General features: G+C 65.4%; 56 protein-coding genes and 1 other RNA gene (2 of these 57 only partly in view). 30 read left to right on the top strand and 27 right to left on the bottom strand.

Annotated features, from left to right (window positions below):
• A protein-coding gene (locus BM167_RS04940) for an SIR2 family protein (RefSeq protein WP_143095471.1) crosses the window boundary here: on the top strand, nt 1–1322 show its 3' portion. The gene continues 142 nt to the left of window position 1, outside the view; 1322 of the gene's 1464 nt are visible here — the last part of the coding sequence; the start codon falls outside the window, past its left edge; it ends in the stop codon at nt 1320–1322.
• 39 nt (nt 1323–1361) lie between these two features.
• On the opposite strand, the gene BM167_RS04945 is transcribed toward BM167_RS04940, so the two are convergent.
• Together BM167_RS04945 and BM167_RS04950 are read right to left on the bottom strand one after the other, a co-directional pair.
• Complete coding sequence (locus tag BM167_RS04945; RefSeq protein ID WP_092891105.1) at nt 1362–2375, bottom strand: tyrosine-type recombinase/integrase; 1014 nt, start codon at nt 2373–2375, stop codon at nt 1362–1364.
• 394 nt (nt 2376–2769) lie between these two features.
• Nucleotides 2770–3804, bottom strand: coding sequence for a hypothetical protein (locus BM167_RS04950; RefSeq protein WP_092889589.1), 1035 nt, complete (start codon nt 3802–3804; stop codon nt 2770–2772).
• Between the two features lie 428 nt (nt 3805–4232).
• Between BM167_RS04950 and BM167_RS18330 the strand changes: the two genes are divergently transcribed.
• Nucleotides 4233–4406: a hypothetical protein gene (locus BM167_RS18330; RefSeq protein ID WP_177213281.1), complete on the top strand. Its 174-nt coding sequence runs from the start codon at nt 4233–4235 to the stop codon at nt 4404–4406.
• A 107-nt stretch (nt 4407–4513) separates the two neighbouring features.
• Here BM167_RS18330 and BM167_RS04955 read toward each other — a convergent pair whose 3' ends face one another.
• From BM167_RS04955 to BM167_RS04980, 5 genes are all read right to left on the bottom strand, one after another.
• Nucleotides 4514–5704, bottom strand: coding sequence for an AI-2E family transporter (locus tag BM167_RS04955; RefSeq protein ID WP_092889592.1), 1191 nt, complete (start codon nt 5702–5704; stop codon nt 4514–4516).
• 195 nt (nt 5705–5899) lie between these two features.
• Nucleotides 5900–6706, bottom strand: a complete 807-nt coding sequence (locus tag BM167_RS04960) for a Tim44 domain-containing protein (RefSeq protein ID WP_092889595.1) — start codon at nt 6704–6706, stop codon at nt 5900–5902.
• A complete protein-coding gene (locus BM167_RS04965) occupies nt 6703–6972 on the bottom strand; it encodes a hypothetical protein (RefSeq protein WP_092889598.1) in 270 nt (89 codons plus the stop codon). Before BM167_RS04965 ends, BM167_RS04960 begins: the two co-directional genes overlap by 4 nt.
• Nucleotides 6969–7823: a hypothetical protein gene (locus BM167_RS18085; RefSeq protein ID WP_143095472.1), complete on the bottom strand. Its 855-nt coding sequence runs from the start codon at nt 7821–7823 to the stop codon at nt 6969–6971. The genes BM167_RS04965 and BM167_RS18085 overlap by 4 nt, the downstream gene beginning before the upstream one ends.
• A gap of 162 nt (nt 7824–7985) precedes the next feature.
• The gene (locus BM167_RS04980; protein WP_092889607.1) at nt 7986–8333 is read right to left on the bottom strand and encodes a DUF7344 domain-containing protein; all 348 of its coding nucleotides are present in this window, start codon (nt 8331–8333) and stop codon (nt 7986–7988) included.
• Nucleotides 8334–8598: 265 nt separating this feature from the next.
• Here BM167_RS04980 and BM167_RS04985 point away from each other — a divergent pair, with 265 nt between their 5' ends.
• Entirely contained in the window at nt 8599–11211 is a 2613-nt protein-coding gene (locus BM167_RS04985; protein ID WP_092889610.1) for a PAS domain S-box protein, read from the top strand.
• 129 nt (nt 11212–11340) lie between these two features.
• Nucleotides 11341–11610: a Sec-independent protein translocase subunit TatA/TatB gene (locus tag BM167_RS04990; RefSeq protein WP_177213282.1), complete on the top strand. Its 270-nt coding sequence runs from the start codon at nt 11341–11343 to the stop codon at nt 11608–11610.
• Nucleotides 11611–11685: 75 nt separating this feature from the next.
• Here the strand turns inward: BM167_RS04990 and BM167_RS04995 are convergent, their stop codons facing one another.
• The 3 genes from BM167_RS04995 to BM167_RS05005 form a co-directional block, all read right to left on the bottom strand.
• Nucleotides 11686–12981: an MFS transporter gene (locus BM167_RS04995; protein ID WP_092889613.1), complete on the bottom strand. Its 1296-nt coding sequence runs from the start codon at nt 12979–12981 to the stop codon at nt 11686–11688.
• Between the two features lie 122 nt (nt 12982–13103).
• Nucleotides 13104–13414: signal recognition particle sRNA (gene ffs, locus BM167_RS05000), an RNA gene on the bottom strand.
• Nucleotides 13415–13517: 103 nt separating this feature from the next.
• The gene (locus BM167_RS05005) at nt 13518–13934 is read right to left on the bottom strand and encodes a DUF7548 family protein (protein ID WP_092889616.1); all 417 of its coding nucleotides are present in this window, start codon (nt 13932–13934) and stop codon (nt 13518–13520) included.
• Between the two features lie 88 nt (nt 13935–14022).
• On the opposite strand from BM167_RS05005, the gene BM167_RS05010 reads away from it, so the two are divergent.
• Entirely contained in the window at nt 14023–15177 is a 1155-nt protein-coding gene (locus BM167_RS05010; protein WP_092889619.1) for a thiolase family protein, read from the top strand.
• Complete coding sequence (locus tag BM167_RS05015) at nt 15174–15560, top strand: OB-fold domain-containing protein (RefSeq protein WP_092889622.1); 387 nt, start codon at nt 15174–15176, stop codon at nt 15558–15560. Before BM167_RS05010 ends, BM167_RS05015 begins: the two co-directional genes overlap by 4 nt.
• A gap of 8 nt (nt 15561–15568) precedes the next feature.
• On the opposite strand, the gene BM167_RS05020 is transcribed toward BM167_RS05015, so the two are convergent.
• The gene (locus BM167_RS05020; RefSeq protein WP_092889625.1) at nt 15569–16582 is read right to left on the bottom strand and encodes a YihY/virulence factor BrkB family protein; all 1014 of its coding nucleotides are present in this window, start codon (nt 16580–16582) and stop codon (nt 15569–15571) included.
• Nucleotides 16583–16695: 113 nt separating this feature from the next.
• Between BM167_RS05020 and BM167_RS05025 the strand changes: the two genes are divergently transcribed.
• Both BM167_RS05025 and BM167_RS05030 read left to right on the top strand, forming a co-directional pair.
• Nucleotides 16696–16878 (top strand): hypothetical protein, encoded by a 183-nt coding sequence (locus tag BM167_RS05025; RefSeq protein WP_092889628.1) that lies wholly within the window; start codon nt 16696–16698, stop codon nt 16876–16878.
• Between the two features lie 135 nt (nt 16879–17013).
• Nucleotides 17014–17721, top strand: coding sequence for a TenA family protein (locus BM167_RS05030; RefSeq protein WP_092889631.1), 708 nt, complete (start codon nt 17014–17016; stop codon nt 17719–17721).
• Between the two features lie 164 nt (nt 17722–17885).
• On the opposite strand, the gene BM167_RS05035 is transcribed toward BM167_RS05030, so the two are convergent.
• Both BM167_RS05035 and BM167_RS05040 read right to left on the bottom strand, forming a co-directional pair.
• Nucleotides 17886–18956: a DUF7547 family protein gene (locus BM167_RS05035; RefSeq protein WP_177213283.1), complete on the bottom strand. Its 1071-nt coding sequence runs from the start codon at nt 18954–18956 to the stop codon at nt 17886–17888.
• A 79-nt stretch (nt 18957–19035) separates the two neighbouring features.
• Nucleotides 19036–20124 (bottom strand): NADH:flavin oxidoreductase/NADH oxidase, encoded by a 1089-nt coding sequence (locus BM167_RS05040; RefSeq protein ID WP_092889634.1) that lies wholly within the window; start codon nt 20122–20124, stop codon nt 19036–19038.
• 134 nt (nt 20125–20258) lie between these two features.
• Between BM167_RS05040 and BM167_RS18335 the strand changes: the two genes are divergently transcribed.
• From BM167_RS18335 to BM167_RS05050, 3 genes are all read left to right on the top strand, one after another.
• The gene (locus BM167_RS18335) at nt 20259–20426 is read left to right on the top strand and encodes a hypothetical protein (protein ID WP_177213284.1); all 168 of its coding nucleotides are present in this window, start codon (nt 20259–20261) and stop codon (nt 20424–20426) included.
• A gap of 325 nt (nt 20427–20751) precedes the next feature.
• A complete protein-coding gene (locus BM167_RS05045) occupies nt 20752–22086 on the top strand; it encodes a HEAT repeat domain-containing protein (protein ID WP_092889637.1) in 1335 nt (444 codons plus the stop codon).
• Nucleotides 22087–22183: 97 nt separating this feature from the next.
• Nucleotides 22184–23842, top strand: a complete 1659-nt coding sequence (locus tag BM167_RS05050) for a phospholipase D-like domain-containing protein (protein WP_245781305.1) — start codon at nt 22184–22186, stop codon at nt 23840–23842.
• A 6-nt stretch (nt 23843–23848) separates the two neighbouring features.
• On the opposite strand, the gene BM167_RS05055 is transcribed toward BM167_RS05050, so the two are convergent.
• Both BM167_RS05055 and BM167_RS05060 read right to left on the bottom strand, forming a co-directional pair.
• Nucleotides 23849–25777, bottom strand: a complete 1929-nt coding sequence (locus BM167_RS05055; protein ID WP_092889640.1) for a Hef-associated nuclease — start codon at nt 25775–25777, stop codon at nt 23849–23851.
• Between the two features lie 120 nt (nt 25778–25897).
• Nucleotides 25898–26782 carry a fructosamine kinase family protein gene (locus tag BM167_RS05060; protein WP_092889643.1) on the bottom strand — a complete coding sequence of 295 codons (885 nt, stop codon included), beginning with the start codon at nt 26780–26782 and terminating at the stop codon, nt 25898–25900.
• Nucleotides 26783–26921: 139 nt separating this feature from the next.
• Here BM167_RS05060 and BM167_RS05065 point away from each other — a divergent pair, with 139 nt between their 5' ends.
• Together BM167_RS05065 and BM167_RS05070 are read left to right on the top strand one after the other, a co-directional pair.
• The gene (locus BM167_RS05065) at nt 26922–27404 is read left to right on the top strand and encodes a Mov34/MPN/PAD-1 family protein (protein ID WP_092889646.1); all 483 of its coding nucleotides are present in this window, start codon (nt 26922–26924) and stop codon (nt 27402–27404) included.
• Nucleotides 27401–27829, top strand: coding sequence for an FAD synthase family protein (locus BM167_RS05070; protein WP_092889649.1), 429 nt, complete (start codon nt 27401–27403; stop codon nt 27827–27829). Before BM167_RS05065 ends, BM167_RS05070 begins: the two co-directional genes overlap by 4 nt.
• A 138-nt stretch (nt 27830–27967) precedes the next feature.
• Here BM167_RS05070 and coxB read toward each other — a convergent pair whose 3' ends face one another.
• Nucleotides 27968–28741 (bottom strand): cytochrome c oxidase subunit II, encoded by a 774-nt coding sequence (coxB, locus tag BM167_RS05075; protein WP_092889652.1) that lies wholly within the window; start codon nt 28739–28741, stop codon nt 27968–27970.
• Nucleotides 28742–28914: 173 nt separating this feature from the next.
• Between coxB and cyoE the strand changes: the two genes are divergently transcribed.
• The 5 genes from cyoE (at nt 28915) to BM167_RS05100 (ending at nt 33746) form a co-directional block, all read left to right on the top strand.
• Complete coding sequence (gene cyoE / locus BM167_RS05080) at nt 28915–30270, top strand: heme o synthase (protein ID WP_092891111.1); 1356 nt, start codon at nt 28915–28917, stop codon at nt 30268–30270.
• Nucleotides 30267–30938 carry a DUF7546 family protein gene (locus BM167_RS05085; RefSeq protein WP_092889655.1) on the top strand — a complete coding sequence of 224 codons (672 nt, stop codon included), beginning with the start codon at nt 30267–30269 and terminating at the stop codon, nt 30936–30938. The genes cyoE and BM167_RS05085 overlap by 4 nt, the downstream gene beginning before the upstream one ends.
• Before the next feature lie 76 nt (nt 30939–31014).
• Complete coding sequence (locus tag BM167_RS05090; protein WP_092889658.1) at nt 31015–31245, top strand: SelT/SelW/SelH family protein; 231 nt, start codon at nt 31015–31017, stop codon at nt 31243–31245.
• A 4-nt stretch (nt 31246–31249) separates the two neighbouring features.
• Nucleotides 31250–31663, top strand: a complete 414-nt coding sequence (locus BM167_RS05095) for a hypothetical protein (protein ID WP_092889661.1) — start codon at nt 31250–31252, stop codon at nt 31661–31663.
• Nucleotides 31664–31784: 121 nt separating this feature from the next.
• Nucleotides 31785–33746 carry an ATP-binding protein gene (locus BM167_RS05100; protein ID WP_092889664.1) on the top strand — a complete coding sequence of 654 codons (1962 nt, stop codon included), beginning with the start codon at nt 31785–31787 and terminating at the stop codon, nt 33744–33746.
• 7 nt (nt 33747–33753) lie between these two features.
• Here BM167_RS05100 and BM167_RS05105 read toward each other — a convergent pair whose 3' ends face one another.
• Nucleotides 33754–34776, bottom strand: a complete 1023-nt coding sequence (locus tag BM167_RS05105; RefSeq protein ID WP_092889667.1) for an aldo/keto reductase — start codon at nt 34774–34776, stop codon at nt 33754–33756.
• A gap of 230 nt (nt 34777–35006) precedes the next feature.
• Here BM167_RS05105 and BM167_RS05110 point away from each other — a divergent pair, with 230 nt between their 5' ends.
• Nucleotides 35007–36053, top strand: coding sequence for a Gfo/Idh/MocA family protein (locus tag BM167_RS05110; RefSeq protein ID WP_092889670.1), 1047 nt, complete (start codon nt 35007–35009; stop codon nt 36051–36053).
• Nucleotides 36054–36071: 18 nt separating this feature from the next.
• Here BM167_RS05110 and BM167_RS05115 read toward each other — a convergent pair whose 3' ends face one another.
• Nucleotides 36072–37457: a PQQ-dependent sugar dehydrogenase gene (locus BM167_RS05115; RefSeq protein WP_092889673.1), complete on the bottom strand. Its 1386-nt coding sequence runs from the start codon at nt 37455–37457 to the stop codon at nt 36072–36074.
• 98 nt (nt 37458–37555) lie between these two features.
• Between BM167_RS05115 and BM167_RS05120 the strand changes: the two genes are divergently transcribed.
• From BM167_RS05120 to BM167_RS05130, 3 genes are all read left to right on the top strand, one after another.
• Complete coding sequence (locus BM167_RS05120; protein WP_092889676.1) at nt 37556–38542, top strand: ABC transporter ATP-binding protein; 987 nt, start codon at nt 37556–37558, stop codon at nt 38540–38542.
• Nucleotides 38539–39300 carry an ABC transporter permease gene (locus BM167_RS05125; protein WP_092889679.1) on the top strand — a complete coding sequence of 254 codons (762 nt, stop codon included), beginning with the start codon at nt 38539–38541 and terminating at the stop codon, nt 39298–39300. Before BM167_RS05120 ends, BM167_RS05125 begins: the two co-directional genes overlap by 4 nt.
• Before the next feature lie 297 nt (nt 39301–39597).
• Nucleotides 39598–40254, top strand: a complete 657-nt coding sequence (locus BM167_RS05130; RefSeq protein WP_092889682.1) for a bifunctional 4-hydroxy-2-oxoglutarate aldolase/2-dehydro-3-deoxy-phosphogluconate aldolase — start codon at nt 39598–39600, stop codon at nt 40252–40254.
• Here the strand turns inward: BM167_RS05130 and BM167_RS05135 are convergent.
• A complete protein-coding gene (locus BM167_RS05135) occupies nt 40251–40943 on the bottom strand; it encodes a carbonic anhydrase (RefSeq protein ID WP_092889685.1) in 693 nt (230 codons plus the stop codon). The genes BM167_RS05130 and BM167_RS05135 overlap by 4 nt on opposite strands.
• Before the next feature lie 247 nt (nt 40944–41190).
• Here BM167_RS05135 and BM167_RS05140 point away from each other — a divergent pair, with 247 nt between their 5' ends.
• From BM167_RS05140 to BM167_RS05150, 3 genes are all read left to right on the top strand, one after another.
• Nucleotides 41191–41676: an Lrp/AsnC family transcriptional regulator gene (locus BM167_RS05140; RefSeq protein WP_092889688.1), complete on the top strand. Its 486-nt coding sequence runs from the start codon at nt 41191–41193 to the stop codon at nt 41674–41676.
• A gap of 499 nt (nt 41677–42175) precedes the next feature.
• A complete protein-coding gene (locus BM167_RS05145; RefSeq protein WP_092889690.1) occupies nt 42176–43660 on the top strand; it encodes a proton-conducting transporter transmembrane domain-containing protein in 1485 nt (494 codons plus the stop codon).
• A complete protein-coding gene (locus tag BM167_RS05150) occupies nt 43650–46055 on the top strand; it encodes a DUF2309 domain-containing protein (RefSeq protein WP_092889693.1) in 2406 nt (801 codons plus the stop codon). Before BM167_RS05145 ends, BM167_RS05150 begins: the two co-directional genes overlap by 11 nt.
• A gap of 137 nt (nt 46056–46192) precedes the next feature.
• On the opposite strand, the gene BM167_RS05155 is transcribed toward BM167_RS05150, so the two are convergent.
• The 5 genes from BM167_RS05155 to BM167_RS05170 all read right to left on the bottom strand — a co-directional run bounded on the left by BM167_RS05155 (nt 46193) and on the right by BM167_RS05170 (nt 49874).
• Nucleotides 46193–47794 carry a PH domain-containing protein gene (locus tag BM167_RS05155; RefSeq protein WP_092889696.1) on the bottom strand — a complete coding sequence of 534 codons (1602 nt, stop codon included), beginning with the start codon at nt 47792–47794 and terminating at the stop codon, nt 46193–46195.
• Nucleotide 47795: 1 nt separating this feature from the next.
• Complete coding sequence (locus tag BM167_RS05160; protein WP_092889699.1) at nt 47796–48263, bottom strand: PH domain-containing protein; 468 nt, start codon at nt 48261–48263, stop codon at nt 47796–47798.
• 120 nt (nt 48264–48383) lie between these two features.
• Entirely contained in the window at nt 48384–49187 is an 804-nt protein-coding gene (locus BM167_RS05165) for a DUF7260 family protein (RefSeq protein WP_092889702.1), read from the bottom strand.
• Complete coding sequence (locus tag BM167_RS18855; protein ID WP_281244620.1) at nt 49184–49318, bottom strand: hypothetical protein; 135 nt, start codon at nt 49316–49318, stop codon at nt 49184–49186. Before BM167_RS18855 ends, BM167_RS05165 begins: the two co-directional genes overlap by 4 nt.
• Nucleotides 49319–49415: 97 nt before the next feature.
• A complete protein-coding gene (locus BM167_RS05170; RefSeq protein ID WP_092889705.1) occupies nt 49416–49874 on the bottom strand; it encodes a copper resistance protein CopD in 459 nt (152 codons plus the stop codon).
• Between the two features lie 99 nt (nt 49875–49973).
• Here BM167_RS05170 and BM167_RS05175 point away from each other — a divergent pair, with 99 nt between their 5' ends.
• Nucleotides 49974–50258 carry a DUF8113 family protein gene (locus BM167_RS05175; RefSeq protein WP_092889708.1) on the top strand — a complete coding sequence of 95 codons (285 nt, stop codon included), beginning with the start codon at nt 49974–49976 and terminating at the stop codon, nt 50256–50258.
• Between the two features lie 30 nt (nt 50259–50288).
• Here BM167_RS05175 and BM167_RS05180 read toward each other — a convergent pair whose 3' ends face one another.
• On the bottom strand, nt 50289–51119 hold the full coding sequence (locus tag BM167_RS05180; protein ID WP_092889710.1) for an inositol monophosphatase family protein: 831 nt from the start codon (nt 51117–51119) through the stop codon (nt 50289–50291).
• A gap of 112 nt (nt 51120–51231) precedes the next feature.
• Between BM167_RS05180 and BM167_RS05185 the strand changes: the two genes are divergently transcribed.
• The 4 genes from BM167_RS05185 to BM167_RS05200 all read left to right on the top strand — a co-directional run bounded on the left by BM167_RS05185 (nt 51232) and on the right by BM167_RS05200 (nt 53662).
• On the top strand, nt 51232–51747 hold the full coding sequence (locus BM167_RS05185; protein ID WP_092889713.1) for a macro domain-containing protein: 516 nt from the start codon (nt 51232–51234) through the stop codon (nt 51745–51747).
• 267 nt (nt 51748–52014) lie between these two features.
• Entirely contained in the window at nt 52015–52770 is a 756-nt protein-coding gene (locus BM167_RS05190) for a potassium channel family protein (RefSeq protein WP_092889716.1), read from the top strand.
• A 224-nt stretch (nt 52771–52994) separates the two neighbouring features.
• Nucleotides 52995–53369, top strand: coding sequence for a helix-turn-helix domain-containing protein (locus tag BM167_RS05195; RefSeq protein WP_092889719.1), 375 nt, complete (start codon nt 52995–52997; stop codon nt 53367–53369).
• Nucleotides 53369–53662: a DUF7521 family protein gene (locus BM167_RS05200; RefSeq protein WP_092889722.1), complete on the top strand. Its 294-nt coding sequence runs from the start codon at nt 53369–53371 to the stop codon at nt 53660–53662. The genes BM167_RS05195 and BM167_RS05200 overlap by 1 nt, the downstream gene beginning before the upstream one ends.
• Nucleotides 53663–53800: 138 nt before the next feature.
• Here BM167_RS05200 and BM167_RS05205 read toward each other — a convergent pair whose 3' ends face one another.
• Both BM167_RS05205 and BM167_RS05210 read right to left on the bottom strand, forming a co-directional pair.
• Nucleotides 53801–54367, bottom strand: a complete 567-nt coding sequence (locus BM167_RS05205) for a DoxX family protein (RefSeq protein ID WP_092889725.1) — start codon at nt 54365–54367, stop codon at nt 53801–53803.
• 135 nt (nt 54368–54502) lie between these two features.
• Nucleotides 54503–55216: the 3' end of a DEAD/DEAH box helicase gene (locus BM167_RS05210; RefSeq protein WP_092889730.1), read on the bottom strand. Its footprint extends 1200 nt past the window's final position; 714 of the gene's 1914 nt are visible here — the last part of the coding sequence; the start codon falls outside the window, past its right edge; it ends in the stop codon at nt 54503–54505.

Here is a 55216-nt window from a genome sequence, read left to right on the forward strand (position 1 = left end):
TGAGTCAGATGGCATCAAGTTGTCCGAAGCTTGAACACAATTACGGATACTACCGTCAGAGCCGGGATGCTACTGAGATGGGGAGTCTCTTGGCTGATCGGTTTTCGCAGTGGGCATGGGATAAAAATGAGGAGAAATTCTCTGATATAGATCTTAAATATGAGGATACTCCAGACATCTATCTAAAGACTGAAATTTCGAAGTATTTCAAGAGTATCACGCCCGACTCAGCGGAGGATTTAAAAGAAGAGAAGTTGGATGAAGACTTAGGTTTAGACCAAGCACAGAAAGAAATACGGAAACTTCGTGAGATACAGCCTCATGCGGTGGTAACCACTAACTATGACCGCTTCCTTGAAAATATCTTTAATAATGAAGGCAGGGAAGATGAAAAGTATGATGTCGTTGTTGGAGAGGAAATCCTCCGATCACCACATAAAAGCATAGGTGAGATACTGAAAATTCACGGCACAGTAACGGACCCAAGTTCGCTCACTTTAACTTCAGAAGACTATGAGGAGTTCACAAGTCGAAAGCGATATTTAAGCTCTAAGATGCTTACGTATTTTGCTGAGCATCCTCTTTTGATTGTGGGTTATAGTGCGACCGACCCCAACATTCGGTCCATCCTGTCGTGGGTGAATCAACTACTTCCAGAAGACGAAGTAACCGCGAAAGACATCTACTTTCTTGAGTTTGACAGAAACATTAAGGAATACGAGGAATATCCTCGTATGAAACGGATTCAATTAGGAAAAGACCGTTTCATTTCCGTAAATCGAATTATTGCTCGCGATTTCGATTGGGTATTCGATGCCTTTGCTAGTGGGGAGGGTTTCGAAGTTGACGTTAGATACCTTCGCAAGCTTCTTGCTAATACATACGAAGTCGTTCGATCTAAATCATCCGACGAGCGAGTAGTTGATCATAAGCGTATTGAAGACGTTGCTGAGGATAAGGAGGAACTTGCGACTGTGTTAGGGGTCTCTGCGGGAGGGAAGAATCGTGGATTTATTTTTGATCATGATCTCTCTCCGCAAGAAATGTATGAGAAAATTGGTTTATCTTCGGCATATGATTTCAAGCGGAAGGTTCTAAAACCGATCTATGAAGAAACAGGGATGAATATTACTGGGTTCAATAATAAGTATCACATCGCATTTTTCAACCCCTCGGTAACATATCGTCGGTACTCCGACTCTGCAGTTGATCTCTTCAGCGAAATTCTAGCTGGTAATGAATTCCATATCCAAATTCCAAAGAGTAGAGTTGACGAAGAGCACGAGAGTCGTGGGCTTGATATGAGTGATATCCTAGAGTAAATGGCAAATAACTGGCATGGGGTTGTCGTGTAAGGATATTTAGATATTCTCGAAGAAGTCCCTCCGCTGTTCCATCTTTTCGACATCGGTCATCTGGTTATAGTGCTTGTCGAGTACATCAGCAGAAACGTCGGCTCGACCACTTACTGCTGGGACCGGGACTTCGCTCCTAAGCGCGTGGGTGAGACTTGACCGGCGTATGTCGTGCGTGCTGATCGACGAAGGACAGAGATGGGCTGTATCGTGTCGTTGGGTCGCTTCACACGTCTCAGGATTTCGATCGTGAGGGCACTCATCACCGATAGCACAGGGACGGGACCACTGGTAGACGTACTTTTGGAGTGTCTGGCCGTGGGCTCGACCATAATTCGTTGCAAGAAGTGGACGACGGTCATGTTCGTCGGTCACATCGGGACGCTGGTCAGAGAGCCAGTCGTCGATGACCGTCGTGAGGGCAGTGGAGATTGAGACAGGTCGCTCGCCTTCGTACTTGTTTTTCAGCGGTGTGTCCGTCTCGGGACGATGGCATACGTCGAGGTACTGTTCGTCGGGGTAGAAGTCGTCCACATCGAGCGCACGGCCTCCACCACGCCGCATCGAAGTGTGCCAGTAGAGTTCCCACGTTACGTGCGGGAGCGTTGCGTACTCGTATTTTCGGAGATACTCTAGTATCGCTTCAGCGGTTTCACTGTCGATGTGAGTCTCACGCTCGTTCTCGCCGCGCTGAAGCGATGGAGACTGGACCTTGTCAGGGAGTTCCGGGTGAACAGCATCGATGCCTGTCGCCCAGCGAAGGAATACGCGAAGAGTGTCCATGTAACTCTTGAGCGTGACGTTCTTGATGTCTTTCGAGCGCCGGATTTTGTAGCGGTTTGTATCGCGTCCGGTGAGTTCGTTGAGGTTCTCGATGTCGTTCTCTGCGCACCATTCGAGGAAGAGCTTCAGGCGTCCACGATGGGTGCGGTGTGTCTGTTTCGAGAGTTCGCTCTCGCGGTCAGCGAGATATAGCTCTACTGCGGTGTCAGGTTCTATCGGTTCGAGTTGGGGTTCCATTTGTATCGTGTGTTTGGCTTTCTGCTGGTCGTAGTGCGTACTGAGCGCCAATTTCACACGACAGGACCCCCTGAGCCTCGGTTATGGCCCGGGCGACAGTCCGCTTCGCGGGCTGTCGTCAGACGGCAAGTGTGGCACGGAGTGACACACTTGACGGCGTGGTTCAACAATCCCGGCCGGCGCATTATTGTCTCGAACGAACGTGAGAGACATAATCGCCCTGCCGACGATTTGAACTACGCGAGGCGAGCGGAGCGAGTCTCGCCATCGAGTTCAAATCCCGGCCGGCGCTTTCTCTCATCTCATCCTCGCGCGGGGTATTACGAGCGAGAAGTCTCCGCGAGTCGTAGACGGTTCACGTCGGAGTCGGAAAAACCGTGACCGAAACCGCGGGTCAGTTCGCGTTTCCGCCGAGGGTTCCGCTACCGCTCGCCGTCGCTTCCGCGTTGGTTGCGGTGAGCGTCAGTTGCGTGTGAGCGGTCATCACCGCAGGGTGTTCCTCCGCGATGGACCGAAGCCCGGCGTAGCCGACGTTGTTCTCCGGGTACGTGGTCGGGTCCCCGTCGGCGTCGTAGGCGGGGTAGCCGTCTTCGCCGCTCATCGCGAGCGGGTCCGCGCTCTCTCCGTCGTCGGTTCTGAGCGAGACGGTGAAGCGCAGTCCGATCCGCGAACCCGCGGAACTCCCGTCGGTGTCTTCGTCGAGGAGGTCCGTCCCGCCCGCCGGGCCGTAGCTTCCGTTCAGGAAGTTTCCGCCACCGCTGATACTGAATCCGCTCAGGTAGTGGCCGGGCGACTCGTTCACGTCCTCGTCGCTTCCGGGTAGTCCGGCGTAGTCCGGACGGTCGTGATCGTCGGAGAACAGCATGATGGGCGGAATCTCCGAGGACGGGACGGACGTTCCTTTGAAGTACGCGTCACTCCGTCCGGTGAGTTCGGACGCCCGACTGTAGAGGGGCGCTCGACCGCTACCGGGGAAGCGACCGCTCGTGCCGGAATCCGTGAGCGTCTCCGGGTAGTACTCGTCGTTGAACAGCCACGGCGTCTCTCTGAAGACCGGCACGTAGCCGTCGTCGAGAAGCGGATAACCGCCGTAGTCGTTTCCGAGAGCGTCGTAGACGTCCTGTCGAAGGCCGTCCACTTCGTCCGCCCACGCGGGCAGGATGTCGCCCTGTTCGTTCCGTTCGAGGCGGGCCTCGACGAGCACACGCATCTTGCTTACGGATTCGTCGAAGCCGTCCCACTCGACGGCCAGTTCGGGCTTGATGAAGACGTTCGAGATGTCGCCCGTGTCGTTGGTAACCGTGCCCGCGTCCCCGTCTGCGATGTTCAGTTCGGCACTCGCCGCACTCGCGGAGAACGCGCTGAGCCCCAGTCCGGTCGTAGCGATACCAGCCGCACCGATTCCCTTGAGGTAGGTTCGTCGTTCCATGGTGTGAGTTCGCGGATTCAGCACGGAGCCCGCCGAAAGCGGCCGTGTCTGAATCCTACGCGCTCAAATTGGCGAATATGACAATAGTAATGGACGAGCTCACCGGAATTATACGTCTGATTGGGTGTTCTTAGACGGAGATTCAGGAGATACAACCGGCGGTCAAACCCCGCGTAGGGGCGGTATAATCGGACTGAGGAACACAGTTACACGAGAGGGCCGGAGACAGCGGTGACCGACTGCGTCCGCCCGTTCGACACTCTCGGACGGCTGGAGTTCGAAAATCTCAACTCGAACACCAGTTTGTTTGTGTATTATAGGATAGAAGTTGTTTCAAAATTTCGTATATTACCACACTAGCAGCGCCTCTCGCGAGTGGCTATCCATCTACGCACAATCCTCAATCCCGTCACTCCTAATGAGGAGATATGTACACGAAAGGAGAACTCGACGACGAATTCGGTCCCGTAGACGCCGACGAATGCGCCGAGATGCGTTCGGCCTCCGAGTTGGGGTACTCGACGGAATCGCTCGCGACGCACTTCGAGTTCGAGGAGTCCACCGTCCGACACCACCTCGACGAACGCTGTTCGCACGTCTGAATAACCACCGCAGATTCTCGGGCGTCTCTGAACGGCCCGCCGCGCGTTGCCGAGAGATGGGGCGTCGGTGAGTCGCGCCTGCCACGCCCGTCGGGTCGGACGTCAGTTCATTCGTCGCCCGACTCGGCGGCGTCGCCGTCGAGCGATTCCGCGCGCGTCGACTGAGGGTCGGCCCCGACCGATTCGCCCATCGATACCGTGGGTGTGAGCGACTCGCCGTGGACGAGTTCGGGGAGGACGATACGCACGACTTCGAGCATCAAGACGAACAGTATCGGAAGGAGGAAAAAGCCGTACCAGCCGAACAGGGTGGGACCGAGCAGATACGCGAACATCATCACCACCATGTCCAGTTGGCGGCCCGTGATGTACGGTTGGATAAACGTCTGCGGGAGGATATCGAGGACGAGAAAGTAGACGACGAGGAGGCCGCCCACCAACGGCAGTTGGTTTCCGCCGAGACGCACCGCCTGAAAGCCGAGGTAGGCGACCACCGGGAGGTAGATGACCTTCCCGACGACGATGGGCACGAGGCTGGCGACGCCGGTGAGGAACGCGAGCACGAACACCATCGGAATCTGGAGTTCCGGCGGCGCGACGAGGTTCGTTCCCCAGTAGACGGCCGCCGCGATGACCGCCATGACGACGACGAAGAGGAAGTTTCCGAAGAAGACGGACTCTATGTCTTCGTCGACTGCCGCGGCGTACGCGTAGGCCGTGGTGTCGCCGCCGCCGAACAGTTGGCGCAGACCGTCCGAGAGTTCCTCGTCGTTCTTCAAGAGGAAGTACGAGAGCGTCACCGAAAGCCCCAGCAACAACACCGTACTGATGGCGGCCGACACGACTCTCATACCCGTCTGAAGGACCCGCTGGAGCGTCTGTCGAGGGTTCGAGACGACCTGACCGGGGTCTTGGATGAGTTGCGCGAGCGTCTGGCGTTGACCGGCCGGTAGCGTTCCGACTCCGAGATAGTTCTCGAGGAGCGCGAGGGTGCCCGCGGTGTTTCCGAGGGACTGCTGGACCTGCTGGAACAGCTGAAACCCCGCGAAAAACAGGATTGCCGCTACCGGGAGCAGAACCGTCAGAAGCGTCAGCCACGCTGCAATCCCGTCCGAGCCGATGACGGGCTTGAGTCGCTGGTATATCGGTCGGGTCGCGTAGTAGCCGAAGACGCCGAGCACTACCATCCCCACGAACGAGTACGCGACGAACGCCGCCGCCGCCGCGAGTGCGAGAACGAATACCCACCAGCCGATTCGTGCGCGACCGTCCGGGAGTTCGAATCCGGTGTCGGGCATCTTACTGTCGGACACGCCCCGAATATCCAAAGAACTGGGGGCGGCGTCTCCCGACCGGACGGCGCCGTTCTCCGATATCCGCCGAGAACGGCAACGGCCGCTGGTTCGAACCGCACTCGAACGATGGCGGATCGGCCGTGTCGGCGGTGCGTCGATGTACGCCTCGAGAGGCGAACTCCGTCGCTGCGTCGGGTCTCAGTCGTCGCCGTCTTCGCCGTCTTCGCCGTCTTCGCCGTCTTCCGAGTCGAACTGCTCTACGAGCGCCGACACCAAGTCCTCTCGGCTCTGGTTTGCTTTGATGTCTGCCTCTTTGGCCATCGACTGCAGTTCGCGGTAGGAGATGGTTTCGAGCATCTCCGTGTACGTCTCGCGGCGGACTTCGTCCGGGTCGACCGACTCCTCGGAGTCGGCCTGTTCGGCCTCCGCCTCGGCGTCCTCGGCGGCCTCTTCGGCTTCCTCCTCGGTCTCTTCGTCGGCCTCGTCGGCTTGGTCGAGCGTGTCCGTCACCGTATCTGCCGCCTCGGAAACCGCCTCTTTGGCTTCCTCACCGGCGTCGCTTGCCTTGTCGGCCACCTCTTCACCGGCATCGCTCGCTTTGTCGGCCGCTTTCTCACCGGCGTCGCTCGCTTGCTCCGTGGCCGACTCGGCTCCCTCTTTGGCCTCGCTCGCGGCGTCGTCCGTCGAATCTCGGACCGACTGTTGGAACTCCGAGAGCGTCTCTCGAAGGGACTCTTCGTCGCCGAGCGACTCGTGGATGGACGACGAGAGCGTCCGCTTTACGTCGCCGAGGATTTCGCCCGGCTGTTTTCCCTGCTTTGCGCCCTCGCGGACGGCTTCGTCCACCGTCCGACCGAGGCGCGCGCCGAGTTCGCGGCCCGCCTGAGCGCCGAACTCTCGTCCGACTTTCTTGCCCATCTTCTGTTTGTCTATCTGGGACTCGAGTTCGTCGGTGATGACGCTCTTCAGTCCGGAGTCGTCGCCGGACGAGGAGTCGCTGCTCATGCGTTGGCCTCCTGCGTCTCACCGTCGGTCTTTTCGTCGCCGCCGACTTTGTCGAGCATCCCGCCGACGACCAACTCGCCCGCGATCTGGCCGAACAGAGCGCCGAGGGCGCTTCCGAGCCACTCTCCGGCGCGCGCGCCGAGTCGTTCGCCGAGGGCGTCGTCGCCCGCGGTGCCCTCCCACTCGGTGCCCGCCAGCGCCTCCTCGAAATCGACGTCTCGGAGGATCTCCATCACGTCGATGCGGTCGAGGAGCGACCCGCTCATGCTTCGGCCTCTTGCCCCTCTTGTTCCGTCTCCGACTGGTTCTGGCTCTCTTCGGACTCCGACTCCCCCTCGTCTGCCTCCTGGGACTCTTCTTGCTCGCCCTCGGACTGCTCGGCTTCCTGTTGGGTCTCAGATTCGTCGTCGGCTTCGTCGCCCACGTTCGTGCCGAACAGTTGGTTGACGAGACCGACGACGATCTGCGTCAACAGGTCCTGAAGCGGCAGTTCGTCCGCCGCCTTCTTCGCCATGTTCCGTATCTTGTCGCCCATCTCGGGCGCTTCCGGGAGGATGTCGTCGAGCGACGGGAGTATGTCCGAGAGGCCGCCGAGGATGTCGCCGGGTTTGTCCAGTAGTCCGGCGACGGCCGAAAGCAGGTTCCCGACCAAGTTGCCGTCGCCCTTCTGGGCGGCGACGTCGAGGATGACTCGGTTGAGGTCCACCTCCAGTCCCAGAAGGTCGAGGTGGAGCCCTTCGAGGTCCAAAAACAGGATGCCCGTCTCGTCTTCGCCCTCCATGCCTTCCTGTATCTCGTCGGACTCTTCCTCTTGGCTCTGTGCGGTCTGGGAGTCGAGTTCGGGCGACTCCTCGCCTTCTTCGCCGTCGCTCTCGCTTTCTTCCGCTTCGTCTCCCTGCTCGTCCTCTGAGGCGTCCTCTCCGTCGTCCGACCCTTCGTCTTCTCCGTCTTCGGCGGACTCCTCTTCGTCGCCTTCGGCCGCCTGTTCTTCGGCCGACTCGTCTTGGCTCGACTCGTCGTCGGATTCGGCTTCGTCCTCGCCGCCGTCGGTCACGAGGCGTCGTTCGATGTCTGCAATCACTCGCTGCTCGTCGACGTCGGATGAGTCTACTGTCATGTGGTCGGTACAACTCCCGGACTCGGTGTAGGTGATTTGGCCTATACTTGCAAGCCGCAAACCGGTCCGAAAAGCGACCGGTTACCCGCGGAGAAACCGGTGCTACGAGCGACCCGGATTCGAAACCGGCGGAGAGGCGGCATCGAACGGGTAATCGGCCGGCTACAAACAGAGAGAGTCGACGCCGTCCGCCGCGGATTCGACGACTCTCTCCCGGGCGTCGAACTCGATGAGACCCAGGTTCGCAAGTTTCGGAAGGTGAGTGTGGTACAGAGACACCGACACCCGCTCGAACGCCTCCTCGGGGACGTCGGCGTCCGTGACGTCGGTCTCCTCGCGAGCGACTGCCCGCGCGAGGGAACGCAGTTCGATGGGCGTCCCGGCAGTCGCTATCGTCGCGAGAACGGTACGGCGCCGACTCTCTGTGAGGGCCTCGAACAAGTCGTTGCGTGAGACGTCGTCCGTCTCAGCCAGCGAATCGAGTTGTGAATGGGGAATGGAGTTACTCATCTATCTGCTCGGTTACCAGTCACCGATGTCGGTGCTGTTCGTTTGAACAATATCGAAGATAGACAATAGCGTATGGGGTTAAACGAATAGGCTCATCCGAGAGCGCGAGCCGAAAGAAGGCTCTCTAAAAGCTACCGGCCGAGAATGGCTCCGGGATTCGGCGACTCTCGGACGCTCGTGACGCTTCTATACCGCCTTTTCGGCGACTTCTGGGGCTATTTCCTACAACGGAGGTTTATTGTTCCGTCGGCCGGACGACTCCGGTATGGCTCCCGAAGACGTGCAGTCGGATCCTCTCTCGGAGACGCTTGCGGTGTTCGACCGAGCGGAGAGGGCCCGCGAACCGTTGACGACGAGCGAAGTCTCCGAATCGCTCTCGTGCACCCGGCGGACGGCGTACGACCGTCTGACCCGACTCGCCGACCGGGGCGTCGTGGAGACGAAGAAAGTCGGCGCGCGCGGGCGAATCTGGTGGCGCGAACCGCAGTCCTCGGAGACGGGGGCGGAGGCGCAAAGCGCCGTCGTCGAACACGATTCGCTGTTGCTCGACGTCCTCGACGAGGCCGACGTGGGCGTGTTCGTCCTGAACGACGAGTTCGAGGTCGTCTGGGTCAACGACGACATCGAACGATACTTCGGCCTCGACCGGACGGCCGTCGTCGGACGCGACAAGCGCCGTCTCTTGGACGAGGAGATTCTCGACACCGTCGCGAACCCCGGCGAGTTCGCCGAGACGGTGCGCTCTACGTACGACGACAACACCTACGCGGAGGAGTTCGAGTGCCGGGTGACGGCCGGGGAGCACCGACCCGAGCGGTGGTTGGAACACCGAAGTCGGCCCATCGAGTCGGGGCGGTTCGCGGGCGGGCGAGTGGAACTGTACTACGACGTGACGGAGTCGAAACGGCTCTTCCGTCGACTGTCTCGCTCGCACGCCGCCCTCGAACGCGAACTCGACGACGTCTTCGAACGAATCGACGACGCGGTGTTCGCCCTCGACGACGACCACCGGTTCACCTACCTCAACCGGCGCGCCGAACGACTGTTCGACTGTGACGCGTCGGACGTGGTCGGTCGGTCGGTCACGGACGTGTTCGCCGCCGCCGACGACTCGACGGGGTACGACGCCATCCGCCGCGCGTCGGAGACGCAGTCGTCCGTGACCTACGAAGAGTACTTCGAACCGCTCGACGTATGGCTCGAAGGGCGCGTGTACCCCTCCGAGACCGGTGTTTCGGTCTACGTTCGGAACGCCGACGAACGAAAGCAGCGCGAACGCGAGCAGAAGCGATACGAGACGATATTCGAGACCATCGACGACGCGGTGTGCGTCTTCGACGAAGACGGGCGACTCGTCGCGACGAACTCGGCCTTCGAGACGCTGACGGGGCACTCGGCGGGCGATTTCCTCGACGAGACGGGGCGGTTAGCCACCGACGATACGCTCGAAGGCGTTATCGAACGCTACAGAGAGCGCTCTCGCGGGGGGGAAGACACCGTGAGCGTGGAGACGGAAGCGACGACCGACGGCGGCGAACGCGTCGTCATCGAGTCTCGAATCACGCGCTATCGCTCCGCCGAGGGTTCTCTGCGGTGGATTGCGGTCGTCCGGGACGTGACGGAGCGGAAAGAACAGCTACGTCGGCACGAACGCCAACAGGAGCGTCTCACCGCCCTCAACGCCGTCAACGCAGTCGTCCGAGAGATATCCGACGCGATAATCAGTCGCCCGACGCGAGAGGAGATAGAGCGGGAGGTCTGTACGGCGTTCGCGGAGTCGGAGTCGTACCGGTTCGCGTGGATCGCGGGCGTCGACCCGCGGCGCGGAGAACTCACCGCCCGCGTCGAAGTCGGTGTCGAGGGCTACGTCGACGAGATAGACCTCTCGGACGCCCGGTCGTTGAACACGTTAGAGGAGAGCGGTCCCGCCAGCCGGGCCGTGCGGACCGGAGAGATACAGGCCGTCAACGACCCGTTCTCCGACGAGGACTTCGAGCCGTGGCGTCACCTCGCGCGGAAGTACGACTACCAGTCCGTGGCGGCCGTCCCCATCGAGTACGAGGGGACGACGTACGGACTCCTCGGGGTGTACGCCGACCGGGAGAACGCCTTCGAGGAGGAAGAACAGCGAGCGCTCGAACCGGTGGGCGAAATCGTCGGCCACGCCATCGCGGCGAACGAGCGCAAACAGGCGCTGATGGGCGACGAAGCCGTCGAAGTCGAGTTCCGAGTTCCGAACCCGTTCGGCGAGTACGGCGCCACGCTACCGTCCGACGGCACGTTCCGCATCGAACGAACCGTCCCCTTGGAGGACGGGACGTACCTGGAGTACGGCGTCGCCAGCGCGCACGTCCTCGACGTGCTCGAATCGCTCGTCGACGTGATTCCTCACTGGCGGTCGCTCGCGAGGTTCGACTGCGACTCCTCGCCCGCCCGGTTCGAACTCTACCTCTCGGAACAACCCGTCCAGTCGGCTATCGCCTCTCTCGGCGGATACGTCGAGTCGGCCGCGATGGCCGACGGCGACTTCGAGTTGACCGTCCACCTCTCGGTTTCGACGGACATCAGGTCCGTCACGGACCGTCTCCGAGAGACGTACCCGAACGTCGAGTTGGTCGCCCGGCGCTTGGTGTCCGTCGAGGACCCGTTCCGAGAGCGCTTGCAACGACAGTTCTCCGAGATACTGACGGAGCGACAGCGCACCGCAGTGGAGACGGCGTACTACTCGGGCTTCTTCGAGTGGCCGAGAGAGAGCACCGGCGAGGACGTCGCGGAGTCCCTCGGCGTGAGTGCGCCGACGTTCCACCAGCATCTCCGGCGGGCCGAAAAGGAACTGTTCGGGCAGGTGCTCGCAGAGCAACCCGTGACAGATCAGTGACGACGCGGCTCGGTTCGGACGAAACGCACCGAGACGCGCCGTGAGCGGCGATATCGGCCGTATTCCGCCGACGAACTGCGGAGCGCCGCGGCTGACAAGTTGATAACGGCTGAGCCCGTAGGTGGTTCGATGACAGACATACTCGTTCCTCTGTTCCCCGGGATACCCGGCGGACCGGAGATGCTCATAGTGCTTCTCATCATCGTGTTGCTGTTCGGCGCGAACAAACTGCCGAAACTCGCGCGTTCGACCGGTCAAGCGATGGGCGAGTTCAGACGCGGACGCGACGAACTGGAGAACGAAATCAAAGAGGGCGCCGCCGCGGACGACGCCTCGACGGACGACGACGTAGAAGCCGACGCGGAGACGGACGACCCCGACCGAACGACCACCGCGTAAGCGGACGACTGCGGCGGTGCTCAGTTTTACACGGAGGATACGCTCTGTAGCCGACGGCTTCGGGGAGTCGGGCGTTCAGTCGCCCGGCGTCGGCGTCGTCGCCTCCGCGCCTGCAGACCGGTAGTACGTCGCGACGAACACGCCCGTCGCCACGAGGACGAAGCCCGCGGCGGTGAGAAACGCCACCGTCGTGGAGACGAAGTCCTTGATGGTGCCGACGAGCACCGGCCCCGCCACCTGCCCTATCTTCCACGAGATGGAGCGAAGCGACATGCTCGACGCCACGGAGTCGAACCGTTCGCCCTCTTCGACGAAAAGCGCCATACTCGCGGGCAGGCGGATGCTGTCCGCGATTCCGAGGACGCCGTAGGCGAAGAACAGAGCGAAGAACGCGCCGCCGAGTCGCTGTGTGTCGCCGAACGCGGAGAACGTGACGGGGTCTACGACGCCCTCGAAAAACAGCGCGAGCGGGATGAGCGCGGTTCCGACGCCGTAGAGGAGTGCGCCGGCGGCGACGAACCGGTGTTTCCCGCCGAGTCTGTCGGTTAGGTCGCCCATGTACCCCTGTACGAGCGTCTTCGTCACCTTCCCGCCCGCGAGGATCCAGCCGATTGCGAAGGCGTTGATGCCGAACTCCACGCGGGCGAAGATGGGCAGGAAGATGATGACGGCCATCTTACCGACGCTGAACGCGAGGCGGAAGAAGACGAGCGACCGAATCATCGGCCGAGAGAACAGGGCGCGGAGCGTCTCTGCGCCGGTCGCGTCCTCCGGGTCTTTCCTGCCGCCGGGGTTCGTGCGGAGGTAGCGCCACACGAGGACGAACGCGACGACGGTGACGCCGCTGAGAACGGCGTACGTCAGCGCGAAGTCGTACGCGTAGAGCAGGTAGCCGCCCACCACGTCGCCCGCGAGACTGGAGAACGCCGCCACCTGATTGTAAGCGCCCAGCCACCGACCGCTGGCGTCGTCGGGACTAATCTCGCCGACGACCGTAGAGCCGGTAATCCAGAGCATGCTCGCGCCGAGGCCTTGGAGCATCCGGACGAGGACGACGTGCGTCGAGTTCTGGACGAGGGTGAATCCGAAGAAGACGACGACGTTGAGAGCGAGTCCGGCGAGCAGAAACCGCTTTGCGTTGCCCGTGTCCACTTTCCGTCCGAGTGGGAGGACAATGAGCAGTTGAACGACGGCGAAGGCGGTTCCGAACAGTCCCTCGACGAACCCCGTCGTCCCGAACTGCTCGGCGTAGAGGGCGAGAGCGATGAGTATCGTCGAGTACGCTTGACTCCGCGCGAACGCGGTTCCGGCGAGTGCCGCGAACTCTCGGTCGCGAAACAGCCCCGCGGTGCCGCCGACTCCCGAACCCATCGTGGATATTCGAATCGAAACGGTGGTGCTCGGTATAAATCACAGCATCCGGGAAGCCCGTGCGGGGTATCTGCCCGTCGCGAACGCCGTCGCTCGGAGAACGAGTATCGATGAGGTATGAGTGGCGGACGACGGGTTTGCCCGGCGTTCCGGCACGGGTAGTCCCGGTTGCCTCCTCCACCCCGCGATCCCTCGAGCGACGCACGTCCGGCGGTCCGTTGCTCGCTTCCGCGCCTGGCGGGGTATCACCGGTGAACCGCGTGCAACCGACCCTGCGGTCGGCTTCCACGGTCCGCTGTCCCCGAGGGACGAGGCTTCGACGTTGGCTCCCGGGGCCCGTGTCGGTCTGACCGGACGCCCCCGGTTTCGGTCCCCGCTAAAGGCCGAAATTGCGGGTGAAGGGCAGGGCCTGGCTGCCCGACCTAGTCCATCCTTCTTTACCCCATCGTCACATAAGGGGCTTTCGACTCGGGGTCGCGTCAATCGGTGGACGGCGCGGCGGAGACGACGGGGACGGACGGAGAACGGCGGCCGTATCAGTCGAGAACGCTCCACGCGTACGCGCCGCCTGCGACGGCGACGACGGCGGCGACGGCGGCGACGGCCCACCGGTGGTCGGCTATCCACGCGTACTGCGCCGGGAAACTGTAGATCAGGTTCGAGTCGAGAGAGACCACCCAAAGCAGGGCGAACGCGAGCATCGCGACGCCGAGGACGGTGACCAGACCGGCGACGGTGGCGGCGTCGGTTCGTCCCTGTCGCCCCGCGAGGAAGACGACGACGCCGAGAAGTCCGAGGAATCCGACGACCGAGAGGCCGACGGGTCCGGCGGCGTAGTAGGCCGCGACGCCGACGTTCGACTGCGTGACGAGGAGTGCGGGGGCGAAGACGACGGCGGCCAAAAGGAGACAGGCGACGGCCCCGACGGCCGACGCGGCAGACTCTGTGTTCATATCGGCGGTTCCGGACGCCGTTTTGTTAAACCGTTCGACACGCGATTGGAAGGGAAATCGGTAAACGGGTGGCAGGCAGTCTCCGAATATGGAACGTGTAGCAGTCATCGGCGCGTCGATGACCCGGTTCGGGCAACGCGACGCGTGGATACGCGAGTTGCTCGCCGAGGCCGGACAGGCCTGCCTCGAAGACGCGGGCGTCGCGCCCGACGAGGTGGAGCATCTGTACGTCTCGAACATGGCGAGCGGAGAGTTCGAGGGACAGACGGGCGTCCCGAACGCTCTCGCGCAGGACTTGGCGGCGGTCCCGGCGTACACCGCCCGCATCGACCAGACGTCTTCCTCCGGCGGGGCGGGCGTCTACGCGGCGTGGCAGTCCGTCGCCTCCGGCGCCTCGGAGATGACGATGCTCGTCGGCGGCGAGAAGATGACGCACCGGTCGACGGCGGAGGCGACGGACGTCATCGCCTCTCTGACGCACCCCGTAGAGTACAAACACGGCGTGACGCTCCCGTCGTTTGCGGGTCTCACCGCGCGTCTGTACCTCGACGAGTACGACGCCCCTCGGGAGTCTCTCGGGAAGGTGGCCGTCAAGAACCACAAGAACGGTCTGGACAACCCCCACGCCCAGTTCAGAAAGGAGGTGGATTTAGAGACGGTTCTGGAGTCGCCCGTCGTCGCGGACCCCCTCCGCCTCTACGACTTCTGTCCCATCACAGACGGCTCTGCGGCCCTGCTTTTCTGCCCGGAGTCCGTCGCGCGCGAGTACACGGACGACTACGCCGTCGTCTCCGGTATCGGCGGCGCGACGGACACCCACGTCGTCCACGAACGCGCGGACCCGACGACGATGGGCGGCGTCGTCAACTCCTCGGATATCGCCTACGAGATGGCCGGTCTCGGCCCCGACGACGTGGACGTGGCGGAACTGCACGACATGTTCACCATCCTCGAATTCCTCCAGTCCGAGGACCTCGGCTTCTTCGAGAAAGGCGAGGGCTGGAAAGCCGTCGAGGAGGGCGTCACGGACCGCGACGGCGAGTTACCCATCAACACCTCGGGCGGCCTGAAGTCGAAGGGCCACCCCCTCGGCGCGTCGGGCGTCGCGCAGGTGTACGAGATATACCAGCAGTTGATCGGTGAGGCGGGAGACAGACAGGTCGAGGCGGACGTCGGTCTGGCCTGCAACGTCGGCGGGTTCGGAAACTGCGTCACCACGACCATCATGGAGGCCCGACAATGAGCGACGAACGCGAGATGGAGGCGTACCGCTACCCCGACGGCAGCATCACCTACCCCGGCCATCCGGTCGGACCCGACGGCGAGGAACCCGTCGGTACCGTCGATTTGAGCGGCTACACCGCCGAGATAATCACGTGGACCACCTCGACTGCGACGCCGCCGGGCGTCCGCGAACCCAACTCACTCGCGGTCGTCGAGTTCGACGTCGACGGCGAACCCGTCCGCGCCATCGGCCAACTCACCGTCGCGGACGCGACCGAAAGCGAGGTGTCCATCGGCGACGAGGTACGGCCCGTCTACTGCGAGGAACTCCGCGACCCCGACGCGGGAATCCGCGAGAAAGAGAGCCAAGCGTGGGACGGCTACCGGTTCGAGCCGGTCTGAATGGGCGCTCAGCCCCCTCGGGACCGGTCGTCGGACCCCGCCGTCTCGGGCGCTTCGTCGCCTCGCGCGTCGCCGACGGCGTCGGCGCGTCGCCGGAGAGTCTCTCGGACGGCCGCCGCCGAGACGCCGGCGCCGTCGGCCTGGGTGACCAGTCTGTCGAGTCTGTTCTCGAAGGTCTCGGCGTCTCGCACCTCTCTTCCGAACTGCCGCTTTCCCGGCCGCCGCGTCGTCTGGTCGCCGCCCCGCCCCGACAGCGTCGCGTTCACCGACGCCCCCGCGAGCAACACGAGACCGCCGACGTAGAGCCACGTCACGAGGAGCAACACCGTTCCGAGTAACCCGTAGATGTCGGGCTTGCTGGAGGCCGAGGCGTACAGGTGAAAGAGCCACTCCAGACTCGTCCACCCGACCGCTGCGACCACCACGCCGGGGAGAACTTCTCGGACCGAGACGTCGATGTTCGGGAAGACGTAGTACATCGGGAAGAACGCGACCGTCAGTCCGAGGACGGCCACGAGGCCGTCGAGCGCCCACGAGAACGGCATTCCGTCGGGCACGACGACGACCGAGCCGACGAGGACCGCGACGACGGCAGCCCCGCCCACCGCGAGCACCACGATGAGCGCGTCGCTGAACTGCCCCACGAGCGAGAGTTTCCGTTCGGTGTCGTATATCTGTGCGAACGCCGCGTCCATCGCGCGGAATATCTTGCTCGTCCCCCACAGGAGTACGCCGACGCTGACGACCGAGAGACCGACGCTGCCGGTCGCGCCGCCGAGCGCATTGGCCACCACCTGCTGACCCGCCTCCGGGAGGAAGACGCCCGTGAGCCTCACGACGGTTCCGACGAACCGTCCCCGCCCGGTGGCCGACAGAACAAGCGACAAAAGGAGGAAAATCGGTAGCAGCGAGACGAGTGCGTGGTAGGCGATGCTGGCGGCCATGAACGTGATGTCCTCCCGTCGCATCTCGCGAACGGCCGCCCGGACACCCGAACGCGCACGCTCGAACTGACCATCCATAGCCGCCGTACGACCGCGGTGGGGATAAAGCACGGAACTCCCCGCGGCGGTGAATCGCCGTCCGCGCCGACGCGATTCGATAGCGTCTTTCGCCGTACCGAGAGAGACTCCCCATGGACCTCGAAGGACGCTCGCTCCGAGAACGACTGCTGCAATCGCTCGTCGTGTTCGTCGTCCTGTTCGCGTACGGCTACGTGCAGGAGGCGTTCGGTTGGCGAGTGCCGGTCATCGTCGCCGCCTTCTTCTTCGTGATTCAGATAGCGATAGACGGGACGCGAAACCGACTCGACGAGTGACCGCCTCCCGGAACGCTCGACCCCGTCGTCGTCTCCATCGCCGTCCCGACCCGTACCTCGAATCCGGACGTGAGACGACCCGAACAACAGAGTGATATCACCCGAGTATATGTGTCGGAAGCGCGACGGGTGAGTATGAGTGTCAGCGACGACGGGGACGTCCCCGATACCTACGAGGCGTACGCGGAGACGCGCGAGAAGCCCCGATTCACCGACTGGCTCCGCGAACGCGCGGAACCGGCGTGGTCGGACGCGACGGAGCACCGGTTCGCACGCGAACTCGGGAGCGGCGAACTCGACGACGACGCGTTTCGACGGTACGTGGTGCAGGATTACGCCTTCCTCGAAACGCTCGTCGGGGCGTTCGGACACGCCGTCGGAGACGCGCCGACGATGGCGTCGAAAGGGCGACTCGTCGATTTTCTCGGGACGCTCACCGCCGACGAGAACGACTACTTCGAGCGCACCTTCGACGCGTTGGACGTCCCGAGAGCCGAGGACGCCGGCCCGACGCTGACGCCGACGACGCGGGCGTTCGAGAATCTCCTGCGCCGGGCCGCCGCGGAGGGCGGGTACGCGGAGACGCTGGCCGTCCTCGTGCCCGCCGAGTGGGCGTATCTGGAGTGGGCGAGCGCTGTCGACGGTGCGTCGCCCGAGCGGTTCTACCTCGCTGAGTGGGTCGAACTCCACGCGAACGAGGGGTTCGCGGAGTTCGTGGGATGGCTTCGGTCGGAACTGGACCGAGAGGGTGAGTCCATCTCACCGCGTCGTCGGAGGCGGGTCGAACGACTCTTCGAGCAGACGGTCGAACTGGAGGTGGAGTTCTTCGAGTCGGCGTACTAACACTGGTCTCGAAGCGCCGCCGCCGTCGCCCGTTCGTCAACCGTCACGACGGCGCAGTCGTCCTCGCAGGGGTCGCACGGCACGACATCCATCAGCGTCGTCGTGGCCCTAACCGGGTGCTGCGGCGGCTATGACCGTTGCTGACGGACTGACCCTCTCGGCCCTCACCGGTCGTCGTCCGCGTCTGCGTTAGCGTCGTCACTCTCGACGGCGTCGTCGGGCGAATCCTGACTGTTCGCTGCGGTTTGCTCGTCGGCGACGCCCGAACCGCCTCGGCCGTCGTCCGCGTCGTCCGCGTCGCTCGCACCGTCCTCGTCGGATTCGTCCGGGGACGCATCCGACTCCGTGTCCGCCGACGGTTCGGCGTCTCCGCGTATCTCTCGCCGTATCGACTCCAGTTCGGCCTCCACGTCCACTTTCGGTCTGTCGTCCGCCGGGGACTCGTTTTCTTCCTCCTCGCTTTCGTCCGTCGCGCTCTCGTCCGTCACGTCGATACGGACCGACTCGCGCCGTCCGCCCGTCCGGTCGCGTCGGGCGTCGTCGCTTCGTCCTTCCCGGTCTCTCCGGTCGGCGTCGCGCGTCTCCCCTCGCGCGCGTTCGGCCTCGTCGATGCGCGCCTCTATCTCGTCGACCAGTCCTCGCGCCTCTTCGAGGACGGACCGCGACGCCTCGTCTTCGGGTAAGTCGGCCTCCGAGAGCGCGGTTCGCATCTCCGAAAGCGCGCCGTCGAGGCCCGAGAGAGCGTCTCGACCCACTCGACTGCGCGCGAGTCGGTCCACCGCGGTCCGTTCGCCGCCGCGGGCGTCGTCGCCGAACGCCGACCGGCCGGGGTCGGCGAGGCGGAGGACGCGCCGGAGGAGTTCGAGCGACCGGATGGTCGCCTCCAACGCCGCCACGACCGTCGGGATGGTGTACTCCTCCGTGAAGCGCAGTAGTTCGCCGACGCTCGGCGGGCGCGGAAGCGGCGACTCTCCGCGTCGTCCGTCGCCTCGGTCCCGTCCATCGCCTCGGTCCCGTCCATCGCCTCGGTCCCGTCCGTCGCCCCGTTCGGGCGGTCTGTAGCCGTACCGCTCCCGTTCGCGGTCGGTCGGTTCCCCGCTTTTCCGTCCGTCTCGCGCGTCGAGTTCTCGGCGGAGGTCCCCGAGGGTCGATTCGAGGTCCGAGAGGAGAGCCGCGAGTTCGTCGTCGGACTCCGTCCGACGGTTCTCGCGGCCGTCGTCGCGTCGTGGACTCATGCGTCTTCCTTCGGCGCGGACGGAGAAAAAGGGGCGGTCGGTCGAACGCTCTCGAACGCAGTCGGGACGACGCCGCCGGTCAGTCGAACGTCCCGCGGTGGTACTGAACGGGCCACTCCACGTCCTCGCCGAGTTCGTGGGCCGCCTCTAACGTGAAGTACGGGTTGCGGAGATGTTCGCGCCCGACGACGGCCAGATCGGCGCGCCCGTTCCGGACGATGGCGTCGGCGTGTTCGGGTTCCGTGATTCCGCCGACTGCGCCGACGGCGATGTCCGTCGCCTCGTTGACTCGTTCGGCGTAGGGGACCTGATAGCCCGCCCCCGGGTCGGGGACCTGTTGGTCGGGGTGGATGCCGCCGGAACTGACGTCTATGAGGTCAGCGCCCTCTTCGGCGAGGAGGGGTGCGAGACGCGCCGACTGCTCTACGTCCCACGACTCGCGGTCCGGCAACCAGTCGGTCGCCGAGATGCGGACGAAGACGGGTTTCTCCTCGGGCCAGACGTCGCGGACCGCCCGCGTCACCTCGCGGACGAGGCGGGTTCGGTTCTCGAAGGACCCGCCGTACTCGTCGTCGCGGTCGTTCGTCACCGGCGAGAGGAACTCGTGGAGGAGGTAGCCGTGGGCGGCGTGAACCTCGGCTATCTCGAACCCCGCGTCGAGTGCGCGTTCGGCCGCCGCGCGGAACTGATCGATTACGGCGTCTACGTCCTCTCCGGTCATCTCCCGCGTGTCGGGCGCGTCACCGCCCTCGTACGGGTACGGGTCGTCGCTCGGCGCGAGAACCTCCCATCCGCCCTCGTCTTCCGGAACCGGGGTCGACCCCTCCCACGGGGGGTGTTTGCTCGCCTTGCGGCCAGCGTGCGCCAACTGAATCGCCGGAACGCTCCCCTGTGACCGGACGAAATCCGCGATTCCGGCGACGGCGTCGGCGTGGTCGTCCGACCAGATACCGAGGTCGCCGGGCGAGATGCGGCCGCGCGGCGACACCGCAGTCGCTTCCATCATCACGACGCCGGCACCGCCGACGGCGCGACTGCCGAGGTGGACGAGGTGCCAGTCCGTCGCGATGCCGTCCTCCGCGGAGTACTGACACATCGGAGACACCATCACCCGGTTCGGCAGTTCCGTTCGTCGGAGCGTCAACGGCGTAAACAGAGAGTCGGTCATCGTCGGCCGTTCGGACGACGTACTCAAACCCCTATCGGACGCGGAACTTCGTGCGGCATTGACCGTTACACGATATATTTCGAGACAATAACTGAATCAATACTCTCATATCGGCGCGTCTGTATCGCTCTCTCATGGCACCTACGGACGGTCGGGATTCGAGCGCCAGCGGTCCCGACGAATCGAACGCCACCGTCTTCGCGCACCAGACGTCTCCTGACCGAACGGTCTTTTCCGAACGCGGGAACCCGGACGGATGGATAGCGATCTCCGCGGACGTCGTCACCTCTCTGGACCGATAACGGACTCGATGGCGACCAGCGGCGGCGCGCGACGCGACCGAACGGGCGTCTCGCACAGCGGACGCATTCACTCCGTGACTTGTCGATTCACCGACTGAAAACTCGCGGCAGCGTCAAGTACGAACGCGTTCAAGATAGCCCGCTGGCTGTCAGCACAGTACTCACTGCCAGCGGTCGACCGGTTTGTCCGTCGCGGGACCGTGTCATGGCCCGCGACGATGGGTAGGGCGTCGGTCGCAACAGCCTCCGAGCGTTTTTCGCCTTCGGGCGGGAGACGAAACCCGAAGGGAAACGCTCTTTTCGTACACGCACGGATTTCTCGCATATGAGCGACGGGGACGACGAGACGCCCGCCGAAGAATCGTCCGGAGCCGAAGACACCGACGAGTCGGTCGCTATCACGCCCGATTCGCTCGACACGCGCCTGAGCGAGACGCGAGAGGAACTCGACGCCGCCGAAACCGAGTCCGACCTCGACGCCGTGGAGGCGAGACTCGACGACATCGAGACCGACCTCGAAGCCGCCCTGCCGGAGTCCGACGAGGACGACGAAGACGACGAGGACGCCGAGAACCCCCGCGAGGAACTCGAATCGACGCTCTCGGAACTTCGCGACGAACTCGAAGCAAAGCGCGGCCCGTACGCCTCGGACGTGGTCGACGACATCGAGTCCGCGCAGTCGAAGATTTCGGACACTCGCTGGACCGACCGCGGCGAGGGCGAAATCGTCGAGGTGGTCGAGTCGTTCGCCGCGGACGTAACCGAGATTCTCGACGCCTCCGTCTCCGTCGACGGAACCGACGAGTCCGACCTCACTTCGGCGCTCGACGAGGCCATCGCCGCCGTCGAAGCCGCGGCCCTCGACGCCGACGACGACGAGGAGACCATCGCGTCGCTTCTGGACGCGACGGACGACCTGGAGTCCGGACTCGAAGACGCCCAAGAGTGGGACGACTTAGAGACCAACGAGCAACTCCAAGCGCAGGGGTTCTACGACGTGCTCGGCCACTACAAGGACTTCCCGCCGGAGTGGGCCGCACTCAAAGAGTGGGAGAAGCGCGGCCGCGTCGACATGATTCTGCTCGCGAACGACAGCCTCCAGTCGGACTTCATGGAGCGACACTGCATGGAGGCTCTCATCCGACTCGGCGACCCCGAGGCGTTCGACGAGATGCACCAACTCGCCCAGCGCCGGGACAAGCGGGCGATCAAAGCGCTCGGAAAGATGGGTGAGGGCGCCCAAGAGGCAGTCGAGACGCTCGTCGAGTACGTCGACGCCGACTCGGACCCGCAACTCCAGAAGGTGACGCTGAAAGCCCTCGGCGAAATCGGCTCGCCGGACGCGACGCAGGCGATTGCGGACAAACTGGAGATGGAAAACGACGTCGTCCGTCCTCTCGCCGCGCGCGCCCTCGGACTCGTCGGCGACACGCGGGCCGTGAAACCGCTCTCGAACACGCTCGAAGACGACGAGAGCGACAACGTCCGGGCCGCCGCCGCGTGGGCCCTCCGACAGATCGGTACCGACGAGGCCCTCGAAACGGCCGCAGACTACGCCGACGACCGCTCGTTCCTCGTCCAAAACGAGGCCGAAATCGCCTCCGAGTGGCTCTCCTCGGAGGAGTCGGGAGCGACCGGAACCGGGAAGCCGACGGCGTAACCGACGCTCCGTCACCCCGCTTTTTTCCGCCCCGTCTCCGCTCTCCACCCGCGCGGCGCGCCGAACGTTCAAGTAGGATACCGGGACCACCTCCGCCGTGTCGCTCAGTCGCACCGCCTCGATGCTCGCCGTCTGCGTGCTGTGCTGTCTACTCGCGTCTCCCGTCGCCGCCGCGCCCCCGTCCGCGGAGACGGCGACGGACGGGGCGGCGGCCGCCGCGGCGAACGCCTCCGCCCGCCCGCCGTCGATTCTCGGCGCGTACCCGAATCCGCTGACCGACGGCGACGACGGCGAGTACGTCGTCGTCCGCGCGGGCGGGGCGTCGAACCTGACGCTCTCGGACGGCGAATCCACGGTCACTGTTCCGCCCGACGAGGGCGTCGTCGCTCTCTCGGCGGACCCCGCGCGGACGCGGACCCTCACCGACCGCCGCGTCGTCGCCGCGCGTCTCGGCCTGTCGAACGCCGGGGAGAGACTGGTTCTTCGGCGCGACGGCGTCGTCGTAGACGAGACGACGTACGGGCGCGCCCCGGACGCCGAACGCTGGAACGCGACCGAAAAGCGGTGGGTTCCGCGCGGTCTGACCCTCCGAGACGCAGTCTCGACCGGACCCGCGAACGCGACGGCGTTCGTTCTGCCCGACGACCCGAGCGTCGTCCGCGAGACGCTTCGGAGCGCCGACGACCGTCTCCTTCTGGCGGGGTATACGCTCTCCTCGCGGCGCGTCGCCGACGCACTCGTCGCCGCGAACCGCCGCGGCGCGGACGTTCGCGTCCTCGTCGAAGGGGGTCCCGTCGGCGGCGTCTCGACGCGACAGGCGGAGACGCTTGCGAGACTGGCGCGGGCGGGCGTCGCCGTCCGCGTCGTCTCCGGGCCGCGGGCGCGGTTCGACTACCACCACGCCAAATACGCCGTCGTCGACGGCAGAGCCCTCGTCTCGACGGAGAACTGGAAACCGAGCGGAACCGGCGGACGGGAGAACCGAGGGTGGGGCGTCCGCCTCGACGACGCGCGAACCGCGGAGGAACTGGCGGCGGTGTTCGAACACGACTTCGGCGGCGCGGACGCCGTCCCGTGGCGGCGGTACCGGCAGGGGCGGTCGTTCGTCGAGGCGTCGCCCTCCGGCGGCGACTTCCCGAGACGCGTCGCCGCCGAGTCCGTCGCAGTCGAGGAGGTTCGCGTCCTGACCGCACCGGGCAACGCCGGGTCCGAGGTGGTCGAACGGGTCGAGGAGGCAAATCGGAGTATCGACGTCCTCGCGCCGCGCGTGGACACGGACGGGCGGCTTTTCGACGCACTCGCGGGGGCGGCCCGCCGCGGCGTCAGCGTCAGGATACTGCTCTCGAACGCGTGGTACGACGAGGAGGCGAACGCGGCGGTGGTCAACCGGACGCGGACACTCCGCGAACGGGGGTACGACATCGAAGCGCGCGTCGCCCGCCCGGACGGCCGGTTCGGAAAGGTCCACGCGAAGGGCGCAGTCGTGGACGGCGAACGGGCGTTCGTCGGCAGTCTCAACTGGAACGACCACGCCGCGACGGAGAACCGCGAAGTCGTCGTCGAACTCGTCGGCGACGGCCCCGCGTCGTACTACGGGGCGGCGTTCGAGGCGGACTGGCGGGCGAGCGAACTCGGCGGCGACGACGGGTGGTGGGGGTCCGAGACGAAGACGACGGTGACGCTCGCTCTCGGCGCACTCTGTTCGCTGGGACTCGCGGCGTGGGTGACGAAGAAAACGGTTCGGTTCGAGACGTGAGCGGTTCTACGAGAGGTCGGTTTCGACGGACGCCTGCGAGGAGATCTCCTCGTCGATGTCGGCGTCGGCCATCTTCTCGACGAGACTGTCTATGACCTCCTCGCGCATCCCCTTGACGAACTTGATAGAGCCGACGACGAGGTGACCGCCGCCGGAGACGCCGCCGCCGACGACTTCCTCGTCGAGTTCGGCGACCATCCGCGGGATGTCGAGGCGGACGCCGTCCGAACGGAGCACGGCGAAGTCGGGTCCGTAGCCGATGGTGATGACGGGCTGGCCGAGTTCGTTCACCTTTCGGTCGTGGAGTTTGCCGGTGGTCTTGCCCGGCGCGGGGTAGGTAAACCGGTGCGCCCACTCGTCTAAGTCTATCTTGTAGAGGTGCGCACCGCTGTCGAGGCGTTCGTGTTGGAGGTGGGACTCCGCGGCTTCGAGTTGGCGCGTCACGTCGCGTTCGGCGCGGTCCGCGAGGAACGCGACGAGTTCCTCGTGGCGTTCGTCGTCGTCGCAGCCGACGTTCAACACGTCGTTGACGATGCTTTGACCGTCGCTGTAGCGGAGCCAGTGAGCCGCGTAGTCGAGCGCTTCGCCCACGTCAAGCAGTTGTTCGCGGTCGTAGCCCTCGTCTTCCGCGAGGGCGATGAACTCGGGCATCACCTCCGCCTTCGACCGGTCGGAGAGTCCGGCGACGGCGGGGACGTGGCGCAGACTGTCCGTGATGGTCGGGTCTATCATCCGCGCGAGCTCGACGCACATCATGCCGGTGGTGATGCGGTAGTCCTCGTCGTACAGGTACGGGTTGACGTGCGCGTCGAGAAGCGGTTCGACCGCCTCGGGGTCGGGGTGGTGGTGGTCGACGACGGCGATTGGCACGTCGTAGTGCGCGAGATTCTCGTAGGCGGGGACGTCCTCTTCGGTCGACCCGTTGTCGAGCATGAGGAGGAGGGGGAGTTTCTGACCGTGGCGCGCGCGGCCTTCGAGCGCGAAGTTCAGGTCGCGGGTCACGTCCTCCATCTCGTAGAACGGGGCCTTCGAGGGGAGTCGCTTGAACAGGTGCCGCGGCGCGTCGGGGTCGTCGTGAACCTCGGCGATGAGGTTCTCCAGTGCGAGTTGGACCGGAACCGAGGCGCACATGCCGTCGCCGTCCGCGTGGTGGCGGACTCGAATCGGTCGGCCTTCGAGGACGGTCCGGCGGAGCAGACGCGCCACCTCGCGCAGGTCGTCGCGGAGTTTCTCGAAGGCGTCCCACTCCACGAGGGGTTCTACTTCGGCCGGTTCCGCGCGGGACCGAAGCGCCCCGTCGATACGCCGTCGGACGTCCGCCGCGTCCTCGCCGTCGAGTTTCGCGAGCGAATCGACCTCCAACTGGAGGCTCTCCTCGTGGTTCTCGACGCTGCCGCCGAGTCGGACGGCGTCGCCGAGTTCGACGTTCGGGTACGCGCGGACGCCCGCCTCCTCGAACGCGGCGGCCGAGACGATGCCCGACTCGTCGACGATGCGGAAGATGGTCGGTCCGCCGGTCTGTTTTATCTGTGCGACGGTCCCCTCGACGTGGACGCTGTCGCCCGACGAGAGGTCCGCTATCGAGGTGATGTCGTGGTCGTGTTCGACGACGATGGTCCGGTAGTCGTCGGGGTCGACCGAAGAGAAGGCGACGTCGCCGTTCTCTTTGACCTCGTCGAGACTGACGATGAGGCGGTCGCCCACCTCGTATGTGCGGTCGAGGTTCGACTCGTGGACGAGGCCCGACACCTCGTCGGAGACGTCGACGAAGATACCGTACTCGACGACGCCGTTGACGACGGCGTGGTAGCGGGCGTCGACTTCGGTATCGTCGAGAGTGCAGTTCGGTGCGAGATCGTAGACGACAGGTCGCGACTCGGCGTCCGAATCCGGACCCGACTCGCCGCCGGAATCTCCGGCGTTTTCGAGAGTCATAGTCGCACCAAGTGGTCGGGCGGTGTTAAGCTTTACATGATGGGCCGACGAGTGGTGTGGGGTGGTAGCCGATGTCGAACGGCGACGCGTCGGTTCGAGGCGGACCCCCGGCGACGACGGTCAGTACCCCAGACGCGAGAGCGTCTCGTCGAGGTCGGAGAGATATCGGTCGCCGAACACTCGGACGTGTTCTAAAACCGGATAGAGCCGGTAGGCCGGACGCCGTTTCTCGAAGAATCCGGCGTCGATGCCGCGGCGTTCCCGGTAGCGGTCGAAGAACGGGTCCTCGAACGCCTCGGTGCCCGCGACGTACGCGAGTTCGACCTCCGGGTGGCCGTAGTAGAGTGCGGGGTCCAAGAACGCCCGAACGTCGTCGCCGGAGACGACGAGGTTCGCCTCCCAGACGTCGCCGTGGACGAGTGCGGGGGCCGCGGGTTCCGAGAGGACGGCGTCTATCTCCTCGGCGAACGCCTCGATACGCCGTCGGTACGAGGCGGGGAGACTACCCTCGGCGACTGCCTCGTCGGCACAGTGGCGGAGGCGGTGGTCGCGGTAGAACTCGACCCACGAGTCGGTCCACGGGTTCGGTTGGCGGTACGGCCCGCTGAGGGTGTCGCGCGGGAAGCCGAAGGCCTCGGCGGTCACGTCGTGGAGGGCGGCGAGGTGGTCGGCGACGGCCCGTTGGAGTTCGGGCCCGAACGTCGGGTCGTCGTCGCCCTCGACGTAGGCCATCACGAGCAAGTCGTCCTCGGCGTGGAACACCTCCGGGACGGGAAGCGACGACTCGGCGGCGAGATACCGGAGCATCTCGGCTTCGACGGTGAGCGGAGTGGCCCCGACTTTCGCCACCACCGGGTCGCGGCCCGCCACGGAGAGTCGATAGACGGTGCCGACGAACCCGCCGTCGAGTTCCGTGAGGTCTGTCACGGGGGCGTCGAACAGCGGTTCGACGCGACTTCGAATCTCCTCGGGCGGCGGCGTCTCGGAGGCGTCGTCTGCGGCCATACCGCCCGTCGGCTATCGAACGCCGTGAGACTGGCGCTTCCTCGCGGCGGGCGCGCGGAGAGCCACCGCCGCGCCGTCTGTCGATTCGGTGGTCGGCGGGACCGCAACTCTTAGAAGGCGACGCGCCGGAGTTCGTAGCATGCGCCTCTTTCGGTCGGGAGAGATTCTCGGCATCGCCGAGGACGCACTCGAGTTCGCACTCGAGGCCTCCCGCGAAACGCACCCGAACGAGTACATGGGTTTTCTCCGAGGAGAAGACGCGCGGAGTCTCGGACTCGACCGACGGGGAACGGTCGTCACGGACGTCCTCATCATTCCGGGAACGGAGTCCGACCCGACGAGCGCAACCGTGAACTCGAACATGATTCCCAACGACATGCGCGCCGTCGGGTCGATTCACTCGCACCCAAACGGCGTCCTGCAACCGAGCGACGCCGACTTGGACACGTTCGGTAACGGGAAGGTCCACATCATCATCGGCGCGCCGTACGAACGGACCGACTGGCGGGCGTTCGACCAGTACGGCGACCGGCGGAGTCTGGACGTCCTCGACGTGGAGTTAGACGACCCAGAAGAGTTCTTCGACTTCACCGAGGACGACTTGGACGTAGACGACGCATGACGACGGCCATCGCACAGGGGACGTTCGACATCCTCCACCCCGGTCACCTCCACTATCTGCGCGACGCCGCCGCCCTCGGCGACGAACTCCACGTCATCGTCGCCCGCCGAGAGAACGTGACGCACAAGGCCAAGCCGATTCTCCCCGACGCCCAACGGCGGGATATGGTCGACGCGTTGGAGATGGTGACGGAGGCGCACCTCGGCCACCGCGAGGACATCTTCGTCCCCATCGAACGCATCCAACCCGACGTCATCGTCCTCGGCCACGACCAACACCACGACGAGGACGGTATCCGCGCCGCCCTCGCCGAACGCGGCATCGACTGCGACGTGACCCGCGCCTCGCCCTGTGAACCGCGGTACGAGGGCGAACTGCTCTCGACGGGCCGCATCGTGCGGCGCATCCTCGAACGGCGCGGGTGAGGCGTCGGCCACGGGTTTCGCGCCTCGACGTTCGACCGATTCCGAGCCGAGAGGCCGACGACCAGACCGGCGAGAAGAGACGGGACGGACGACTCGGCGCGTGAGTTCGACCGAAAACCGAAACCGCGACGCGTCGGATTACTGCCCTTCGCTGGAACTGTTGTCGCCGCCGTTACCGCCGTCGCCGCCGTCACCGCTCTGTTGTTCGCTCACCCACTGGTCGTACTCGTCCTGCGGGACGACGTCCACGGTGAAGTACATCTGCGAGTGCGCGACGCCGCAGTACTCGGCGCAGTAACCCTGGTACGTCCCCGTCTCGTAGGGAACGGTGCTTATCGTGTTGACCTGTCCGGGCATCGCGTCCTGTTTCAAGCCCATCTCGGGCACGTGGAACGCGTGTACCACGTCCCGACTCGTCACTTGGATTTCGACCGGCCTGTCTTTGGGGACGACGATGTTGGTGCCGGTCGTGAAGTTACCCTGTTCGGGGTAGGACATCTCCCATCCCCACTGGTAGGCTTCCGCGTGGACGACGACGGGGTCCTCTTGTGCCTGCTGCATCTCTTGGTCGGCGGCGCTCTGACCGCTGACGTGCGTCACGTCCGCGAGGACGCCGTAGGAGGCCACACCCACGAAAAGCAGGATGATGGCCGTCGCGATGGTCCAGGTGATTTCGAGACGCCGGTTCTCCCGGGTCGGAAGCGGGTTGCCGGTGTTTCGGAACTTCACCACCGTGTAGAGGAGGATGACCTCTACGAGTATGGTGATGGGTATCGCCACGTACAGGAGCTTCCCGTTGAGCTCGTTTATCAGCTCCGCGCTGGATGACGGCTGCGCCGCGACGGGGAGCGCAACGAGCGCCGTCGCCAGCATCGAGAGCAGGGAAACGAGTGCCAAGCGCGTCTTTCGCATCTTATCGGGGGTTAGGAGCAAGGACCTAAATAATTGCTGACTCCCGTACAGCGGTCCCCACGGCTGAAAGCGCGGGGCCTAAATAGAGTGCGTCCTAACCGTCGAACAGGTGATTACTCGTGGAATCGACTGACACTCACGATACCGTCCACGGCCTCCTCGCCGCCACCGCGATGGGCGTCTATCTTCTGTTGCTCGTCGGGGCGACGACGGCCGTGACCGACGCCGCCGCGGCGTGCACGGCGTGGCCCGCCTGCGGTGACGGGTTCGCCACGCCGACGACGCTCGCGGGGTGGGTGGCGATAGGCCACCGAATCGCGGCGGTGGCCGTCGGACTGCTCGGCGTCGCGACGCTCGTCGCGGCCCTCCGCGCCGACGTCGAACGCCGCGTCCTCGTCCCGATGGTGGTCGCCGGTGCGTTGTACCCGGTGCAGGCCGGACTCGGCGCTCTCGTCGCGACGGACGCGGGCGTCGGCGGGACGCTCTCGGCCGTCCACCTCACCGTCGGGATGGCCATCTTCGGCGGCCTCGTGGCGGCGCTCGCGTGGTCGCTCGAATCGGAGACCGGCGACCCGACGGAATCGCCGTCGGGCCACCCCGAACCGGACCTCCCGCCCGCGAACTCGCACGACCCTGCCGTTCCGACCGACCCCCTCGCCCGCGCGAAGGCGACGGCGAACGCCTACTTCCGAATGATGAAGCCGCGGCTGATGTGGCTGCTCTGTCTCGTCGCCTCCGCCGGGATGGCGCTCGCGAGTGCGACGACCAGCGGTCTCACGCCCGAGATAGTGCTGGCGACGCTCGGCGGCGGCGTCCTCTCTATCGGCGCGTCGGGGACGTTCAACCACGTCTTCGAACGCGACATCGACCGCCGCATGTCCCGGACGAACGACCGACCGCTGGCGACGGACCTGATTCCCGTCCGCAACGCGATGGCGTTCGGCCTCGTCCTCGCCGCGGCGTCGCTCGCGCTGTTCGCGTGGGTGAACGTCCTCGCGGCCGTCCTCGGACTCGCCGCGATTCTGTTTTACAGCGTCGTCTACACGCTCATGCTGAAGCCCAACACGGTTCAGAACACGGTCATCGGCGGCGCGGCGGGCGCGCTCCCGGCGCTCATCGGTTGGGCCGCGGTGACGGGGTCGATAGGCCTCGGCGGCGTCGTCCTCGCGACTGTCATCTTCCTGTGGACGCCCGCGCACTTCTACAACCTCGCGCTGGCGTACAAAGACGACTACGAACGCGGCGGCTTCCCGATGATGCCCGTCGTCCGCGGCGAGACGGTGACGCGAAAGCACATCCTCTGGTATCTCGGCGCGACGCTCGTCGCCGCGGGCGCGCTGGCCGCGACGGAGACGCTCGGTCTGCTGTACGCGCTGACGAGCGTCGCCTTCGGCGGCGTGTTCCTCTACTTCGTCGTCCGCCTGCACTACGAACAGACGGAGGGGGCCGCGTTTCGGGCGTTCCACGCATCGAACGCGTATCTCGGGGCGGTGCTCCTCGTCATCGTCGTCGAAGCGCTGGCGCTATGACCTCCGTCTCGACCACTTTCGCCCGTCCGTCGCGCGACGACGTGCTCCTCGTCGGACTCCTCGTCAACACGCTCGTGGTCGCATCGCTCGTCTACGTCGTGGCGTCCGGCATCTCCGTAACCCGGCCGCGCTACTCGCTGTACGGTCTCGCGTGGATACTCGTCGGCGTCCTCGCCGTCTGGAAAACCGACGTGGCTCCGACGGACCCGACGACCCGGCGACGGGCCGCCGCAGTCGCCGTCGGGTACGCCGTCGTCCTCGCCGCCGCGGGCGGCGTCCTCGTCACCGCGATGGCCCCGGGACAGGGCCAGTGGGGCGTCCGAATCGCGACGCTCGCACCCGGATGGGGCCCCGCACCCGTCGTCTCGACGCCGTACGCCGCCCTCGTTCTCATGCCCGCCCGCGTCGTCGGCTACCTCGCGTTGGCGTATCTCGTCTACGCCACCGTGATAGATGCCTCGGGGTCCGCGGTGTCCGGCGTCCTCGGACTGCTCTCTTGTGTCTCCTGTTCGTGGCCCGTCGTCGCCTCGCTTCTGACCGGCGTCGTCGGCGGCGGGTCCGCCGTCGCCGCGGTGGCGTTCGACTTCTCCTACGACATCTCGACTGCGGTGTTTCTGATCACGGTCGGACTGCTCTACTGGCGGCCGTTCGGCTTTCGAGACGACTGAGTCGCCGCGCCGCCCCGCCGGTCCGTCGTCGCGCGTTGACGCGGGCTTTACCTTGCTTCGTAGCGAACGCCGACGTATGACGACAGTCGAAATCGAGTACTGCGTTCCCTGCGGCTTTCTCGACAGGGCGGAAGCGATTCAACACGCGCTCCTCGAACAGTTCGGCGACAGACTCGACAGCGTCGCGTTGGTGACCGGCGACCACGGCGTCTTGACCGTCGCGGTGGACGGCGAGACGGTGTGGGACAAAGCCGACGACGAGTACGACGTAGACGACATCACCCGTCGCGTCCGCGGGGCGCTTTGAGGCGGTGAAGTCGGCCGAACACGCCGTCGTCGGCGCGGTCGTCGGGAGCGTCGCCGCCCTCGTCCTCGTCGGAACGTCGTCGCTCCCCGTTCTCGCGGGGTTCGTCGCGTACGGTGTGCTGTTGAGCGTCTTCGTCGATTTGGACCACTTTCTCCTCTCGCGGGCGGTGGTCGGCGACTGGCGGCATCTGCGAGTGGCCGTGACGAACCCCCGAATCGGCCTGATAGAACAGGAGAGAGTGTTCGAGGGGTACAACGACGTACTCAGACCTCGCAGGCTCTTCAGTCACCACCTCGTCGGCGGCGTCCTCGTGTTCGGCCTCGGCGCCGCCGGACTCGGTTCGCTCGCGGTGTTCAGCGCCGTCGTCCTCTACGCGCACGTGCTCTGTGACTACCTCCGTGACCTCGGGTACGCCTGAGTTGGTGCGCTCGGACCGCGGGAGGCTACTCGGCGAACGGCGCCGTGAGAACCGCACACGACCGAGTCCGCTACGCCGCTTTTGGAACACATCTATCCGTGTACGGCCCATATCGCTTCCAATGGGAGAGGGGAAGACGTCAGACGTATCCGAGGAAACTACCCCGGCCACCGTCCTCGGGCGGTTCGCCGAACCCGTCTTCGCACTCGACGAGGAGTGGCGGTTCACCTACCTCAACGAACCGGCCGAAGACGCTCTCGGGCGGAACGGCGACGACCTTCTCGGAACGGCCATCTGGGACCTCCTTCCGGATCAGATGGTCCCGACGATCAGAGAGCGGTTCGAACTCGCGGCGGACACCGGAGAGGCCGTGACGGCAGAAGAGTACTACCCCCCGTCGGACGTCTGGTTCGAGATGCAGATATTCCCCGCGGAGTCCGGGTTTTCCGTGTTGCTCTCCGACGTGACCGAGGAGGTCGACCGGCGAACGACGCTCGAATCCCGTGAACGCGCCCTGAAAGACGCCTACGAGATAATCGCCGACCCCGACCGACCGTTCGAAGAGCAGATAGCCGACCTGTTGGAAGTCGTCCGAGAAACGGTCGGAACCGACTACGCGACGCTCTCGCGGATAGAGGGCGGAGAGTACGTCTTCGAGGCGGTCGCCGCACCGGTGGACGCCGACGTGACGAAGGGAGACTCGATACCGTTGTCGGCGACGAACTGCGAACGCGTCGTCGAGACCGAACGAACGCTCGTCCTCGAAGACATCGAATCGGACGCGCCGGAGTTGGCGGGCCGCGCGGGCAACGTCGATTTGGGTATCTCCTGTTACCTCGGCGCGCCGGTGTTCGTCGGAGACGACGTCTACGGGACGTTCTGTTTCTACGGCACGGAGTCGCGGGCCGAAGAGTTCACAGACTGGCAGACCGCGTTCGTCGAACTGCTGAGCGGTTGGGTGAGTTCGGCGCTCGACCGGCGGACGCACGAACGGGAACTGCGCGACGCGAACTCGCAGTTGGAGGCCGCGACAGAGGCCGGGGCAGTCGGCACGTGGGAGTGGGACGTCTCCACCGACGAAATCGTCGCGAACCCGTCGTTCGCAGAGCAGTTCGGCATCGACCCCGACGTGGCCCGCGACGGGGCGGCACTCGAAGCGTTCGTCTCGGCCATCCACGAGAACGACCGAGAGCGGGTCGAAGCGAAAATCCAGGCGGCGGTCGAATCCTGCGGGGAGTACGAAGCCGAGTACCGGGTCAGAAACTCGGACGGCGAGTTCCGGTGGGTGGTCGCCCGCGGGCACGTCGACTGCGACGACGACGGCACGCCGCGTACGTTCCCCGGCGCACTCACCGACGTGACGGAGCGGAAACGCACCGAAAAGGAACTGCAAGCGTCGAACGAGCGGTTAGAGCAGTTCGCGTACGCCGCTTCCCACGACTTACAGGAGCCGTTGCGGATGGTATCGAGCTATCTCCGCCTCGTCGAACGTCGGTACGCCGACGCACTCGACGAGGAGGGCGAGGAGTTCATCGACTTCGCCGTCGACGGGGCAGAGCGGATGCGCGAGATGATAGAGAGTCTGCTCGCGTACTCGCGCGTCGAGACGCGGGGCAACCCGCTCGAACCCGTGGACGTCGGCGAAGTGCTCGCGGACGTGCGGGTGGACCTCCAGTTTCGGATAGAGGAGACGGACGCCGATATCACGACCGGCGACCTCCCTCGCGTCGTCGGCGACCCGGACCAACTGCGCCAGTTGTTCCAGAACCTGCTCGACAACGCCATGGAGTATCGGAGCGGCGAGGCACCGCAGGTCACCGTGTCGGCGGACCGGTCCGGCGGGGAGTGGGTCATCTCCGTCAGCGACGAGGGTATCGGCATCGACCCCGAGGACCAAAGACGGATCTTCGAGGTGTTTCAGCGCCTCCACACACAGAACGAACACGCCGGAACCGGAATCGGACTGGCGCTCTGTGAACGCATCGTCGAACGGCACGGCGGCGACATCTGGGTCGATTCCGAACCCGGCGAGGGGGCGACGCTCTCGTTTACCCTCCCGGCGGCGAACGACTCCGAGACGTGAGTTGCGGTTACTGTCCCCAGACCTTGCCGTCTTCGGCGTAGCGGGCGTTCATGATTCGCTCCCACTGGTCGTCCGAGAGGTCGACCTCAGCCGCGCCGACGTTCTCGTCGAGTTGGTCGGTGGTGCGCGCGCCGACGATGGGGACGACGGTGGCGTCGGGATAGTCCATCAACCACCGAAGCGACACCTGCGCGGGCGTGGCGTCTTCTTCCTCTGCGACGTCGGTCACGGCGTCTAAGACGTGCCATCCGCGCTCGGAGAGGTAGAACTGGTCGAACCGTTCGTCGAAGTCGGCGCGGGATCCGTCGGGCGCTTTCACCATCGTCGGGTCGTCGGGGTCGGCGCGTTCGTACTTCCCGGTGAGAAAGCCGCCCGCGAGCGGCGAGTACGGACAGACCGCGAGTCCCTGGTCGCCGCAGACGTCGAGATAGTCGGCGACGTCCTCGTAGTAGCCCGCGTGGAACAGCGGTTGGGTCACCTCGAATCGCTCGTACCCTTCGACGTCGGACTTCCAGAGCGCTTTGGTCAGTTGCCACGCCGCCATCGTCGACGCGCCGAGGTAGTTCACCTTCCCCTCTTCGACGATGCGGTCGAGCGTCGAGAGCGTCTCCTCTATCGGCGTGTTCTCGTCCCAGCGGTGGATGTAGTAGAGGTCGAGGTAGTCGGTTCCGAGGCGGTCGAGCGTCCCCTCTATCTGGTTTCGGATGTGCGTCCGCGAGAGGCCCGACCCGTTGGGGTTGTCGTCGTCGAAGCCGAAGTACACCTTCGAGGCGAGGACGAAATCCTCCCTGTCGTAGTCAGAGAGCCAATCGCCGATCCAGTCTTCGCTCGTCCCGTTGGGGTCGCCGTAGACGTTCGCGGTGTCGATGAAGTTCCCGCCGCGGTCGGCGTAGGCGTCGAGGAGTTCGTGGGCCTCCTCTTTCGACGTCTCCAACACGCCGCCGGTCTTGCGTCCGAACCGCCACGTGCCGAAGCAGAGTTCGGAGACGGTCGTCCCGGTCGTACCGAGTCGTCGGTAGTCGAGGCTCATACCGAACGTCTCTCCCGCGTCGGTGAAAAGCGTGACAGTTGCGGCGAGAGCCTCGACCCCGGACGCTTCGCTCTCTCACTGAACTCCCGGCTCGGCCGGCCAGTCACCCGATTTCGCCTCCGAACGCGGAACCGACGACGACGGAACCGGTCGAATACGTCGTGTCTCACTCTCGATAGAAATTCGGCATCTCCGGAGGGTTTTTGACCCCCCGTCCCTCCTGTGACGCCATGACACATCTGTCGGTAGTCGCCATCGGTCTCGGCTCTCTGGGCCGACTGGAGAGCCACATCGCGAACTCGATCGACGGCGTCGATATCGTCGGCGGGGCGGATCCCGCAGAAGACGCCCGTGCGACGTTCGAGTCCGAACTGCACGCGCCCGCGTACGGCTCTCACGAGGAATTACTGGACGACGTCGACGCCGACGCCGCCATCATCTCCTCGCCGCACACGCTCCACTTCGAACACGCGATGTCGTGTCTCGAACGCGGCGTCCACGTCCACTTGGAGAAGCCGATGGTGACCGACCTCGGCGACGCCCGCGCCCTCGCCCGCGAGGCGGAGGCGCGCGACTGCGTCCTGGCGGTCGGCTACCAGCGACATTTCGACGACCGGTTCCGCGAGATGCGACGGATAATCGACGAGGGCCGCATCGGCACGCCCCACATGGCGACCTGTCACCTCGAACAGGTGTGGATAGACGCCGTCGGCGACGGGTGGCGCGGGAACCCCGCGCTCTCGGGCGGCGGCCAACTGTACGACTCGGGGTCGCACCTCCTCGATTCGCTCCTGTGGACGACGCGGAGTACGCCCGTCTCCGTCGCCGCGACGGTGGACTCCCGCGGCGCGGACGTGGACGTAAACTCCGCGCTCGCCGTGACACTCGAACGCGGCGACGACCGGATGACCGCGAGCGTCGGCGTCTCCGGCGCGGGGGAAAGCGGGCCCGCGCCCGGCGAGATGCTCTCTATCTGGGGCACCGAAGGTTCGGTCTCCTTCGACGGCGAGATAATTCGCGTCACCGAGGACGGGGCGACTCACGAATCGACGCCCGCGGAACCGTCGTTCGAGGACCTGACAGAGCGCAAACTCGGCAACTTCTTCGACGCGGCTCGCGGCGACGCGGAGTCGGAGATTCCGCCCGCGGACGCGGTGAAAGTGACGGCGCTCACGGAGGCGGCGTACGAGTCCGCGGAGTCGGGTCGCCGCCTCGCGGTGGACGCCGGTCTCGAAGCGAGCGTCGAGACTCCCGCCGACGCCGTGCAGAACGACTGAGCGGCGAGACCCGACTTCTCACGGCGCGACGAGGCGGGAGAGCGCGCCCGACGACCCGGAGACGCCGCCGTCCTCGTCGGTGAGCGCGTACAACTCACCGTCGCCGCCGCGGCCGAACGAGAGGACGTTCGAACCGAGCGACTGCGCCCCGGCGACGGACACCGCGGAAACCGGCCACGGCGTCGTCTCGGCGTCGGGGTCGGCCGCGAACAGGCGACCCTCGGACTGCCAGTCGGCGAAGACGTACGCGCCCGAGAGGTCCGGTATCGCGTCGCCGCGGTAGACGTACCCGCCGACGACGGCGACTCCCGAGACGCCGTCCCCGGAGTGTGAGTACTCGATTACCGGGTCCACGAGAGAGTCGCCGTCGGACGTCTCGGTCGGGCAGTCGTCCGCGTCGAAGCAGTGTGCGCCCTCGCGGACGTTCCACCCGTAGTTTCCGCCCGCGGTCACTCGATTCACCTCTTCGTACGCGCTTTGTCCCACGTCCGCGACGTAGAGGTCCTCGCCGTCGAAACTCATGCGCCACGGGTTGCGAAAGCCCCACGCGTACTGGTCGTCGAACCCCTCGCGCCCGACGAGTGGATTGTCGTCCGGGACCCCGTACGGTTCGTCGTCCGGCCGGGAGTCGACGTCTATCCGCAGGACGCTCCCGAGGCGGTTCTCCGTCACGTCCTGTCCGTTCCCACCGGAGACGGCGTCGTACCAGTCCTCGACGTGTCCCCGCCCCTCGTCTCCGCCGCCGCCGCCGTCGCCGACGCCGACGTAGAGGTAGCCGTCCGGTCCGAACGTCACCGACCCGGCGTTGTGGTTCGACTGCGGTTCGGGAATCTCCAACAGCGTTCGCTCCTCGGCCGAGGGCGCGTCCGAATCGGGGTCTACGGTCAGTTCGCTCAGGACGAACGTGTGGCTGTAGTTCGACGGCGTCCCCGCCCGGTTCGGTGCGCTGTATCTGACGAACAACCGACCGTTCTCGGCGAACTCCGGGTGCGCCGCCACGCCGAGAAGTCCGCGTTCGGTGTAGCCAGACACGCTCACGACGCGGTCTCTCAGGTCGAGATACGGCGTCTCCGCGGCCGTCGTGAACGGAGGGTCGCCGGACTCGTCCGACGGCGTCCCCGCGCGGCCCTCGTCGGGCATCTCCCAGACGACGCCCGGTTGGTCGACGACGAACCGGCGGCCGGTTCCGGCGGGCGCGAAGAAGTCGACGGGCGACGCGAACCCCTCGGCGACCCGTTCGAGTCCGACCGTCGCCCCGGACAGAGAGTCGGTGCCGGAGGAAGTACCGTCTCCGGTCGCAGTCCCGGCGTCGGCGTCGGGGGACCGACCACCGCACCCGGAGAGTGCGCCCGCGAGTGCGGCGGCGGACCCGGCGAGAAACCGCCGTCTATCCACGAAATCCATGGACGGACCTGCGGGCCGTGTCGGATTAAAGCCTCGTCCGTCGCGGGTCCGCGGTCGATTCCGAATCGCTTACCACCGGACGAGACGGAGGGAGACACATGGACAAGGTACTCGTCGCCGAGAGCGTCCGCAAGTCCTACGGCGACGTAGACGCGCTTTCGGGCGTCTCGCTCTCCGTCGCCGAGGGAGAGGTGTTCGGACTCATCGGCCCGAACGGCGCGGGGAAGACGACGCTGGTCCGGGCGTTGACCGGAACGACCGACGTCGAGGGGACGGTCAGCATCCTGGGGTCGCCGCCGGAGTCGGCGGACGAATCGCGCGTCGGCCTCCTCCCGCAGTCGTTCTCGCCCGCCAGTCGCCTCACGGCCCGCGAACTCGTCTCCTACTACGCGGGCCTCTACGACGAGGCGCGCGACCCGGAGGCCGTCTTGGCGGACGTCGGAATCAAGGGCGACGACGCCGATGCGTGGTACGAGAACCTCTCGGGCGGCCAGAAGCGTCGGACCTGCGTCGCGGCGGCCCTCGTCAACGACCCCGACGTCCTCTTTTTGGACGAACCGACGACGGGCATCGACCCCGCGGGGCGACGCTCCCTCTGGGAACTCCTCGAATCGCTCGCCGACGGCGGGACGACGGTGTTTCTGACCAGTCACTCGATGGCGGAGGTCGAACGCCTCTCGGACCGCGTCGGCCTGCTCGCAGACGGCGAACTCGTCGCCGTCGGAACGCCAGCAGAACTCGTCGACGCCCACGGCGGCGACAGTAGACTCCTCGTCGAGACGGCCGCCGACCCGGACCCCGCCGCCCTCGCGGACAGTCGGTTCCGCGTCTCGACCCGCGGCGTCGGACTCGTCTTCGAGGGCCTGACGCCCCGCGACATCGGCGACGCCGTTCGCGCGTTGGACGACGCGGGCGTGTCGTTCGACTCGTTGACGTGGACGCAACCCGACCTCGAAGACGTCTACCTCTCGCTTACCGGCGAGTCGTTCGAGGCGCGCGGGCGGTCGGACGCCGGGTCGGTCGCGGAGGCCGACTCCGACGCGGACTCGGATGCTCACGTCGCCGAGGCGGGTGGTCGCCGATGACCGCCGTCGGGCGCGTCCGCGCCACGTTCCTCGCCTCGTGGCACTCCTTTCTCCGCCGCCGGACGGCGGTGTTTTTCACCTTCTTTTTCCCCGTCATCATCGTCCTCATCTTCGGGGCGTTGGTGCAGACGCAACCGACCGGCGGCGGCCTGTTCGCCGAACCGCCGGGCTACTACGTGCCGGGCTATCTCGCCGTCGTCGTCCTCTTTACCCCCCTCTCGCGTATCGGGTCGAGCATCGCCCGGCACCGCGAGGGGAATCGCTTCGAGAAACTGGCGACGACGCCCCTCACGCGCGTGGAGTGGTTGCTCGCACAGACGCTCGTGAACGTCGTCGTCATCGGACTCGCCGCGCTCGCGCTTCTGGTCCTCACGGTTCTCGTGACGGGCCTGTCGCTGCCGCTCTCCGCGGAGACGCTTCTGGTCGTCCCGTTCGTCGTCCTCGGCGTGACGCTGTTTTGCGGCCTCGGAGCGATTATCGGGCGCGTCGCCGACTCCCAAGACGGCGTCATCGCGGCGTCGAACACCATCGCGTTGCCGCTTTTGTTCCTCTCCGAGACGTTCGTCACGCCGTCTCTCCTGCCCGCGTGGTTCCGACCCGCGGTGGACCTCTCTCCGTTGACCTACTTCGCCCGCGGCGTCCGCGCGGTGACGTACGCCGACGCCTCGGGGGGCGCGCTGTCGAATCTTGCGGTGCTCGCGGCTCTCGCGGCCGTCTTCTTCGCCGCGGGCGCGTACGCGATTCCGCGGACGGACTGAGGCGACGCCGAGAGAGCGAACGTCGGCACCGACTCTCGTCTGGGGGATGGCCGACGCGCCGACGTACAACGAGACGGCGGACGGAATGACGTCGCGGTACAGTCTCTCGTAATCGATGTCTTCGAACGTGGTGGGCGACCGTTCCGGACCGCTTACGTCAGGGAAGGGTCGGTAGCATATGTACTTGTCACGCGCCCACATACGTCACGGAGGCGGCATCTCCGGGTACCGACCGCGCGCCGCAGTACTCCCGTCCCGCGGGGCTTTAATATCGAACGTGGCGCAGGTGGAGACGACATGGTCGCACTCGACGTACACGAGGATATGGACCGACTCGCCGAGAGCGGCGTCGTCGCGGTGATGCGCGGGGCCGACGCCGACACCGTCATCGAAGTCGCACAGGCCCTCAACGAGGGCGGCGTCACGGCGTACGAGATAACCGCCGACAACCCCGACGCGATGGAACTCATCCGCGAGTTGTCCGGATCGTTCACGGACGACGAGGCCATCGTCGGGGCCGGAACCGTCCTCGACGGGGAGACGGCCGGACAGGCAATTAGAGCGGGCGCGGAGTTCGTCGTCAGCCCGAGTTTCCACGAGGACGTCGTCGAGACGAGCAACCGCCACGGAACCCTCGTCGCGCCGGGTATCTTCACACCGACGGAGGCGATACGCGCCTTCGAGACCGGTGCGGACTTCGTCAAACTGTTCCCGGCCTCGACGGCGGGTCCGAAGCATCTCTCCAGCATCCAAGGACCGCTTCCGCAGATTCCCATCATGCCGACGGGCGGCATCGACATCGACAACGCTCCGGCGTTCATCGAGGCGGGCGCAGTCGTCGTCGGCGCGGGAAGCGCCATCATGGACGCGGACGCCATCGAGGCGGGCGACTACGAGTCCATCACGGAGACGGCCCGCGAGTTCACCGACGCGATAGAGGCCGCCCGCAGTTAGAGCAGCGAACGGACCCGGTCGCCGTACTCGTCCGGAACTCGCTCTCGAAGCGCGTCCCCGTCCGTCTCGCCGTCGACGCTGACGAGGTACGCCGCGCCGTCGTCGTCGCCGTACGCCCGTTGGAAGTCGTAGACGAACCCCGAGACGGTCACGTCGTCGGGGACGTCGTCGCTCTCGACGAGGAACCGCACCTGCACGCGGACGGCGTATTCGACGAGACGGTTGACCGCCTCTCCGGCCGCCGTCTCCTCGTCGTACGCGCCCTCCTCTCGCGCGTCCTCTACGACCGGCACGAGCCGAGAAATCGCCTGCTGGACGCCCGGAAGAGCGTCGCCCCCCTCGCCGTTAACCGCGTCGTAGGCGGCCGTGACCGCTCCGCACCCGGTGTGTCCGAGGACGACGACGTCGTCGACGCCCAACGATTCGACGGCGTAACCGACGGCGTCGTTCGCGACGAGTTCGTCGTCCACGTCGGTCCACGCTTGGTTACCGACGTTGACCGAGGTGAACAGTTCGCCCGCCGCCGCCACGTCCCACGCGCCCTCGGCCGGGACGCGCGAATCAGAGCAACTCACCGTGACGATGTCGGGGTACTGTGCCTCTCTGAGTCCCGAGAAACGGTCCGGGGGGGTGTCTCGTACGTGACGTTCGTTGCCTTCGAGAAGACGGTCGAGTCCGGTCGAACTCATACGTGTAGGTCGGGTGGCGACCCGAAAAATGGTTTCTCGTCGAGCGAATCCTCGGAACGGTGCGACCGGTGTCCTCGACGCACAGGCGATATACGCCGAGGCTCTCTCACTGCGAACCCCTACGCCGCCCACCTCCTAACACGCTACCCGCGCGAGATAGCCCTCTCGGGCAGGCGAAAATAGAGAACTCGGTGACGTGCCCGAGCAACGTACAAAGGTAAAGTGCCTTTGTCGCAGATATACGCGTATGGCCGAGGAAGAGATCGACGACGTGGACAGAGCGGTTCTGTACGCATTACAGGAAGATGCCCGAAACATGTCGTCCGGAGACATCGCAGAGCGAACCGGTACCTCGGACAGTACCGTCCGCAAGCGCATCCAGCGTCTCGAATCCGACGGCGTAATCAAAGGATACAGCGCCAGTGTCGATTATCAGAAATCGGGCTATCCGCTCCGCATGTTGCTCTACTGCACCGCTTCGATACCCGAACGCGGTGAGCTCATCCCCGAGATTCTGAACATCGACGGCGTCGTGTCGGTCCAAGAACTGGTCACCGGTGAACAGAACCTCCTCGTGACGGCTATCGTCGAGTCGGATGGCGATATCACGCCCGTGGCGCAGGAACTCCTCGACATGGGACTCACCGTCGCCGACGAAGTCCTCGTTCGGAGCCACGAGACGACGCCCTTCGGCAAGTTCGACCCCGAGAACCGTACAGAGGACGGTCGCTAAACGACGACGCGTTCGACGCCCAGCGCAGTCGCGCGCCGGACGACCGACCGACCGACGAGAACGTTTCCTCCGACTTCGAGACAGCCATTCCGAACCAGAGAACGACCTGGTCTTTCTGACCGAGACATCGAACGCTTCGGTAATATCACCTCACCTCGGGAGCGGATTTCTCGTAGAGATCGAATCGATACCGGCGCGTGCGTACGGAGGTGAACTGCCCGTCGAACGGGACAGTATCGAATCTGCTATCGAATCGGTCTAGGACCGGGTATCTCGGAGGTTCGGTCCACGTTGCGAGCCTCCCGACTCTCACTGTCGAGGCCGCTCGACGGCACGGCACCCGAAACCATAATGTTCTATAATGGCTTTTCTTGCGAACGTTTTGTGAATATAGGAACGCTTAATAGACAAACTGTTCTCAAATGCAGGTGAACGCGACCAATAACGGCCCTCCGAGTCCGTCTCGGTTGCCGGAACGGTTCGTAAAACGGACTGAACGATGTCAGGACGCACCTCAAAAACCCCGGTCGGAGCACTGCCGGAGACGACGGTGGAGTCGCCGTTCGTTCCCGTCGCACTAACGTGGCTCGTGTGGGTACTGTTCTCCGCGAGTATCGTCCTCCTTGCCGCCCGAGTCCGGTTCGGTGGCGTCTGGGAGATTCCCGGCGTGGTCGCCGTGGACGGATTGACCGTCCTGATGTGGGTGGTCGTCACGTTCTTCAGTGGCATCGTCCACAGCTACTCGCGCCGCTACATGGCGGGTAGCTCCTACGAAACGGGCTTCTTCCTCACCGTGTTCGGTTTCACCGTGTCCGTGATGGGACTCGTCGCGGCCGACCACATCGCCTCGTTCGGACTCCTGTGGTTGACGATGGGCCTGTTGATGGCGAAACTCATCGGTATCGTCGGCGACTGGGAACAGGCGCAGGCGGCCGCGACGGTCGCCCGCAGGTACTTCTTCGCCAGCAGCGCGCTCCTCGGTGTCGCGCTGACGGCGCTTTGGTGGGCGACCGGAGCGACGACGGTCTCCGGTATCGCCGCGGCGACCGAGACGCTCGGAGGACCGGTGTGGTTCGTCGCCGCCGGGGCCCTCATCCTCGCGGCGATGATTCAATCCGCGCTCGTCCCGTTTCACAACTGGCTCCTCTCCTCGATGACGGCACCGACGCCGGCGTCGGCAGTGATGCACGCCGGGTTCGTCAACGCGGGGGGTATCCTCCTGACCCGTTTCGCCCCGGTCGTCACCGTCGACGCAACGCTCATGCTCGCGGTCGTCGTCGTCGGTGCGGCCAGCGCGTTGCTCGGGAAACTCCTCAAATCCGTCCAGCCGGACGTCAAGAGCAAGCTGGCCTGTTCGACCGTGGGACAGATGGGCTTCATGATCATGCAGGCCGGCCTCGGATTCTTCGGGGCCGCTATCACCCACCTCATCCTGCACGGCTTCTACAAAGCCTACCGGTTCCTCAGCGCGGGCGGGCAGGTCGAACGCACCAGCCCGACAAAGACGACGTTGCAGGAGACGGGCGTCGCGGGTGCCGCAGTGATACTCCTGACCGGACTGACCGGAGGCGCGCTGTTCGCAGTGTTGACGGGGGAAGGAACGAGCCTCGACAGCGGCCTCCTGTTGGCCTTCTTCGTAGTGCTCACCACGCTCCACGCGGCCCGCAGTGCGGTCCGTCACACGTCGCTTCCGGCGATGGTCCGCTACGGGGCGGTTCCGTTGGTGTTCCTTCCGGCCATCACCGTCTATGCTCTCGTCTACACGGCTATCTCGAATCTCCTGACCGGACTCCCGGTCGTCACGGCGCCGACCGAACTGAGCGTGTTCCACGTCGTCGTCGCCGCCGTCTTTCTCGCCGTCTACGTCGCGATGGAAGCCGGCGTCCACGAACGCAGCAAGCGTCTCTACGTGATGCTAGTGAACACGAGCCAACCATCGTCCAGCACCGCCCTGACCGCCAGAGAGGATTACAATGACTACTGAATCCACTATCGAGGACAGCATCGACAAAGCAGCGACCGTCGTCGGAGCGGTCTGGCCGATCCACTCGTTCGTGACGGCCAACCCCCTCTCGGGATTCGAAGACCTGCCGTTCGGCGAGGCGGTGACGCAGGCGGCCGACCTGCTCGGTGGTCGCGGCTACCCCAGTCCGGAGACGTTCCAAGCAGCGCTCGACGGCGGCCAGATCGACCACGAACTGCTCGAATCTGAACTCGCCGAACGCGGCTACGAGGCCGACCCGAAGATGCTGCTCGAGCGCATGGACACCGCCGTCGATCCGGAGACGAAAGACGCCGACACCGAGCGTGTCGACCACGTACTGACGAAGTGGCTGTCGGGCTTTCTCGACGAGGGCTCCGCCGAGTGGTCGATGCCGAACCGCGACGCCGGGTTCTACACTGCCTTCCGTGAGGTGGCCGAGTACGACAGCGAAATCCCCGACGAAGGGGCCGTCGCTGCTCTGCCCGAAACGCCAATCGAGGCCATCGAGGCCGTTCTGGAGCCGTATCCGGAGAGTCAGTGGGTGCCTGTCTTCGAGGAGCAACTGGCCGCGCTCCCCGGCTGGACCGGCTTCATCAAGCAGCGCGCCGACGGCGAGGGCGCGTGGCAGTCGGCCCACCCCATCACGCTTGCGGGCTATCTCGCGGCCCGCCTCTCGTTGCTCGACAGCTTCGGCGTCGCGATCGAACCCTCGACCAGCCACGACAGAACCGAGGTTGACACGGCCGACGAACTCGCCGAAGCGTTCCTGAACGCCTGGGAGGCGAGTTACCGCACCGAAGTCGTCGAGAGCGTCGCCGCCGAGAGCCGGTCGCTCGCCGAGAGCGAGCCGTCGGGTCGCTCGGACGCACAACTGGTCTTCTGTATCGACACTCGTTCGGAGCTCGTCCGCCGCCACATCGAAGCCACGGGCGATTACGAAACCCACGGCTACGCCGGTTTCTTCGGTGTTCCGATGGAGTACCAGGGATACGATGCTGAGGTGTCGGTCGATGCCTGCCCGCCGATACTCGACCCACAGCACCGCGTAACCGAGATTCCGACCGATAAGCACACGCAGGCGAGACACGATCGTTGGTCGAGCATCCGCGAAGCCGCGAGCGAGGTCGTCAAGACGCTGAGAAAGAACCCTGCCACCGCCTTCGGCTTCGTCGAGAACGCCGGCAGCGGGTACGGCCTGGCGCTTGCGGCCCGCACGCTCGTCCCCGGCCGCGTCCACGACCTGTTCGACACCGCCGGTGACGCGGTGCCCGACGACCACGAGTTCTGCGAGCAGGTTGTCCACTACCAGAACTCCTACGCCGGTGATCTCCCGGTGGGACTGACCCACGAGGAGAAAGTCGAGTACGCCGCTACCGCCTTCGAGTTGATGGGCTGGCAAGAGTTCAGTCGTCTCGTCGTTTTCACCGGCCACGCGAGCGAGACGGCGAACAACCCCTACGACTCGAGTTTGGACTGTGGTGCCTGCGCCGGCAACCCCGGCGGCCCGAACGCCCGCGTCCTCGCGACGATTTGCAACGACACCGAGGTCAAGACGGCGCTGCGCGAACGCGGTTTCGACATCCCCGACGACACCGTCTTCCTCGCCGGCGAACACAACACGACGACTGACGAGATCGAACTATACGACGGCGACGTACCCGAGAGCCACGCCGGAGAAATCGACCAGTTGCGCGCGGACCTCGCCACCGCTCGCGAGAACGCGACTGCCGAGCGCGCCGAGTCGATGGGCGCCGAGGGATCGGTGGGCGTGAGTGAGACGGAACGTCGCGCCGCCGACTGGGCCGAGACACGTCCCGAGTGGGGACTGGCCGGTAACGCCAGCTTCGTCGTCGGCCCCCGCGAACTCACGAGCGACCTCGACCTCGACGGGCGCGCCTTCCTCCACTCGTACGACTGGTCGACCGACCCCGACGGCGACGCGCTGGAAGCCATCCTCACGGGCCCCATGGTCGTCACCCAGTGGATCAACACCCAGTACTACTTCTCGACGGTCGACAACGCCGTCTACGGCGGCGGGTCGAAGGTGACCCAAAACCCCGTCGGTAACATCGGCGTCCATCAGGGCAACGGCGGCGACCTGATGACCGGTCTCCCTCTTCAGTCGCTGATGGTCGACGACGACGAACCGTACCATCAGCCGCTTCGTCTCTCGACGGTCGTCCACGCGCCGGTCCAGCGCGTCACCGGCGTCTTGGCCGACCACGAGGAGTTGACCACACTGCTGGACAACGACTGGCTCTCGCTGACGGTCGTCGACCCGACCCAGGACCACCGCGCGTTCCACTACGAGGACGGCCTGGAGTGGACGCCGACGTCCGTTCGGCCCGGAGTCCGCCCGGAGGCGACGAGCGTTCCCACGGTCGCGGACGACTGACCCGAGCGAATCCGCCTCGAACTCGTCGGGCCGTCCCGACGCCTCGTCCGGAGCCACGGATTCCACTTTCTCGGATCCTCTTTCGGTTGCGACGACACGGACACCGACTGACGAAGAGAGGTACTTCGGCGCGCTGCCTACCTGTCGTCCCGCGTCTCACTCGGGGCGACCGAGGAACCCTCGTCGTCGGTCGCCGTTGTACCGTCTCCGCGGCCGTCACCGGCGTCTCGGCGGGGCGTCTCGCTCTGCGCCTCTGACGCGCGGCGGCGACGGTCGGAACGTCTCGCGGCGCGCGCGGCCAGCAATCGCTGGTCGAGTTCGTCGCGGAGGCGGTCCGCCGCGGCGGCGTCTATATCGACTGCGGCGGCGTCGCTCCCGCCGATAGAGAGCGACCCCGCGGTGTCGATAGTGACCGTCGCGAGGCGGAGGCGACGCTGAAACACCGTCCGGCTGTCGATGACCGTCTGGATGCGGTAGTAGGGGACCACCTTGGTCTCGCGCTTCAAAACGCCGTTTCGGGTGACGACGTGGTCCGGTCCGAGCCAGACGCCCCGGTGTTTCCACTTGTAGTGTGCGGCGACGGGAATCGCCGGCAGGACGATGGCGGTCCAGTACCACGGAACCCCGCCGAGGACGGCGTTCGCGGCGTACAGCGCGCCCGTGACGATAGAGAACGCGATGAGATACCGCGCGGCGTAGCGCCGCCGGGTTCGCTTCGGCGGGCGTTCGAACTCCGGGGACCCGACGTGTTCGATGTCGTTGACGAGCGATTCGATTCGGTCGCGGCTCGCGAAGGGGACAGCCGCCTCGGACCCCTGCCCGTTCTCGTTGCCGCCCGGGCCGTGGCCCGCCGTCTCGATGAGGAGCGTCGCGTAGCCCGCCCACCGCTTCAGCGGGTTGTCCGTTATCGTCAGCGTCTGTACCTTGTCGAACGGTATCGACCCGTCGTATCGCTGGAGCAACCCGCGTTCGTACTGGAGTTCCTCTCCGGACCGCACGAGGCGGAAACCGTAGTAGTTCACCACGGCCACAGTCGCTCCGGCGAGCCACGAGACGAGAACCGCGGCGACGACGAGGACGACCATCCCGACGATTGCGGTGGGAAATCCGAACGAGTCGGGGAGAAGCGACGTGACGAACGGCACCGACCCGGAGGCGAAGATGAACACCGCACCGGGGAGGCGGAAGTCGAACGAGAGTGCTCCCAAAAGCGCCAGCTCCCGGTCGTCGAGGGCGAACATCTCCTCGGAGGGCGTCTGCGTCTCCTCCGCGACGTCGTCGCCGCGCTTGAGGCGCGGGAGTTCTCGCTGGAGGCGCTTTGCCTCCTCGAAGGAGACGAACCTGAGCTGTGCTTCCGTTCCGCTTCCGCCCGCCGTCTCGAAGTTCACCACCGCGATACCGACCGCTCTCTGGACGACGTTCCGCGCGATATCGACGTTCTGAACGCGCCGGAGCGGTATCTCGCGCGTCCGTCGCGAAACGACGCCGGAGTGGATATCGAGCGTGTCGGGCGTCAGTTCGTACCTGAACAGTCGGTAGTACGCCACCTCGTAGGCCAACAGCACGGCGACGCCGACGCCCGCGAAGAGAACCAGCGCGGCGGGCCCCGCGAGTCCGACGAACGGGAGGCTCATCCCGCCGCCGGTGGCGAGCATGAACGCGAGAAACGCGAGGATGCTCCCGCCCCTCTGGACGACGCGGTACGGCACCGAGAGCGGCGAGAGTCGGTGTTCGGGCATCTCAGACCGCGTCCTCGCCTTCAGATCGGATGGCGAGTCGCTTCAATCGCTCTTGGAGTTCCTCTGCGCCCTCTAAGGTGAGGCCCGGAACCGTCACGTCCGCGCCGCGAGAGCCCGCGGTGTAGACGACGGTTCGCGCCAGCCCGACGAACCGTTCGGTGGGGTTCCGCGCCGAATCGACGTGTTGGATGCGGACGAACGGCACCACCGTCCGGACGCGGGTGAACACGCCCCGTTCGAGGTACAGCGAGTCGTCTCTGACCTCGTAGGACCACGACCGGTAGCGCGCGACGGCGAGGACGACGCCGAGAGCGAGGATGACCCCGCCGACGGCGAACGGCGTCCACTCGGGGAGGAACGGCGGGGCCAGAAAGCGGACGACGGCGAAGGCGATACCGCCGAGTATCGCCGCGGTGATCGCCGCGCGGCTAGCCCACAGCAGTTGGACGCGCGGGTGCAGTCGCGTCATCGTTCGTCGCGGACGGCGGTTGACTGTCGGAACGCGGGCGAGGCGACGGTGGCGTTCATGGGCGATGATATCTCCTCGCGGAATAAATAGGTGTGGCTACGACCGAACGCCCGCGTCGGGTTAGCCCGTCGTCGCGATACGCCGGTCGACGCGGGAGAGCGCCGTCTCCACGAGGCGACGCGCCGAGGCCAGTGCGTCCAGTCCGGGGTACTCGCAGTCGATGTCGTAGTAGAGATAATCGGTCACGCTCGGGACGAGGCCCGAGAGAGTCCTGCGGTGGGCCACGAGCGTCCGCTGACGCTCTCGCGCGCGTTCGTCGAGTTCGTCTCGCAGGGCGCGAACGTCGCCTCGGAGAGCGACGAGTTCGTCGAACGACCGGGACGAGAGCGGTCTATCGTCGAGGGACGACAGGTCGGTCACGGTCCGTTCGATACCGTCCTCGACGGCGTCGAGCGACTCGAACTCCGCGTCCAACAGGTCGAGAAACTCCCGCCGTTCGCGGGCGGCGCTCTCGCCCGCGGCCACGACGGCGCGGCGGAGTTCCGGCGAGAACGCCGACGCGGAGGTCACTCCGGCAGCGATGTCGTCGCCGAACTCCGCTCTGAGGCTCTCTTCGTACGTGTCGCCGTACTCCTCCTCGTAGTGCGGCACCTCCATGACCGTTCGCTCGTACGCCCTCCGAACGGCAGAGAGAGGCGGCGATGCCGCCATTCTACCGACGGTCTTCACCGCGAGCGGTCCGGCCGACGACCCCGCGGACGCCGACGGTTGCACGTCCGCGACGGCGGCGCAGAACGACCGAAACGCGGCGTTCTCGTCGACGCACCGCCGCCGTTCCGCGCGGAGCGCCGTTCTCGCATCGCCGAGAGACGTCTCTATCGGCGTTCTCCGCCCGTTCCCGGCCGAGTGGCCGTCGGAACTCATCGGTCGACGGTCCGTTCGTACGTTCCGAGTGCGGTGTCGCGGCGAACGACGATGCGCCCGTCCGACTCGCGGAGTTCGATGGTCACCGGGGCGTCGGTCGGAAGGTGCTGGCTGGTGTCGTCCCCTGGCATCTCGTCGTGTGATACAGACGCACGGAGGTTAAAAATATCGGCTTGGTTATATATTATCCTCGATAGTCGTATGTTCTCTCTATATCGACGGGTACGGTCAGTAGATGGCTACGCCGGACGCCAACAGACCGGCGTCGACGAGGAGGAGGACGCCGACGACCGCCGCCGCGCGGAAGACGCCGATAGCCTCGCGGGCGGGCCCTCGGACGCGCTTTTCTCTGAGTCCGTCCGAGAGGCGGCCGTTGCCGACTTCGACGAGTGCCGCGAGGACGAACCACAGACCGAGCATCGCGAGGACGAGGTGGCCTCGCCCAGTTCCTGTCAGCGTCTCGATAGTATATCTCGTCCCCGCCATGTGACCGCCGGTGAGGAACGTGACGACGGACGCGCCGCGGGACCACATCACCAGTTTTCCGGAGAGCGATTCGAGGGGTGCGGCGTCCAACGCGCCGTCGACGGCGGCGGGGAGAATCGCGCCCGCGACGAAGACGACGCTTCCGACCCACAACGCGCCGGTGAGAACGTGCAGTACTGTGACGGCGGTATCGACTACCATATCGACGCCTCCGTCCGCCGACGCCTGAACGTTGTCGGTTTTCGACGGGTTTCGACTCGCCCCGTCAGGTTTTGTGTCCGGGGTCGGTACGGGTGGCGTATGGCAGACGAAGCCGACGGAGACGAGTTCGAGCAGGTTCGAGAACGAGCGATTGCGGCGCTCGAACGAGGGGACTCGGTCTCGATATACCTCGGATTGGTCCACGACGACGGCGCAAACGAGTACTACTTCGGAAACGACGTCGAGGAACGAGAACTCAGAGAGGCGGCCACGGAGCAACTCGGGATGTTGACGCGGGTGCTCGCAGACCAGTCGGGCGCGAGCGTAGAGGAGATAGCGAACCTCGCCGCAGAACGGGCCGAGGCGATGAACCTCCAGCCGTAATCGGCCGCCTCGTCCCCTCCGCGGGCGATATCAGCGGACGGAGTCGACCGCTTCGACCAGTTCCGACAGCGTCGCGTCGTCGCCCGCGCCGACGTACAGGCCCTCGTCGCCGCTTCCCCGCGAACGAACGCCGCTCTCGGCGGCGAGGAGTTCGCCCGCGTACTGTTCGTAGATGTCGGGGCGGAGACAGACGATTCCCTCGATGCCGCCGCGGGCCAAGAGACCCCAGTCCACGCAGGGCGACCACGTCTCGACGACGCGCTTGCACCGGTCTTCGAGGGCCGCCTCGATTCGGTCGCCGAGCGCGGATAGTTCCGGGTCCCGAACCGCAGAGAGGCCGAGGACCAAAGAGACGGTGCCGCGTTCGAGCGGTACGTCGCTCCCGGCGAGGAGGCGTTCGCCGTCGACCGTCGCGCCCTCGCCGCGGCGGGCGACGTACAGCGAGTCCGGCAGCGGTTCGTAGATGGCGGAGACGACCGGGTCGCCGTCTCTGAGGAGGCAGACGGCGGTGGCGAAAGCGGGCAGTCCCGCGGCGAAGTTGTTCGTCCCGTCGAGGGGGTCGACGACCCACCGATACCGGTGTTCACCGTCGCGTCCGGACTCCTCGCCGTGAAACGCGTGGTCTGCGAACGACTCCCGGAGGACGGCCCGGACGCGTTCTTCGGCGTTCCGGTCCGCGACGGCTTTCACGTCGTCTCTCTCGTACTCCGCGTCGAGTGCGCCGTCGCGAAAGGCGTCTCGGAGATAGTCGCCGCCCGCGCGGACGGCCCGCGTCGCCACCGCCGCGAGGTCGTCGAGCGTCGGTTCGGCGTCGCGTCCGGCCGCGTCCGCGGGTGGTTCGGAGTCGCCGTGGTCGTCCATAGAGGTGGCCGGGCGTGCGACGGCAAGAACCGTTCGGTCGGTCGGACCGTCCCGACGGCATCGGACCTCGAACTACACCGACATTTTTCGTCCGTCGGTTCGTACACCCGCTATGGATTTCACCGTCGTCCACGGAGACATCACCCAGCAGTCGGCGGACGCGCTAGTCAACGCCGCGGGGACGAGCCTTCGGATGGGGTCGGGCGTCGCGGGCGCTCTCCGCCGGGAGGGCGGCGAGGCGTTGAACGACGCGGCGGTTCGGAACGGTCCCGTGGAACTCGGGGAGGTAGCCGTCACGAAACCGTACGAGTTGGACGCCGAACACGTCATCCACGCCGCCGCGATGCCGCACTACGGCGACGGCGAAGCGACCGAAGAGAGCATCCGCGACGCCACCCGAAACAGCCTCGAACGCGCCGACGAACTCGGCTGTTCGTCGCTCGCGCTCCCGGCACTCGGATGCGGCGTCGCCGGTTTTCCGCTCGAAGAGGGCGCGCGCGTCATCGCCCGAGAGATAGCCGACTACGAACCGTCGTCGCTGTCGGACGTGCGGTTCGTCGCCTACCGCGACGACGAGTACGAGACGATTCGGCGCGTCGCGGCGGAGGTTCGCGAGAGCGCGGAGTGAACGCCCCGCTCCGTAACGTCGAACAAAAATAGACGTAGTTTCCGTAATAGTACCTTATATCGTGACGATATGCTAGTTGGAAAGAGTAATACGACTCATACGTCTTCGAGGTGGCGTGAGAGCGTTCGAAACCAAAGATCCTTTTCGGGCACCGCCCGCGACGACTTCCACTCGTCTCCCGAACGGGTCGCGAGAGGCGTCCGTCGCCGACCGGCGGGTGACCCGTTCGGAGGAACTGGGTTGTGAGACTCGCGTCGGGGCGGGGAGATGACCGCCTCGAACGGACGCGTCGGAGCGGTCACCCGGCGTCCGTTACTGCGTCGTCTGCTCCGACCGGTCGTGGCGTTCGCGGCCGTCGTCGCCGCGGGCGTCGCCGGATTCAGCACTCTCGGCGGCGTCGGCGTCGTAGACGCGTTGTTTTGGCTCCTCGACCCCACCAGTATCGAACTCCACTTTCGGGCCCACGACGGACCGGCGACGCTCGTGAAATCGTACGCCATCGTGGTTCTCTCCGGACTCGTCGTGACCGGACTGTGGACCGGCGAGACGGTGTTCTCGGCGGCGTTCGGCGGGCGGATTCGAGAGGAACTCGGATATATGCACGTAGAACAACGAATCGACGAGTTGGACGGGCACGTGATCATCTGCGGCTACGGAACCTTCGGGAAGACAATCGCCAACCGCCTCCGCGCGAGGGGCAGGGACGTGGTAATCGTCGAACGACAGGAGTCGCAGTACCAGCGAGCACTCGACGACGGGACACTCGCACTCACCGGCGACGCGCGTCGGGAGAACACCCTCTCGGACGCGGGCGTCGGGCGGGCGGCCACCGTCGTCGGGGCCATAGACGACACGAGCGCGAACGTCCAAATCGCCGTCACGGCGAGTCAACTCGCGCCCACGGTCGAAATCGTCGTCCGCGCGGGCGACGAGATGGACGAAGCCCTCGCCCGGCGAGTCGGTGCGGACGAAGTCGTCGTCCCCGAAGTGGTGAGCGGAGAACGGGTGTGCGAGGGGCTCTGAACCCGGCCGTCAGGTCCGCGCGCGTCTCCGCGGCCGATACCGACGAGATGGTCCGTCGGATATCCGGGGGCGACGACGGCTCTCTCCGGCAGAACCCCCCATAATCCGGCGGGTCGAGAACTACGTTTCGTCGTCAGAGAGAGCCGAGAAACGGAGCCAACGCGGCGTCGCGACGGGATCGATATCCCCGACCGTTAATATCCTCGGCTGACGACGCCCACTTAATGGCACGCGAGCAGTCCGCGGCCGAACCGACCGAACTCGGTTCCATCCTCGATGCGTTGGACGACGCGGACGCCAGAGACATCATCAGAACGCTGGACGAACCCATGACGGCGAGCGAGATATCCGACACCTGCGAGATCCCCCTCTCGACTACGTATCGTAAGTTAGACCTCCTCACCGACGCCGACCTGCTGCTCGAAGGGACGGAGATTCGGTCGGACGGCCACCACGCCACCACGTACGAGGTGGCGTTCGAGGAGGTCAAAATACTGCTCACGGAGGAGCGACGCCTCTCGGTCGACATCGCGCGGACCGAGCGTTCCCCGGACAAAAACCTCGCGGATATCTGGACCGCCGTCAGAAAGGAGACATAATGCCACACACCACCGCATCCCCCACCGTTACGACCGCCCTCATCATCGTCAAGACGGGTATCCTCGTCCTCGGAGGGCTCATCACCTACTTCAGCTACAAGGCGTACCGCAGTACGAACTCACCGGCGCTCCGAGCGTTGACCGTCGGGTTCAGCATCGTCACGTTCGGCGCGTTGCTCGCCGGCGTCTTCGACACGTTCCTCGACATCCCGCTGGCGTTGGGCGTCCTCATCGACGCCACCCTGACGTTCATCGGGTTCGCGGTCATCACCTACTCGCTGTACGTCGAGTGAGGAATCGACGGAAATCGACCGTACGCGGCGCGCCGAACGTCGCCGTCGCGCGGGAAGTGGTCGGGAAAATCGGAGCAGTTCGTTTTCGTTGGTCGAGTACCGCAAAAGAGAGGTTACCCACCACTCTCGGCGGCCGTCTCAGCCGAGGACGTAGTCGAGAGCGGGGTACTTCTCGATCAGGGTCTGTCCGCCGACGTCGTAGTTCTCGACGAGGGTGTCGAGGCCGAGGATGCGGCCCGCGCCGAACGCCGCGACGGCGAGGAAGACGAGCATGTACGCGAAGTCCCCGTTGATGACGCCGTGGGTGATGTCCCAGTTTCCGAGGTAGAACATGAACATCATGAACGCACCCCAGAACGCCGCGAGGCGGGTCATGAGGCCCACGATCAGTCCGAGGCCGATGAACAGTTCACCCCACGGGACGGCGACGTTCAGGAAGCCGACGAACCAGGGAGTGTTGCCCATCGCGACGAACAGGTCCGCGGCGGGGCTTCCGTTGGCCGCGGTGGCGCCGACGAGGTAGCCCTGCGCGTTGAACGGGTTGATGATCTTCTCTACGCCCGCCCAGGTGAACGCGACACCCATCATGAGGCGGAGGGCGAGGACGAACCACGCGCTGAGCGAGTGGGCGCGTCCGCGAACCGTCACGCCGCCGAGGGTGCTCTCGAAGGTGTTGCTGAGTTGAGTGGTGGTTGAAGTTGCCATAATATTGTCCCTCTTACAACTGTACTGACGCTCGGTATTAGCTTATAAACAGACGGTGATTCTCACGGCGTTAGAAACGCTACCGTCCGGTTTATCTCGGCATTATCTCTCAGGACGAGCGTCGAGCAGGGGCGTTCAGAGTCGCGACCGAACGTCGCGGAACACGGTCAGGTCGGCGTCCACGACGCTCGCGACGGCGTCCGCGGCCCCGAGAAGCCACTCGGCGCGTTCGACGCGCGATTCTACGTCGCCCGGCCCGATGCGGTAGTTCTCGACGATGGCCTCGACGGACTCGCCGTCGACCCACTCGCGGAGGATGCGCGCGAGTTTGACCGCGCTCAACCACTGCTCGAAGTCGTCCGTCCCGTTCATGTCCGTGGTGAACTCCGCGGCGTGGCGGGTGGCAAAGCGGTACATCGCCGCGCGCTCTCTGTTGCCGAGGTACGTCCCGTACATGTCCGGCGTGTCGCAGACGATTTCGAGCGCCGTCAGAGCCGTCACGTGGTCGTCGGCCATCTGCTCTGCGGCGCGGATGCCCGCGACGAGGCGCGCACCCGTCTCCGGGCGGACGTACTGGCGGGACACCTGTTCGCCGAGCGTCGTCGCCGCGAGCGCGTCTCCTTCGACGCTCAGCATCGCCATCTCGGCGAGTTCGGTCGCCACCCCGTCGACGACTCCCGAGAGGTCCACGTCGGGCGACTGGTGGGCGAAAAAGGAGGCGTCCAGCAGGTCCAACACGCCGGATTTCGAGTCGGCGAAGCCCGACGCGACGACGGAGAGAACGTGCGTGCGAAGCGCGTCGGGGGCGGCGAGTTTCGACTCCACCGCCTCCGGTCCCGCCTCGACGTA

The organism is Halopelagius inordinatus, from assembly GCF_900113245.1.
Taxonomy (GTDB): Archaea; Halobacteriota; Halobacteria; order Halobacteriales; family Haloferacaceae; genus Halopelagius; species Halopelagius inordinatus.

What these genes read in the sequence shown, in the direction of transcription:
- BM167_RS04945 (WP_092891105.1), bottom strand. Translation starts at nt 2,375, where the DNA reads ATGGAACCCCAACTCGAACCGATAGAACCTGACACCGCAGTAGAGCTA.
- BM167_RS04950 (WP_092889589.1), bottom strand. Translation starts at nt 3,804, where the DNA reads ATGGAACGACGAACCTACCTCAAGGGAATCGGTGCGGCTGGTATCGCT.
- BM167_RS18330 (WP_177213281.1), top strand. Translation starts at nt 4,233, where the DNA reads ATGTACACGAAAGGAGAACTCGACGACGAATTCGGTCCCGTAGACGCC.
- BM167_RS04955 (WP_092889592.1), bottom strand. Translation starts at nt 5,704, where the DNA reads ATGCCCGACACCGGATTCGAACTCCCGGACGGTCGCGCACGAATCGGC.
- BM167_RS04960 (WP_092889595.1), bottom strand. Translation starts at nt 6,706, where the DNA reads ATGAGCAGCGACTCCTCGTCCGGCGACGACTCCGGACTGAAGAGCGTC.
- BM167_RS04965 (WP_092889598.1), bottom strand. Translation starts at nt 6,972, where the DNA reads ATGAGCGGGTCGCTCCTCGACCGCATCGACGTGATGGAGATCCTCCGA.
- BM167_RS18085 (WP_143095472.1), bottom strand. Translation starts at nt 7,823, where the DNA reads ATGACAGTAGACTCATCCGACGTCGACGAGCAGCGAGTGATTGCAGAC.
- BM167_RS04980 (WP_092889607.1), bottom strand. Translation starts at nt 8,333, where the DNA reads ATGAGTAACTCCATTCCCCATTCACAACTCGATTCGCTGGCTGAGACG.
- BM167_RS04985 (WP_092889610.1), top strand. Translation starts at nt 8,599, where the DNA reads ATGGCTCCCGAAGACGTGCAGTCGGATCCTCTCTCGGAGACGCTTGCG.
- BM167_RS04990 (WP_177213282.1), top strand. Translation starts at nt 11,341, where the DNA reads ATGACAGACATACTCGTTCCTCTGTTCCCCGGGATACCCGGCGGACCG.
- BM167_RS04995 (WP_092889613.1), bottom strand. Translation starts at nt 12,981, where the DNA reads ATGGGTTCGGGAGTCGGCGGCACCGCGGGGCTGTTTCGCGACCGAGAG.
- BM167_RS05005 (WP_092889616.1), bottom strand. Translation starts at nt 13,934, where the DNA reads ATGAACACAGAGTCTGCCGCGTCGGCCGTCGGGGCCGTCGCCTGTCTC.
- BM167_RS05010 (WP_092889619.1), top strand. Translation starts at nt 14,023, where the DNA reads ATGGAACGTGTAGCAGTCATCGGCGCGTCGATGACCCGGTTCGGGCAA.
- BM167_RS05015 (WP_092889622.1), top strand. Translation starts at nt 15,174, where the DNA reads ATGAGCGACGAACGCGAGATGGAGGCGTACCGCTACCCCGACGGCAGC.
- BM167_RS05020 (WP_092889625.1), bottom strand. Translation starts at nt 16,582, where the DNA reads ATGGATGGTCAGTTCGAGCGTGCGCGTTCGGGTGTCCGGGCGGCCGTT.
- BM167_RS05025 (WP_092889628.1), top strand. Translation starts at nt 16,696, where the DNA reads ATGGACCTCGAAGGACGCTCGCTCCGAGAACGACTGCTGCAATCGCTC.
- BM167_RS05030 (WP_092889631.1), top strand. Translation starts at nt 17,014, where the DNA reads ATGAGTGTCAGCGACGACGGGGACGTCCCCGATACCTACGAGGCGTAC.
- BM167_RS05035 (WP_177213283.1), bottom strand. Translation starts at nt 18,956, where the DNA reads ATGAGTCCACGACGCGACGACGGCCGCGAGAACCGTCGGACGGAGTCC.
- BM167_RS05040 (WP_092889634.1), bottom strand. Translation starts at nt 20,124, where the DNA reads ATGACCGACTCTCTGTTTACGCCGTTGACGCTCCGACGAACGGAACTG.
- BM167_RS18335 (WP_177213284.1), top strand. Translation starts at nt 20,259, where the DNA reads ATGGCACCTACGGACGGTCGGGATTCGAGCGCCAGCGGTCCCGACGAA.
- BM167_RS05045 (WP_092889637.1), top strand. Translation starts at nt 20,752, where the DNA reads ATGAGCGACGGGGACGACGAGACGCCCGCCGAAGAATCGTCCGGAGCC.
- BM167_RS05055 (WP_092889640.1), bottom strand. Translation starts at nt 25,777, where the DNA reads ATGACTCTCGAAAACGCCGGAGATTCCGGCGGCGAGTCGGGTCCGGAT.
- BM167_RS05060 (WP_092889643.1), bottom strand. Translation starts at nt 26,782, where the DNA reads ATGGCCGCAGACGACGCCTCCGAGACGCCGCCGCCCGAGGAGATTCGA.
- BM167_RS05065 (WP_092889646.1), top strand. Translation starts at nt 26,922, where the DNA reads ATGCGCCTCTTTCGGTCGGGAGAGATTCTCGGCATCGCCGAGGACGCA.
- BM167_RS05070 (WP_092889649.1), top strand. Translation starts at nt 27,401, where the DNA reads ATGACGACGGCCATCGCACAGGGGACGTTCGACATCCTCCACCCCGGT.
- coxB (WP_092889652.1), bottom strand. Translation starts at nt 28,741, where the DNA reads ATGCGAAAGACGCGCTTGGCACTCGTTTCCCTGCTCTCGATGCTGGCG.
- cyoE (WP_092891111.1), top strand. Translation starts at nt 28,915, where the DNA reads ATGGGCGTCTATCTTCTGTTGCTCGTCGGGGCGACGACGGCCGTGACC.
- BM167_RS05085 (WP_092889655.1), top strand. Translation starts at nt 30,267, where the DNA reads ATGACCTCCGTCTCGACCACTTTCGCCCGTCCGTCGCGCGACGACGTG.
- BM167_RS05090 (WP_092889658.1), top strand. Translation starts at nt 31,015, where the DNA reads ATGACGACAGTCGAAATCGAGTACTGCGTTCCCTGCGGCTTTCTCGAC.
- BM167_RS05100 (WP_092889664.1), top strand. Translation starts at nt 31,785, where the DNA reads ATGGGAGAGGGGAAGACGTCAGACGTATCCGAGGAAACTACCCCGGCC.
- BM167_RS05105 (WP_092889667.1), bottom strand. Translation starts at nt 34,776, where the DNA reads ATGAGCCTCGACTACCGACGACTCGGTACGACCGGGACGACCGTCTCC.
- BM167_RS05110 (WP_092889670.1), top strand. Translation starts at nt 35,007, where the DNA reads ATGACACATCTGTCGGTAGTCGCCATCGGTCTCGGCTCTCTGGGCCGA.
- BM167_RS05115 (WP_092889673.1), bottom strand. Translation starts at nt 37,457, where the DNA reads ATGGATTTCGTGGATAGACGGCGGTTTCTCGCCGGGTCCGCCGCCGCA.
- BM167_RS05120 (WP_092889676.1), top strand. Translation starts at nt 37,556, where the DNA reads ATGGACAAGGTACTCGTCGCCGAGAGCGTCCGCAAGTCCTACGGCGAC.
- BM167_RS05125 (WP_092889679.1), top strand. Translation starts at nt 38,539, where the DNA reads ATGACCGCCGTCGGGCGCGTCCGCGCCACGTTCCTCGCCTCGTGGCAC.
- BM167_RS05130 (WP_092889682.1), top strand. Translation starts at nt 39,598, where the DNA reads ATGGTCGCACTCGACGTACACGAGGATATGGACCGACTCGCCGAGAGC.
- BM167_RS05135 (WP_092889685.1), bottom strand. Translation starts at nt 40,943, where the DNA reads ATGAGTTCGACCGGACTCGACCGTCTTCTCGAAGGCAACGAACGTCAC.
- BM167_RS05140 (WP_092889688.1), top strand. Translation starts at nt 41,191, where the DNA reads ATGGCCGAGGAAGAGATCGACGACGTGGACAGAGCGGTTCTGTACGCA.
- BM167_RS05145 (WP_092889690.1), top strand. Translation starts at nt 42,176, where the DNA reads ATGTCAGGACGCACCTCAAAAACCCCGGTCGGAGCACTGCCGGAGACG.
- BM167_RS05150 (WP_092889693.1), top strand. Translation starts at nt 43,650, where the DNA reads ATGACTACTGAATCCACTATCGAGGACAGCATCGACAAAGCAGCGACC.
- BM167_RS05155 (WP_092889696.1), bottom strand. Translation starts at nt 47,794, where the DNA reads ATGCCCGAACACCGACTCTCGCCGCTCTCGGTGCCGTACCGCGTCGTC.
- BM167_RS05160 (WP_092889699.1), bottom strand. Translation starts at nt 48,263, where the DNA reads ATGACGCGACTGCACCCGCGCGTCCAACTGCTGTGGGCTAGCCGCGCG.
- BM167_RS05165 (WP_092889702.1), bottom strand. Translation starts at nt 49,187, where the DNA reads ATGAGTTCCGACGGCCACTCGGCCGGGAACGGGCGGAGAACGCCGATA.
- BM167_RS18855 (WP_281244620.1), bottom strand. Translation starts at nt 49,318, where the DNA reads ATGCCAGGGGACGACACCAGCCAGCACCTTCCGACCGACGCCCCGGTG.
- BM167_RS05170 (WP_092889705.1), bottom strand. Translation starts at nt 49,874, where the DNA reads ATGGTAGTCGATACCGCCGTCACAGTACTGCACGTTCTCACCGGCGCG.
- BM167_RS05175 (WP_092889708.1), top strand. Translation starts at nt 49,974, where the DNA reads ATGGCAGACGAAGCCGACGGAGACGAGTTCGAGCAGGTTCGAGAACGA.
- BM167_RS05180 (WP_092889710.1), bottom strand. Translation starts at nt 51,119, where the DNA reads ATGGACGACCACGGCGACTCCGAACCACCCGCGGACGCGGCCGGACGC.
- BM167_RS05185 (WP_092889713.1), top strand. Translation starts at nt 51,232, where the DNA reads ATGGATTTCACCGTCGTCCACGGAGACATCACCCAGCAGTCGGCGGAC.
- BM167_RS05190 (WP_092889716.1), top strand. Translation starts at nt 52,015, where the DNA reads ATGACCGCCTCGAACGGACGCGTCGGAGCGGTCACCCGGCGTCCGTTA.
- BM167_RS05195 (WP_092889719.1), top strand. Translation starts at nt 52,995, where the DNA reads ATGGCACGCGAGCAGTCCGCGGCCGAACCGACCGAACTCGGTTCCATC.
- BM167_RS05200 (WP_092889722.1), top strand. Translation starts at nt 53,369, where the DNA reads ATGCCACACACCACCGCATCCCCCACCGTTACGACCGCCCTCATCATC.
- BM167_RS05205 (WP_092889725.1), bottom strand. Translation starts at nt 54,367, where the DNA reads ATGGCAACTTCAACCACCACTCAACTCAGCAACACCTTCGAGAGCACC.